The organism is Pseudoalteromonas sp. R3 (genome assembly GCF_004014715.1).
Taxonomy (GTDB): domain Bacteria; phylum Pseudomonadota; class Gammaproteobacteria; order Enterobacterales; family Alteromonadaceae; genus Pseudoalteromonas.
The window spans coordinates 2,939,737-2,997,407 of sequence record NZ_CP034835.1 but is presented as its reverse complement, the minus strand read 5'-3'; the positions used below and the strand labels follow the sequence as shown (position 1 = coordinate 2,997,407).

Sequence of the window (57,671 nt, the reverse complement as noted above, 5' to 3'; positions counted from 1 at the left end):
AAAATAACAAAACACCACTTCTTTGCTCCTTTATTGCTGTGCGGTGCATTAAACGCACAGGCTGTTGAATTTCAAGTCGCAACTGGAATTGGGACTCAATATGGCTTTTTAGGAGCACAGTTAAATGCCATAGAGGGTGATACTAAATACTATGTGTCCGCGGGGATACTGGGCGCTGGGCTAGGCTTTAGCACTGCGTTTTCAGACGATAAAAAGGTCGCCGTGGGTGCCGTCGTTAGCCGCTTTTTTGGCATCTTTGGCTCACATACAGATATCGCGGGGCTGACGCTTAATTATCGAGCCAATGGTTTTGCAAGCCGGGGGTGGGACTTTGGCATAGGTGTAGGCTACTATGAGCGTACAGAGAACTCCTGGTCTTCAGGAGACAGATTTGAGAGTGGGGCTGCGCTTACATTCAACGTGGGTTACGCATTTTAATTAATGTGTAACCGCTTTTGGCAAATAAATCTTACAATTGAGACTTGTAATTACAAATGGTGTGCTCAAAAATTAGTCGTTGTTTTGATGGCGTAATGGAGCTTGCGGTTCTGTCTCGTCAATTATCATAATATAAGGAAGCATACTATGTGGAAAACGCTATTTGCCAAAAGCCCACACTATGATGGGATCCGACCTTTCAATATCTACTTTATGCGTCTAATTTATATCCTGATGGCCTTTGTACTTGGGCTGGATGTCTGGGGACACATATTAACTTATGAAGGAGTCTGGGAGGAAAATGAAGCAATGGCCTGGAGTGTGTGGGCGGCGTTTTCTGTGCTCGCTGTGGTGGGGATTTTTCGTCCGGTACACATGATCCCTGTCCTGCTGCTGGAGATAGTATACAAATTGATATGGCTGGTACTGGTCGCATATCCGTTGTGGCAGGCAGATAGGTTAGTTGGCTCCGGCCTTGAGGAAACCACATTTGCTTTTGTACTGGTGATACTGCCTATTCTGGCCATACCCTGGCGTTATGTATTCAATCGTTATATTTATACTACAAAAGAGACACAAGCATCTCCTGGGTGACGAATAAATGGTCCATGCTTCATAAAGTCGCAGCCCAGTCAAAGGACCTGAGGAGCAATGAATGACTTTACGTACACTGGTTTTATTGATCACACATGGTGTGGTTGGGTTTGCTGGCTTTGCAGCTGGTATTTATATGTTACCTATTCTAACCGCCCCTCCTGCACCTAATGAGGGGGCTGTTACCGCTGCATCCCTTGGCGCTGACTATTCAGCGCAGTTTCGAAAGTCGTTGCAAGACAGCGATGCACTGCATTGGGGTGAAGGAATGGTATCTATCGGTAAAGAGCACATTACCCTGCTTGGCGAGCTCGCGCCCGGGCCGGATTATCGCTTATACCTGTCTCCTCAGTTTGTGGAAACTGAAGCTGACTTTAATCGCCTCAAAACTAGCATGGTTGAAGTCGGTGATATCAAAACTTTTAGCAACTTTGTGGTCGATGTACCTAAGCAAATCAATCCGGCAGATTACAATACTGTGATTGTCTGGTGCGAGGCTTTTGGCGAGTTTATTACAGCGGCTCAGTACCAGTAGTGTTTAGCGTTGTATTCAGAAAAAAGAGGCGCCATTGTGGCGCCTTTCAGAGTAGTTAATCAGTTACCGTTCTTGGGGTGTTGTGGGCAAAGAGACTCCAGTAAACGTCATTTAATAAGGCATCATCAGACCAATCAGGACTAAATTGTGTGGTAAAGCTACCCTGACCATCATAGTTACGATTGCCATAGTCGCCGTTGTATAAGTGGAACACGACCTGAGCGACCTGCGCTACCAATTCAATGTTGCCATTATGCCACCTGGCCTGAATATCAGCCGGATAAGCGGCGATATTGTCTTGTTTAGCGCCATTACCGTCATAGTCGTGGAAAATAAGGGTACCGTTGTGCGCTGTCATATAGTCATGATCGGTCGATGCTATGCCATCAATGGTGCCATGTTGGTAGGTATTGATAAAGGTGCTACGGCATACATTAGTGTCTTCTTTGTTAAAGCTGATTTGTTTCAGATCTGCCGTACTGAATCCTACAAAGCACAGCACTGTGCCATCGTCTTGTGCTATTAAATTACTGAGTGCCGTGGGTTTGACGGCTGTCACTTTTTCATTATACATGGCAGGTGAATGCCATTTTGTTTGTGGAACCTCTACGGTGGTAATGCGGCTTGAGTTGTAGTTCTTTTCCACATAGATGCCATTGTGTTCTGTTACAAACACCATATACACATCGTCATTTATTTTGTCGATAGAGATGAACTGAACCGCGGAGTCAAATTCTCCGAGGATACTATATGAGTTTCTTGTGTAGACCTTGGCATCATTGGCTGCGATGAGTAGGTCACCTGAATAGGGGTCGAAATGAATACTGGTAATGGCCCCTTTTTGAAACTGACAGTAGTCGGTCCAGCCTTTGTTGACATCACCTATGTTATTTAAATTCAGACTTTTTATCGTACCATCTGCAAACGCCGCATACAGTATTTGCTCTGCCGAGCCACCAACGACGATACTAAAGGGCAGCTCGGGCCAAAACGTGGGAAATAGATTAACATGAGACCAGTATTCAAATTCTTCGCAATACATGGCCAGCTGCACACCTTCATTTACATAATGGAGTCGGGATACTTGCACTTTGGAGGCTGTGGGCAGGGCATAGAAAACAGGCGCATCGCCAATGTTTTTGTGTTTTATCTCAAATCCTTTAGAGACGGTTTGTGGTAACTCCCCTGACTAGCATAAGAGATTGCAAAGGTTTTTCCGCCAAGCGTAAAGGCATGGAGTGATTTAACTGCGCCCTTAGCCTCAGAGGCATCTATACCATGTTGCCATTTTTTTTGCTTATCATTATAGATGGCAACAGCGCCACCAAGATGGTCTTCTTGATGGGTCCAGTCGAAGCTTGGGCTGAGCTCCCACAAGGAGTTAAAGAACGCTTTCCATTCGAACTGATTTTTAGTCACAATTTTGCGATCACCCATTCCGACAAACAAAAAACCATTGACATAGGCCAGTGACAAAATGCCGCCAGAAAAGCCGGGGGCGGTCGGATTATCTTGCAACAGCTTTGCCTGTTCGACTCTGCCAAAGCCACTGTCGGCGTAGACTATTTTTACCACCAAGTTAGACGATAGACCTAGGAAAAGCACGTGCTGGTCATCAATATCGGACTGAACATTGAGTACTGAAGTAACAAATCCGCCAGCATTGGCAATTGTTTTAGCCACTTCAGGAAAAGACTCGAACAAAAATTCAGCGTACTGACTGGGGCCGTCACTATACCCGTCATTCTTTGGCTTGTTGTAATTCGACACATACATATAGAAAGAGAAGTTATCGACAGCGCTATTATTTTGAGCAGTATCCATTTGACGTTACCTTAATTTATTTGCTGATAAGAGCTCCAGGCTCATTCGCAGTATCTCGTTCCGGGAGCGTAAGTTAAAGATAGTGTAATGCTGTCGTAATGTAGTGATGTTCAGTTATATTTTGAGATAGAGCGTCACAAAATAGTCATTGAGTGTTCCCACTTCGGTAATAGAGCACCTCTATTGTTATTTCCCTTAAGAATAATAACGCTTTCTTTTGACGTAAACTTAGGAATAACAATGAAAAAAATAACTTCACTCTCTGCTGTTATCGCGGCTTTGTTTTTGGCTGGCTGTGATGATGACAAAACCGAAGTGGTTGAGGTAGAAAAAGCGGTTGTTACCACAGATACTAAAACTCAGGTGGTAGAAGTCGAAAAAACGGTGGTAGTTACCGACACGGTCACTGAAATCAAAACAATTGAAGTGCCGGTTGTGGTTGAAGTGCCAGCGGGTGGTGCCAATAATATGCAAGTTGGCACGCGCCCGGACTTTTTGATCCAGGACATGGATGAAGGTGAGTTAAAAGACAAACTGGCGCAATGCTCGAACGGTCCATTCTATAAAACTGACTTTTCTATTGGTCACCGCGGTGCACCAATGCAATTCCCTGAGCACACTAAAGAGTCTTACCTTGCGGCGGCTAAAATGGGCGCTGGTATTCTTGAGTGTGACGTTACCTTTACCAAAGACAAAGAGCTGGTATGTCGTCACTCTCAGTGCGACTTACATACCACGACGAATATTCTGGAAACTGACTTAGCGCAGAACTGCTCTACGCCGTTTGAACCTGCAGATCCTGAAAATGGGGTTGTGGCAAGGGCTAAGTGCTGTACCAGTGACATTACTCTGGCGGAGTTTAGAACGTTGGAAGGTAAAATGGACGCGTCTAACCCAAATGGGACCACCGTTGCTGAGTACATGAATGGCACATCTAAGTGGCGCACCGACCTGTACTCTAGCCGCGGTACACTTATGACCCATGCTGAAAGTATTGCCCTGTTCAAAGAGCTGGGTGTAAAAATGACACCCGAACTTAAGTCACCATCAGTGACTATGCCTTTCGATGGTTTTTCTCAGCAGGATTATGCGCAGAAGATGATCGACGAATATAAAGCTGCGGGTGTTGAGCCTAAGCATGTCTGGGCACAGTCGTTTAATCGTGATGACATTAACTACTGGATTGCGCAAAACCCAGAGTTTGGTGCACAGGCAGTGTACCTGGATGACCGTTATGACGCACAAACCGCAGCCAATGAACAGGGGGTTACACCACAGCAGCTGGTTAATAATCCTGAGTTGCTTGTTCCAACCATGGCTGAACTGGCGGCTGATGGTGTGAAAATCATCGCACCTCCTATGTGGGTGCTGGTTACCGAAGAAAATGGTGAGATGGTGCCTTCAGCCTATGCTAAGGCTGCTCGTGAAGCTGGACTTGGGATCATTACCTGGACGCTGGAGCGTTCTGGCCACCTTGCCACCGGCGGTGGTTGGTACTACCAAAGCGTCAACGGTGCGCACCGTGGTGAAAGCATGATAGACAATGATGGCGACACCTTTAAGTTACTCGACGTACTGGCTAAAGACGTGGGCGTAATGGGTGTATTCTCTGACTGGCCTGCAACAACAACTTACTACGCAAGCTGTATGGGCATGCCTGCGAGCATCTGATCCGGCTCTTGATCTACAATACAGGCCGCAGCTTCGAGTCTGAGCTGCGGCTTTTTTGTGTTTAAAAGAACTTACTGAACAGCAAGCGCGCAGCACAGCTGGCGTCGCTGTCATTTAAACAAAGAAAGTGGGCCACTGAAGTTATTCAGGTTGGGGAACAGGGTATTTAGTAGGCTTGTATCTAAACCCATCCACTGTCCGAGGCTGGCGGCATACTGATCGACAGACGTAGTTGGGATCAGGCGGCCACCCCCTGCGTCCAGCTCGTGATTAAGCGTCGCTTGCGGGATATCACCATAAATAGTCCCCCCGTTGACCGCTCCGCCCATGACAAAGTGATGGCCGGCCCAGCCATGATCTGTACCGTCTCCGTTTATGGCCAGCGTACGTCCAAAATCAGAGGCCGTGAACACTGTGACCTGCTCACTCAGATTAAGGCTTTCCATCGCGGTATTAAAGGCCACCAATGCGCCATCCAGAGCACTGTGCAATTTGGGCAGGTTTTGCGCTTGCCCTGAGTGAGTGTCAAATCCGCCCATAGCCACGACATAGACCTGTCTTGATGCCCCAAGCTGCTGGCGAGCGGCAATGCTTTTACTGACCGTTTGCAATTGTCTGCCCAACGATGTTGTCGGAAAGTCGGGCAGTGTCACTGTGGTATTGGCCTGTGCAGCGTTAAACTGACTATTTGCCTGATAGCCGTTGTTAATGGCATTGGTGACGTCTTGCTGCAGAAAGTTTTGTGCATTTTGAGGCTGACTGCTGAAATGAGCGACCAGCTCTGGGTGGTTGTCAAATTCTTCGAGGGCTTCTATGGTGGCTGCCTGGCCATCACTGACATGGTAGGGGGCGGTTTGTTTACCGGTCAGCCATAATGCGCCATCTGCCGTGGTAATGGCATTAAACGGGGTATTGCTGGTCAGGCCCTGAGCCATGAGCGCATCATTCATTAAGCCACCCCATCCAAATTGCGCACCTTCTGCAGCGCCAGACATCCAGGTTGATTGCTGGTCGTTATGCGAAAACAGCCGTGGCGGCAGTCTTGCGGTGTCTTGCGCCATCATAGATGCCGTGACGGGGCTGAGTAAGGGCCCCACATTGCCAATGACAGCCAGCTTATTTTGCTGATATAAACTGGCCAGCCCAGCTAATTCTGCAGGCAGGGCAAAGCGGCGCGAGCCAAAACGCCCGGGTGTGGTAATAGGCAACAGGTTAGCCAAAGTACGTGGCGTTGTATACTTGCCCAGCAGACTTTGACGATGAGTAGCCCACTGCGCATAGCTTGGTTCATCAAAGGGAATAATGGTATCGTGATTGTCCATACCACCGTACAAAAATACGCAGACCAGTGCTTTATAATCACCACTTTGAGGCGGACTATTCGCCAGAGCCTGGCCCAACTGAAACATCGATGACGCCATTAAAGAGGCACCGCTGAGTTTGATAAAGTCGCGTCTGTTCATAGCTGTGCTCCTATTTTTGAACTAAATAATCGGGTGAAGTCATCACCAGTAAAATGGCCAGGTGTACGAGCCTCAGGGGCTCTGCTTCGTCGTTTTGGGCTACTGTTTGCAATATCTGTTTAATCTGTTGTTTGCTGGTGGCACTGAGTTGCCCGGCACACAGCAGCAGATCAAGGCGGTTGATTAAGGCATCCGAGTCGCCTGCCAGCGCCTGTTCGGCGTCATAGCTTGCTAGAAAGCTTTCCACGGCGTTTTCGGCATTCAGCGGAATATTTTCTTCGTCGTAAACGGCTTGTAGATCTTCCACATCTACTTCCTGCTGCAGGCCGGTGATGTAGTAAGTCATGAAGTTTGCATAGCCAGTGATGGTGCTGGCATTGGTGATCTGTAACTCAGGTGCCACCAGGTCATTTGACGCACTTACGCTGCCGGGGGCGGTATAGCCCGGACGGAAGAAGTTAAAAACACTGGGTGAGCGGTAGGGGTGCTGGCCCAGCATGCCGGCACCTCTGGTATCCCAAAGCATTTCCTGATATTCGGGGGTGATGTTTTTTATCGCAAATGCCCGTGCCCATTGAGTAAAGCGCAAAATGGGTTCACGAATTTTACCGCCACGAACACCTGCACTCGCTCGGGCTTCTGAATCAAATAAAATGGCTGCCAGTGTTGCAGTTAAGTCGCCACGACTTCCATCACCGACAGTTGTGCCATCGGGCAAAGTGGCGTGACCACTGCTAAAGGCGCTGGCAACACGGGCGACATAGTCAGGTGAAGGGTTTGACATGACCAATCGCTGGATGAGCTGTTTAGAGACAAATGGGGGGACATTCGGGTGGGCAAAAATATGGTCCAGCGCCTGGGTTACGGAGGCTTTAGGCCCAGTGCCTGCGGCAATGGTGGTGCCCAAAAAGCGTTTACTTTGCTCACTGTGGTTTTGTGGGTACACGGCCATGGGCAGGGCAAATTCATTTACTTCAGTTTCTTCCGATGTCTCGTAGTCCATGTCTAAGCCTGTAAATACCCGTGCCAGTCCGGTGATGTCCTGATTGGTGTAGAGCTCTTTAACTGCGCCGCTCTGATCACGTTTGGGTGTACCATCTGGGTTCAGTGCAACAACACCAACGGTAAACAGTTGCAGTAATTCCCGGGCATAATTTTCATCTGGCATCCGGCCTGTGACTTCATCTCCTTTGAGGTTGCCCATATAGGTCAGGTAAAACCCCATTGCAGGAGAGTAGGTTACAGCTTCAAGTAGCTCCCTGTAGTTGCCAAAGGCATGCTGGATCAGAATATCCTGATACGAGGCGACCGCTTCTGGAATATCCGTGAGCTCTTCGCCGCCTGCATTCGATACTACCAGTATTTCCGACAGGGCAAATGCCATTCTCTGACGCAACTGATCTTCGCCGGCTATGGCATTACGCCAGAAAGCCACACTGGTCGACTCGATATACAGAGCGTTAAAATCATCTTCTGCGGTGGGCGGCGGAGTAAACTCGGACACAACGGGCATGATCAGACTGGGTGGCAACTTAAGCTGTGCCGTGAACCAGTCTGATGCACTTTTGCCTGTGAGCGACGCCAGGTCTTCTGGTCGAGTGCCAAAAGTGGCTTGCTGCAAAAACCGGGATGTACTGATGGGCGTTGCAAAGGTTTGATCTGCCAATGGAGTATTGTCGTCCGGTGTGTCGCCGATGCTGCCACCGTTGTTGTTTTGAGCATCGTTATCCGTACCACCATTGTTTGAATTACCTGAGTCTGGTGAGGAAGGGACGGGGTTATTGGCGGTGTTCTGGCTGCCGTCACTGCCTCCACACCCAGTCAGGCTCATACACAGGCAGAGCAGCAGTATGTTAAGCGGGGTTAATCTAAACATGATTTCACTCTCTTACTTAGGGATAGATTAAGTCTAGAGTGAAACGCACCGAAACGGTCATACAGTTGTCATACGGGTTGTTTACAAAATTGTATGCTACCGTCAACGCCTCAGTTCAATTTGGCTTGTTCGCTACGCTTGGTGGTTCCCGGCTCGGGGGCCGGGATGACGGATCTCAATACCGTCTCGGTCATTCCGTGCATTGACACGGGAGCTGCTTATCGACAGCGTTTTAGTTCTACTTAGCTTGTTCGCAACGCTTGGGGGTTCCCGACTCGGAGGCCGGGATGACGGATCTCAATACAGTCTCGGTCATTCCGTGCACCGGCACGGGGTAACGGAATAGATAAGTATGCTTTGGCGGTAAATAAGTGACTCACATCAGCTATAACTAATCACTCCGTGCAGAGCGTGTGGGGATCTCAATATTAAATACGGCACCGGGCTGTTGTTCAAGCAGGCAGAGCTGTGCTTTATGTACGTCGCAAATGGCCCGCACTATACTGAGCCCAAGGCCATTGCCAGGGCGGCCACGGCTGATATCAGCACGATAGAACTTGTCAAAGACTTTGTGCTGGTCACCCTGCGGGATCCCGGGACCATCGTCACCAATTTGCAGCAAGGCGCTGTCGGTATGACTTTGCAGCCTCAGCCAGACATGCGACTGTTCATGACTATGCTCCAGCGCGTTTTCCAACAAATTACAGATCAGCTGACCCAACAGATCTTTGTCGCCGTGGCAGTGTACTGACGGCACAATGGATACATCAAAACGGCGGCCACTGTCTTCAAAGACAGGCTGATAGCTTTGTGCCAGTTCATCGAGTAATGCCGACAAATCAAACGTTTTAAAGCCCTGTATATGTTTGCCGGACTCAATGGCATTGAGTCGCACCAGATTGTTAAATGTATTGATGACCTGAGCCAGCTCACTACTTGCTTTATCAATATGGCCTTCAAGTGCAGCCGTGTCGTCTAGGTCCTGATACATACTCTGAAGGCGGTTGGAAATTCGCGATAGAGGGGTTTTCAGGTCATGAGCAATGCCCACTGACATGGTTTTCATATTGCCGTGCAGGCGGGTTATTTCGTCCAGCATCTGGTTAATAGCAAGGCTGAGCGCCACAATATCGGGGTGAGAGGTTGAAACTTCAGTGCGTTTTGAGTCGGGTGAGTGTGCCACTTTTTCTAACTGAGCCGATAAGTCTCGTAATGGGCGGGTTCGTTTGAGTTGCAGCCATACGATCACAGCCAAAATGAACGGCAGGCTCAACAGAGCAAACCGCCCTAAGAGCTGGTCATAAAACTCGGCTTTATGAGCGTGCATGTCGTCACGTTTTTGCCAGTAATGAATATGTAAGCTGTCGGGTAAATCGAGCCTGGCAGAAAGCAGCTCTATGTTGCCCTCTTCGCCAAAGGAAACACTTTGCCACTGTGCAGAACTTGCAACGCTCAGAACAGTGTTGGCGCCAAAAAGCAGCTTGTCCTGCTCATATATGGCAACCAGCCAGCCGTCATCAAGCAGATGTGCCCGTGCCTCGGTGTCGGACCAGATCTCGTCCTCATCCAGTTCGAACTCTTGCAACACGTGCTCAAAGCCATGCTCATCCAGCATTATCTTGACCTCAGCCAGAAACTCGCTAAATTCGCTCTGCTGCTCTTGTTTGTCCTGCCAGAGAAGTAACTGACTGATGAGCCACAACAATAACAGCATACCCACCCAAAGTGTGCCACCCACCGCAGCGGTTTGTGTCAGGTGATAACGGCTAATCATCAGAGTGACCTGTCAGCAGGTATCCGCTGCCGCGGATGGTTTTGATCATGTCGAAGGCAAAAGGTTTATCCAGTTTGTTGCGCAAACGACTGACATGAGTTTGCACCAGGCTGGTTTTGGGATCGAAACTAAACCCCCAGACCTGTTCCAGCAGCATAGTTTTGGTGATCAACTGTTCCGGGTTTTGCATCATATATTCCAGTATCTGGTACTCTTTTGGCATCAGTTCTATTTCTTGTCCAGCTCTGAACACTTGACGGGAAGTGCGGTTAAGCCTGAGCTCGCCCAAAGATAATTCTTGTGTGTCCGTGCGTAATGGTTGGCGTCTGGCCAGAGCTTTTAAACGAGCATACAGTTCAGCAAACGCAAAGGGTTTAACTAAATAATCATCGGCCCCGGCCTCGAGCCCGGCCACCCGATCGGCCGTATCGCTCAGCGCTGTAAGCATAATTATAGGAGTTTTAACTTTGCTGGCGCGTAAAATCCTGACCGCGTCCAGACCATCCATATTAGGTAGCAGGCGGTCGAAAATGATGACATCAAAATGGGTCGCAGACGCACTCAGCATGGCTTGTTCTGCGTTACTGCAATGCTGTACACGGGCATTGTGCTGTGTCAGTCCTGCACAGATAAAATCGGCGGTATCCGGGTCGTCTTCTACTAATAAAATGTGCATACAAACCTGAGGTTATCGTCACTCAGTTAAAGCATATCGTATTTTTGTGTTGGGTTGGCATACAATTTTGTATTGTACTGTGCCTGCATGTGTATAAAATTAAATCAATTCAGGTATAGAATAAGGAAATAAATATGGCACACAAGCAAGCCGAATCAGGACCTAACCCGGGCCTGTATATTGCGGTTGGTGCAGGGATCGGTGCGGCAATGGGGGTGACTTTTGGGGTCGCTTTTGACATTCTGGCTTTCACTATTGCTCCGTGCGCCGGGGCTGGCATAGCGCTGGGCGTTGCGTTTTGGGGCGCCAACAAGCAAGCTGATAAATAAGCCGGTAAGTAAGCAGGGCCGACAGGTTCAGCCCTGCAAATTGTTATTCCTGATAGGCGCCTGCGCTGTAAATCAACTCATAGCTGTGGCTGTATATCTCGACTATGTTACCAAACGGGTCTTCCATATAAATCATGCGATAAGGCTTTTCGCCCGGGTAATAATAGCGGGGTTTTTCCATGCGCTTTTTACCACCTGCGGCCACTATTTTATCCGCCAGACCTTCTACATCGGGGTCTTGTACGCAGAAATGAAAAACGCCGGTTTTCCAGTATTCAAAATTGTTGTCGGGGTTGGTTTGATTGTCGAACTGAAATAATTCGACGCCAATACGATCGCCAGTAGACAGGTGCGCTATGCGAAAGCGTTTCCAGCCCGGACCAAATACGTCGGTGCACATTTCACCTATGGCGCTGTCATCTTCAATAATTTCAGTCGGTGCCATAATGACATACCAGCCCATTACCTGAGTATAAAACTCGACGGCTTTCTCCAGGTCAGGGACCGAAATACCGATATGCGAAAAATTACGTGGGTAAACCTGGCTCATAGAATACTCTCCTCTGTTTGAATGATGAACAGGTTACAAACACTTATTCATCAAGTAAAATTATTAAAAGTTATCTAAATAAGTATATTTTGTAATGGTAAATAACAGCTGGCTGCGAACATTTTGTACCCTTGCCGAAGTCGAACACTTCACACGGACGGCTGAACAGCTGCATATGACGCAATCGGGTGTGAGTCAGCATGTTCAAAAACTGGAAGCGCATTTTGGTGTTGCTTTGCTGCTGCGTGACAGCAAACAAGTGGTGCTGACGGAAGCGGGCAAACGACTGCGTATACAGGCACAACACATACTGCAAAGCTTATCGGATCTTGAGGTTAGTATAGGAGAAGATCCGGCTTTTGAGGGGGAGGTCAAAGTGATGTCTCCGGGCAGTGTGGGGCTGCGGTTATATCCGCATTTGCTGACACTTCAGGCGCGTTATCCCAAGCTGATAATCGATCACAGATTTGCACCTAATCAGGCCATTGAAAAAGCTGTAGCCGATGGCGATGCAGATATGGGTTTCACAACCGTGCAGGCAAAGTCGGCCGATGTCATCAGCGAGGTGGTCGCCACGGAACCTTTATTACTGGTGACACCCGCGGAGGTAAGTCAGCCGAGCTGGGAAACGTTGTTATCTTTGGGTTTTATTGATCATCCTGATGGTGCACATCATGCCCAACTATTGCTCAGCGCTAACTACACGCAGTTTCAGAACTGCAGTGAATTTGAGCGCAAAGGGTTTTCTAATCAGATTAGCCTGATTTTGGAGCCTGTGAGCCGGGGTTTGGGGTTTACTGTTTTGCCTGCCTACGCTGTTGAGGCATTTGCAAGGCAAGAGCAGATAAAGGTACATACACTGGGCTACCCGGTGAGCGAAACAATATTTTTGTGTACGACCAAACGTGGCATCTTACCTGCCAGAGTAGACACTGTAATTAAACATGCAAAAACTAGTTTTTAAGGGCAGTTATATTATTCATTGCTGCACTAAATCAATAAATATTGACTTGGGACTGGCACATCTGTGACTGAGCCATTACTATGCAGACCAAATGAATCAAAATGTAGTAAGTAAGCATGTCTTTACCTCCTTGCCCAAAATGTAATTCTGAATATGTTTATCAGGATCAAAGCAACCTGGTGTGCCCAGAGTGCGCCTATGAGTGGAACCCAAACGAAGTCAATGATGACGACCTGGTAAAAGTGAAAGATGCGAACGGTGCTTTGCTGGCCGACGGCGATAAAGTGACCGTGATTAAAGATCTGAAAATCAAAGGGAGTTCTCAGGTCATCAAAATTGGTACTAAAGCGCTTGTTCGCCGAGTACTGGACAAAAAAGACCACGAACTGGATTGTAAAGTCGACGGCGTGGGAGAAATGATGGTGACTGCCAAGTTCGTCAAAAAAGCCTGATTGTTTCATCCCGGCTTCGGGCGCCGGTATGGCGGATCTCAGCATCTTCTCAGTTATCCCGGCATATCCTTGGCAATCCCAACACTCTCTTAGTCATCCCGTGCATCGACACGGGATCTACTCACCAACAACGTCTTAGTTCAACTTGGCTTATTCGTGCCGGCATTACTGCTCTCTCTGCTCTGCATTGCAGGTGCCTGCTACAATGTGTATTACTGGATAGTGGAGCGTCGGGAAAAGCGCACAAAACAGTGAACCTGTGCTGTTTCCTGAGCGTACTACCAGCATTGGGTTTTACAAGGAATACACATTGAAAACACTGTTAATCATCATGATGGCGCTTATTCTCAGCAGTTGTCTGGGTATGCCACAGGGCGTGCAGCCCGTTAATAATTTTGAGCTGAACCGTTACCTTGGTAAGTGGTATGAGATTGCCAGACTGGATCATTCCTTCGAACGCGGACTTTCTCGCGTAACGGCGCAATACAGTATGCGCGAAGATGGCGGCGTAAAAGTGATTAATCGTGGCTTTAACGCCGAAGAAAATCAGTGGCGCGAAGCTGAGGGCAAAGCGTTTTTTGTCGACCAGGACGATGAAGCCTATCTGAAAGTCTCGTTTTTTGGTCCGTTTTACGGTGCCTATGTGGTGTTTGAGCTGGACCATCAAAACTATCAATATGCATTTGTGTCTGGCCCCGATACCGACTATTTGTGGCTGCTCTCAAGAACACCAGAAGTAGACCAGGCCATTATCGACAAGTTCGTTCGCATGGCCTCCGCGCGTGGCTTTGATACCAACTCACTGATTTTTGTTGAGCAGTAGAATCTTGCTCAGCCCTGAGCGAGTGGCAGCTGAATGCGGGCTCTGGCACCGGGTTTGTCAGTGCGATTAACCAGTGTCAGGCGGCCGTTGTGTTGCTCAATGATGTTTTTACACAGTACCAGCCCAATGCCTTTGCCGTTTTCTTTGGTGGTATAAAAAGGCACAAACAAGTTGTCGGGGTTACTAATGCCCTGACCCTCATCCAGCACATCAATAAAGACGTACTGTGCTGTTTTACTGGCAGTAATGTTAATAGCAGTCATTTGTGTACCGGCCTCCAGTGCATTGGTGATCAAATTAACCAGCACTTGTTCCATCAGGCTGACGTCTATTTGTAGCGTAAATTCTTGTTCAACTATACAGCGAACCCGTGGCTCATATAATGCCTGCATTGGGGTCAGCAGGGCGTTTATGGTGATCTCTTTGGGGTGCAGCTGGTGCTGTCTTGCAACACTGGCATAGCGATTCACGAACGACATTAGCCCATCACTGCGTTGTACAATCACCGCTAAGGCCTGCTCGAAATCGGCCTGAGTGTCTTTACCTGGCTCCAGGGTTTGTAATGTCTGTGCCAGTGACTTAATGGGGGAGAGCGAGTTGTGGATCTCATGACTCAGAATACGGATCATCTTTTGCCAGGCGTCACGCTGCGCCTGACTTACCACCGACTGTACATCGGTGAGGATCAATAAATGAGCATGACTGTCATTGATGGGGAGCTGGCTTTGGCGGATCTGCCATTGCTGAGCAAGAGAGGGGTGACTGAATTGCCACTGACCATTAGACTGCACCAGGCTAAAATGGTGTGCTTTGGTCAGTCGTTGCGTTTGCCAGGGTTTGCCTGTCCAGTTTGAGAAGGCCTCATTGGCATGAACCAGAGCATTACTTTCATCAAACACTACAATGGGACTAGGCAGCTGCTCAATCAGCTGAAACAGTAAGATGGCCTGATGATCCCGTGCCGATTTATATGCCTGCAAATGCTCACACAGCTGGCTGGTTTCTGTTTGCAGCTGAGCCAGGATACCGCTTTGATCGTGCGTATAAAACCGTTGCCCATAATCCTCAAGGCGCATGGCTTCGACCGTGTTAGTCAGATGATAAAAGGGCTGAACAACGCGGGTTTTAATGCTGTGTAGCAGCAGTGCAGCCGGGCAAAGTACCACAACACAGTTGGTAAGGATGCCCAGCCAGCCACTGCTAAGGCTGAGCAGTAGCGCGGTGCTGAGCAAGGCAAACAGCAGCCAGACTATCAGGAAAAACCCAGAAACAAGGCGTTCGTAATTTAATTTAATCACGGTTAAGGCTGCCGGGTTTTGATGCTGAATTTGTCCATGCGGCGGTACAGCGCACTTTTGCTGATCCCCAGCAATGCCGATGCCTCTTCGACGTTGTCCTGACACTGAGAGAGTGCCATTTTGATCAGTTTCTGCTCCGCCTGCTCCAGCGTGACCAGTTCCTTTACCGGGCTGTTCAGCTCGCTGCTGGCTGGTTTGATGTTGAGCTGACTGGCTGTGATCTCGGCCTCGTCACACATTAGTACTGCCCGCTCCATAATGTGGCTTAATTCTCGCACATTGCCCGGCCAGTGATAGGCCTGCAGTACTTTACGGGCACACTCTGATAAAGGCGCTTCGGGCAGTTCATAGCGTTTCGCATGAGCCGATATAAAGTGCTCGGCGAGTGGTATAACTTCGTTACTGCGCTGTCTAAGTGGTGGCAGTGTCAGCTCTATGGTATTGAGCCTGAAATACAGATCCTGACGAAATGCCCCTTGCGTTTGCAGAGTATCGAGATCTGCATTCGTAGCGCTGATAAGTCGGCAATCTGCGTGACAAGTTGCGTCGGAGCCGAGCGGCTCGTATTCACCATTTTCCAGTACCCGTAGCAACTTAGCCTGCTGAGATTCGTTTAGCGTCGCGATTTCATCTAAAAATAAAGTGCCGCTGCTTGCCTGACTGAAGCGGCCTTCGCGGTTCTGACGGGCATCGGTGAATGCCCCTTTAACATGACCAAACAGCTCGCTTTCGAACAAGGTATCCGGGATTGCCGCCATGTTAACGCTGATGAGTTTTCCCGTTTGCAGGCTTTGCTGGTGGAGGTATTGCGCAACCTGGGATTTACCCGTGCCGTTTTCGCCTCGCAACAGAATATTGGCGCCGGTCGGGGCGACCCGATCAAGCTGCTTTTTAAGTGCCTGCATTTGCGGGCTGATCCACAGCAGGGGGCTTTCGGCGGGCGCCTTTAGCAAGACCGGATCAGCGCTTTGTCTGGCCTGGGTCATGTGCCGTAGCCCCAGATGCTTTTTTATCATCATCAGCACAGTGTGGTTGTCCCAGGGCTTGGCAAAAAAATCTACTGCACCTCGCTGCATGGCTTCGACGGCCAGATTAACACTGGACCAGGCGGTCATGGCAATAAATGCCGGGCTGGATGGTGTCTGCGCAGCATGTTCTGACAGGAAATTAAGCCCTTCCTGACCAGAGGTTGTATCCAGCTCATAATTCATGTCGAGCAGCACCAGGTCGATTGTGTGCTGCGCCAGAGCCTGTGCCGCAGCACTCAGGGTGTCACATTGAATTGTGTTAAAACCGCTGTTTTTCAGCAGTATATGAAGACTCAGGCGAATATCAGCCTTGTCATCAACGATAAGTAAGGTGCCTTGCATGATTAAACAGGCAGACGCCGCTCGGCGCCTGCTTTTCCTCATTTACTTTTTATTAGAATGGTTATTCATTTCTCAGTGCCCGGATAGGATCCTGACGGACCACCTTTTGCACCGGCAGATAGCTTGCAATTAGCGCAACCAATAGCATAACCGGAATGCTGCTAACAACAGCCAGCCAGTTTACGTCGACAGGTCCATTGCCAATACGCGACCACAGCAGATATCCAAGACTGGCAAACAACAGGCTCAGAGCCAGGCCGGTGAATATAGGCACAAAACTCTGTTTTACAATCATAGCAACCAGCTTATGTGTATGCGCACCCAAAGACAGGTGAATGCCCAGTTCGTAGCGACGCATCTGGACACTGTATGTGAGTACACCATAAATGCCTGCGCCAGCCAGGCTAAGTGTCAGTACAAGCAGTGCTACTGTCAACATGGCCTGAAGCCAGGTTTGTCTGAGTCGCTGACTGAGCATATCATCCACTTTCCTGAAATCCGAGAAGTTTAAGGTCGGATGGATGTCCTTTAATACGTTGCCCAGTTGCGAGTGCGACAGCGGCCCACTGGCTTTAATAATAAACGCATTGCTGCCTTCAGTAAGAGGCACATAATAGCGTTCCAGCTCGTACCCTAAAGGGCCTGTTGGCACGTACACGTCATCAACAATGCCAACCACCTGTCTGGGCGTTTCCTGGTCGATATACAGTGTCTGACCCAGAGGATTGGTCTCGCCATACAGGCGCCTGGCCAGAGAGTCGGAGAGCACAATCTCATTATTATCTTCACCGGATGCTGCGATAGGCGTGAAGCTGCGGCCTTGCGTGATTGGCAATGACAGGGCGGTGAAGGCATCCTGATCAAAAAATGCCAGACTCATGATCCCGATCAGCTCAACCTTTTCGTCGTATAGATAGTTTTTCCAGCCCATGGCCAGTGGTGAGGTGGCGCTGGCCGCAACCGTTTCAATATTGGCCTGTGTGCCCAGGGTGTTTTTAACCTGTCTGGATAACTCAAACGGATCAATTTCGGTAGCGCTGCCATCGACACGGACGTAATAAAGGTGCTCGGTGTTAAACCCGGTTGGGTGTGTCATTTCCTGATAAGCAGGCAATAGTTTATTGGCAGCCAAAAATAACAACAGACTGGCGAACATCACCTGTAGTGCAACCAGAATATGGCGAGTGCGGGCTGAGATCTGTGCACCGGTGCCTTTACCGCTGGCGTGCAGGGCGTTGGTCAGGGCCTGGTAGTTGACCTGGCGACTGGTGATGGCTGCTATTACCAGGGCTATGATCAGTGCCAGCAAGACTGCAACAATCACGGTTGGCGCATCAAGCGATAAGGATTGCATGCGAGTAAACAGGTAACTCAGGTCGTCGGCCAGTAGCACATTAAGCCACTCCGCGGCCAGCAATCCTAAAACCGTTGCTGCGCTAATCAACAAGATACTTTCACAAAACATACTGATAAAAATATGTTGTGGTTTGGCACCCAGCGCTGCCTGAATGGCCATCGTTCTTTGTTTCTGGGCACCACGAGACAAAAACAGGTTAGTTACATTGGTCAGGGCGATCAACACCAGCACCGCGGCTGAAAATAACAAGCTCAGTGCCAGAGTGTCGCTTTCTGCGATGATCCTGCTGCGTAGCGGTGTAAAGCGGGCACCAATGGCAGTGTCGGGTGCCACATTGTCACGAGACTGATATAAGGCATCGATTTGTTCGCCAAGTGAATGGTTCGCCTGTTCAGGGTTTACGCCCGGCTTAAAACGAGCAATCCCATTAAACTGACTGCTGATACTGTTCCAGTGACTAGTGGTGCTAAGCGCCTCAGGAAAACTGCTAAATCCGCTGATGGCAAAGCTTCTGAAAATTTCAGGCACTTCAAAGTCAGCGGCAGTCACCCCGACGATTTTGTAGGCAACCCGGTTGAGTTGAGTGAAGGACCCAATAACCTCAGGATCGGCGTTAAAGTTGTCCTGCCAGGCCTGATAGCTCAGCACCAGTACCTTTTGTTCATCGCTTACGCTTTCATTGCTGTTCAGCGCGCGACCCAGGTGCATAGGGACACCCAGCAAAGAGAAGAACTCCGGAGAGACACGGAGAATATCAACCGTGGGGCGTTGGTCCACATCCATCAGACGCGGTGATGTCAGATGTAGCATCGCCATTTCGTCAATAAACTGCTGATCCTGATGGATCAGAAACTGGGTGGGTAACATCTGAAAGCCATACTGGGTTTCGCCATTAATGGTTTCACTTTGGTCGGTGACCCATAAGGTGTCGGCGTTGGGGTAGGGCAGAGGTTTGGTTAGTAGCCTGTGATTGATATTGATCACCACACACAGCGCTGCAAGCGTGAGCGCAAGTGTGAGGATCACCGTAAGACTAAAGCCGGGCAACTTTTTCAGGTTGGAGGCGGCCAGTTTAAGTTCTTCTTTGATCATCCCGCCATCTCCAGGTTGACCTCGTCGACCATCACCCCATCAAGCAGAAACAGTTTACGACCAGCCATATCAGCATATCTGGGGTCGTGCGTTACCATACACATGGTGGTGCCTTGTGCATTTAAATCGTGCAGCATCTGCATAACGGCATCGCCATTTTTGGAGTCCAGGTTTCCGGTGGGTTCGTCGATGAGCAGAATGTCGGGCTTGTTAACCAGCGCACGGGCAATGGCAATGCGTTGCTGCTGACCACCGGAAAGTTGATTGGGTTGATGATCCACCCGGTGGCTCATTTGCACCAGTTCCAGGCACTGCATAACGCGTTCTTTAAGTTGTGGGCCGCTTAAAGGCTGTTCACTGTATTTAACGGGCAGTGCCAGATTGTCGAATACATTTAGTTCATCAATCAGGTTGAATGACTGAAAGACAAAGCCTATGTGCTTGTTTCTTAAAGTAGCACGCTGGTTGACACTGAGCCGGCTGACATCGTTACCGGCAATCTTATAGCGACCGCCAGTCGGCGTGTCCAGCAGACCCAGAATATTGAGCAGTGTGGACTTGCCACATCCCGACGGGCCTGAGATAGAGACATACTCCCCCTCGTTAATGCGCAGGTTTACGCCCCGTAAGGCTTGTGTCTCTAAGCCACTGAGCAGGAAGTGTTTGGTGATATCGGTGAGTTCAATAACGCATTGGTTGTTCATTGTTGTTTCCTTATTTACTCAGGTACACGACCGGCTCATCCCGATAGGATGCCATATCCGACAGAATAAAGCGCTGCTGTGGCTGTGCGCCGGATAGCAACTGAATATACTGTGCGGTCTGGGCGCCATAGTGTACCTCAATGGCGTGTGCTTGTTGGGTATTGGGTTCGATACGATACAAAGTGGCAGTGCTGAAAGCCTTGGCACCAATGGGTTTGTCGATATACAACGCATCCTCAAGGGTGCTGATATGTATAGTTCCTTCAATGTTTAGCTCGGGCCGGGCGCTGTCGGGCAGCACGGCAGGCAGGGCCACTTCGACTTCAATATTGCCGTTTTGCACCATTGGGTTGATCCGCGAGACCGTGCCGGTGATAAGGTCGGCGCGGGTATTCACTTGTACCGACTGCTTAAGTTTAATTTGTTCAGCATAGGCCTGCGGGATTTGCAGCTGAGCATATAAATCTTTAGTGCTGCCAACCAGTGCAAGTTGCGCGCCCAGCGGCACACTTTGCCCCAGTTCCACATGGAGTTGTTGCACAACGCCAGTGATCCCCGCACGCACAGTCAGTTGGTCTACCCGGTGCTGAATTAACTGATATGCCTCTTCGGCGGCTTCTATATCGGAGTTGGCCAGTTGTAAATTGGCCTGATGTAAGGTTTTAAGCTGAGCGATACGGCGCTGTTCGATATCAATGCGCCGCTTAAGCTGGCGATGCTCCAGTACGGTACGCTGATAATCCAGCTTGGACACGGCACCATCTTCAACCAGCCCGGCCTGCGCTGAGACCTCGAGTTCAGCACTTTCCAGTTCAGACTTTAAGATCTCCAGGCTGGCTTGATGCGACAGCATTTCCCGCTGTTGATTAATATCGGATTGTAAATACTGATCTTTGGCCTGTTGAAGTGCTCGTTTTGCATCTTTAAGTGACTGGGAAAGGTTGGCATCCTTTAGCTTCATAATCACGCTGCTGGGCGTGACCTCAGCACCGGGACGCAGCATAATCTCCTCAACCGTGGCCTCACTGGCGGCGCTGATCAGACGTGGCGTGCGCGACTTGAGTTGACCAAACCCCGCCACTGAAATGGTCAAATCGCCTTGTCTGACTTTACCAATCCAGGCATTCTCTGCGGGCAAAGACGCTTGTGCTGTAGGTTGCGATATCAACCAGCCAACAATCGCTATGGCCAAAGCAATACCACCCAGCCACAACCAGTTTACTTTTATGTTGTTTTTCTGTTCGACCTGTATGTCCATACCATTTCCTCTGTGGGCATTTGGGTATAGGCATTACAAGTCATATGCCAATTTTTAAGTTTTTGTATTTTATAAGTTTTGTGTTTTTTTGATGTGGGTTCAGCGCGGTAATTTGTGGAATTGGAATTGCGATTTTTGGAAATGGGAGAAAAAACCCGGTCGAATTTCACTTGGTTTAGGTAGCCTGCGTTCACACGTATTTAATGGGTAAGGCACGCCAAGCATCACTGTTTACTCCGTCTAAACTCGGTACCAACATCCCCCGACACCACCCTGGATGCTTGCGAGTCGGTAGCTACTGATGCGCGATACGGAAGTATCAAGTTGATACAACGCTTACAGACATTTCCGTCATCCCGGACGCTTGCGAGCCGGGAACTACTTAAACGCAACGCAGAAGTAGCGGCTCAAATCTAACTGTGGCGTACCACAACACCTTGCCAAATAAGAGAGAAGTGGGTCTAATAACAGGAACAGTGCGTTGTTCAGGCAGGGATTGAGTCACATTACAACGGTTTGAGCCATCATTGGTTCAAAACAAATTCACTCATCAAAAACAAATCCCCTAAGTGCAAATTACACCAGTCGGATACTGTGAGCAGATAGCGGCTCAGTTTAACGAGCGATTATGCGCGCTGGATACGCCTCAATACCAACACCAATAAGGATAAGACTATGAGAAAGGAAATAACGACACCATTCAATATCATTGCCACAGTTGTTGTGTGGCTGTTAGAGCTGATAAGCGAGCTTATCACAGCAGACATACAATCACATGCTGAGAGTGAGACTCTGCTTAACCTGTTATTTGAGTCAGCTGTGGCCCGTGTTTCTGTGTACTTTTTAATGTGGGTTTTCGCAGCTTTAGCAATCGCTGCGTTGTTTAGGGAACTCTGGAATCGTTTGTTTTCAGATCTCTTTACTCTTAGACAAATAAATTTCAATGAGTCTTATGCTACTTGTATTTTATTAACCTGGGTCGTTTTAGGGTAATGCGTTGTAATATCCTTGCCGAGTGAGATTGGCGTAAACTCCTCCTTCTCGAACTGAAGGTTTGCTAACCCTGTGCTAGTTCAGAGCGAGCAAACCTATTAATCGACGAACCACTTTTTCGGAGAGAAGTATGCAAGACAATCTGGCAATGACAACGAATGGCGTAACGACAACAGCTAAGGATATCGCTGAGGGTACCGTTAAAGTTGTTAAAGCAATCGATAAGTTCAACAATACAATTTCTATAGGCAAGGATGGAGCTGACCTCAACAAGGTCATTAAGGTTCTTACTGATTCCAGCATTTCCAAGCTATCGGCGTCATTCGGCGTACTTGGCGCTACATTGAGTTTTATATCCTTGTTCTCATCAAGTAAATCCAGCGAAGAAATCATTATCGATATGCTAGGTGATCTCGAATTAAAAATCGATTCGCTGCAAAGTCTGATGCTGGAACGGTTCGAGCATCTTGAAGCCGTTATTGAGCGAGTTGGCGCGAATGTTACGCTAAGTAATGCGTTCACAAACATTGATAGCGTTGCCAACTCGGTCGATGTATTTCTTAAAGCAACAAGTCATTCGGTACGTAAAGCGAGCCTGGAGAAGCTAAAACAGTATCAAGGTAAAGATTTGAGAGCGGCTGTTGAGCATATCAGCCAAACTCTGAGCGACCGTGTGGTCACCAACAATGTATATCACGCGAACCTTAAAGCATCTTATGGTAACGCTGTCATTATTCAGGAGGTTGGCAGAAGGCTGAACTATTACCTCATCAGGGCTAACCTGATGGAGAATTTTATTGACTGCGTGGGCTTAATTGACGATGAAGTGTTATTGTCTATTGAAGTCCCAGACGGGGGCAACCCACTAGACTTCGTGCCTCAGGAACATTTGGAAAAAATGCGAGGCAAAATAGAATCCAATGCATTATTTCACAGTAAACACATTCAGCGGCACGAACAAGCGTGGCTGAGAGCTTTAGAACTATGTAAACAGGACTGTAGTAAGTACATAGACCTATATATGACAAATAGGGTTTTCCCAACACTGGATGCGAAAAACCATAAAGCCTCTGTACAAAAAGTGATAGATGAATTGTCTGCCAATTGGGGTTGGCTCGATCATTTTGCTGTGGTCTATGACGATGTTAGCGGATCTTCAAAACATGCTATGAGTGGTTTATCCACACAACATCATGCTTATTCCAGGCAACCCGTATCCAAAGGGAAAATCAATGCTGTCATCGCTTGGATGGACAAAGAAAAACCGGCATTGGGTGCACAATTGAATTCTAAGGTTTCACACAAATACAAGGTAAAGGTCGGCGGTGGTCCCAGTCCATTTGGAGGCAGACCAGGTAAAATGGTGAAAAAAACCTACGGCGGTGATGCAGAAAAGTTCAGTCAGTGGAGCGACCTCAAGGATGTCTTAAACGACCTGACTGACAATCCACCCAACTCCCAACGTTTTATTTGGGTTAGTAAGAAAAAACAGGGTGTTTCCCGAGCACAAACCAACAATCAGCGCCTTCTGTGGCTCAATGGAAAATACCTCGACTTTGCGGCCTTTGAGTAAGGTCTTCATTTGGAGCCTTCAGGCATGTACTCTCCTCAATATGAGTGTGCAGATGTTGTTGATTGCAAATTGAGGTTTTTGAAAATGAGAGTGCAGGTGCGGGCTGAATTGACCTGTCGCCTGCGCTCACACAGATTAAATGAAAGAACACGCCAAACAACACTGTTGATTGCATAAAAGTACATGGCCAGCAGCCCCGGCGCCAATCCGGACGGCTTATGAGCGAGAGCTGTTTAAACACAACGCAAAGGTGTCGAGTTATGACAGCACTTACAAACACTTCCGATATCTCGGACGCTTGCGAGCCGGGAGCTACTAGCTCACAACGTAACAATGGCAGTCCACATCTATTCTTGCGAGCACCTCAGCACCTTGTCAAATAAGAGAAAAGAGGGTCTAATAACAGGAACAGCACCTTGTTCAGGCAGGGAATGAGTCACGTTGCAACGGCTTGAACCATCATTGATTCAAAACAAAGTCACTTATCAAAAAGCAACCTCCCTGAGCGCAAACTACACTAGTCGGATACTCTGTGCAGGCGATCAAATTCAACAATTGAATATGCATGCGAATTCTGTGTGAATAAAAAAGCGTGACCTCTCAGTTCAATATTGGAGTTATAGATGAAAAAATACTTAAACGGCATTATATCATGTGCCCTTTTGACAATTACCTTTTCTTCACATGCTGGTAATTCAGGGTGGACAGTTGCGTCAGAAGTTATAAAGGTTGTCAGTGTTGTCAATGGCGGTATAAATGTCCGCCTTTCTCCTGAGTTAAGTGGATGTACTTCTCAAAGCGGATATGGACCTAAATACGCGTCAGTTTATCCCGATCACCCAGCTTTAAACGCTATGCATGCTAATCTGCTGGCAGCTTACATGTCAGGTAAAAAGGTATCTCTTTATCTGACAGACGACACATGTAAAGTGGGTGAAATGGTTATTGGCGGCACTCACAGTGGCCCTCCGGGCTCATAAGTATCAAAATACAGCGTACGTCTATATGCAACGCTTTTAAATATAAAGCCTGTAGGCACAAGCGTTATATCGTAGTGCCGTTCTTACTCATATTAAGAGTCGAAGATAAAATACATAGCAAGCTGCCTAAAAGTTGATGCATTTCCAAGTTGAAATCGCCTGTATCTATCACCTTGATGCTAAATATAAATACTTGGAAGTTAGTAGAGCTTGGCTTTAGAGGGCAATCATGATTGAAAGTGCGGAAGAGTTTGTCAGACTTAGATTGAGTGAGAACCAAGAATAATATACTCGTGCGGCACATGATGAGGCCTCGCTCGAAGTATGGAATAAAGTTATTGAAAACTATCCAGATATGGCCGTTTGGGTGGCACAAAATAAAACAGTGCCCTACGAGCTACTTGAATCGCTTACCGATCATCCTGACAATCGGGGACGCATCATGGTTGCGCGCAAAAATAAGCTCGAAGAGCCGCTTATGCTTAAGCTAGCAGTTGATACGGATGAGGCTGTCCGCATGTCTATCGCACGTCATAAAAAAGCCACACTGAAGGTGCTCACCTTGCTCCTTAACGACATATGGAGTGAAATTTCTAACAAAGCATCGGAGAGAATTCATAATGGTAGCCATAAGTGATAGAGCATAAGTGAAATTTGTCTTATGTAGGGTGGGATATCAAAAGCAAAGCTAAAGCCATGGTGTGCATGGCTATAATATTTACATTGACTATTGTAAGCTCGCTAACTGTGACCTTGTGCGGTGGGACTCTCACCCAGAATCGGCTCGGGTCGGGCTCTTGCTCATTTGCACAAAAGGAATTCAATGGTTTTGCTTCACCTTTTCAGTTTCAAATAGAAGCAACAGCTATCTCCTGGTTGTTAGTTATTTTCATTCTGATTGTATTGGGCTGGTTTGCGTATTATAAACTGTGTGGTAAATGTAGCTCCAAAGATAGGAACCAGTAAATTGATAGGGAATAGCGTGCTTTGTTTATGTTTAAATATTCCAGCTCGCTGGTTTTCAACTTTTCGTTGTATATAAGGGACTATGTTGACTCCTAAAGAAATCTGTAAAATCAAGCTACTTCTCAGTGTTTTAATTATTCCGTCGGTTATTGGCTGGGGTGGGTTGTGCCTCTTAGGGCTCATGGTGTTTGGCCATTCAGCTCTGGAAGATGTGAGGGCCTTATTGATGAGTACATTGGCGCTAATTGGATTGGGGGCTCTAGCGTGTGGTGCGATATCTATCGTGAAATTTCCGAATGTCACTAAAGTGACACTTACGTCTTTTTTTGTTGGCCTAACTGCTTTAACAACAGGTGGTTTCTTTGGCTTTTTTACTGTTCTCTACGCCTTATCTTTTGTTTCCTTAGTTTGGGCTGGGATTATTTTGTTAGGTCAGTACAAAAAACTACGTAGTTGATAAGTAAACCAGTGAGATTTTTTGCTTTTCGATTGATTAGCAAGCCCAAAGGTCATTACTCAATATAAAGGGTCATTACAATTAATTGTCAGCTATGTGAGTGCTTTTTGCCAATTTAGGGTTCTGACGTGCAGGTAACAGCACCTTGCAGTCCTGTTAGAGACAAAGGTAGTTTAGTGCCCGTTTACAGTGTGTGTCAAAGCATCCAGGAGAGTTTAGATTGAACAGAACATTGATTTTGCTTATAAGTGCTTGGTTGTCGTTTGGGACAAGTGCTAAACAAGGTATATCGGTCTCGGAGCAGCAGGAGCGCATAAGTATCAGCAAAAGCATTGAGCAGATAGTCAGTAATTATGTTTCAAATGGTGTTTTTGAAGGGTCGATACTGGTCTCTGATTCAAACAAAAAAATATTTGAAAACACATACGGCTTTGCAAATCTTGCAGATCGTATACCGATTACAAAAAACAGCTCTTTTCAAATTGCCTCGCTGAGTAAACCTATTACAGCAACTATAGTGCTCATACTTAGAGAGCAGGGGAAACTGAAACTGGACGATACTTTAGCTCGCTACTTTCCTGAGTTTAACAATGGGAAAGGCAAGAAAATAACTATACGTCATCTACTTAGTCATACTTCAGGCATACCAAACCACTTCATCATTGATGGATGGTTTAGCAAGGATTTTCACACCTATACTTCGGAACAGGCGTTTATTGAGACCATTGCTAAGTTACCTCTTAATTCTGAGCCAGGCGAAGAGTATCTCTATTCTAACCCTGGGTACTTTTTACTAGGGAAAATCATTGAGAAGGTGACTGGAGAGTCTTTTTCATCAAGTGCAAATAAGGCTGTATTTGAACCTTTAAACATGAGTAACTCTGGAGTTTCACTCGCAGGACAGCAAGATACTAAAATTGTAAAAGCGTACCAATTGAGCGCTGGTGGGGGTTATCAGTTGCTCGCAGAAAAAAACATGAAACTGTTTGGTGCCGGCGCCGCGATTTATAGCAATGCAGAAAATCTTTATCGCTTTGAATCGGCACTATACGGTGAGAAACTCATAAGCAATGAAAGTAAAAAGGACTTATTTAACCCTGACAGGCCTTTTAGCTGGCGTGTTGGAGTTCTGCCTATCGGCCATGAAATTCAACCCAGAGTCCACATGTATGACGGAAAAATTGACGGGTTTAGCTCTATGATGGTGCGTTTTATTGACGAGCAAAAGAGTATAATCTTATTGAGCAATATTGGTACCAGTTACTTTCTCAAAAAGCAGTTGGTAATGGATATTGCTGCTGCCTTGTATAATCAAGACATTCCAAACCGGACACGGGACGTGTCTCTTGCCCTAACAAATGGTGTTCGCACTGGCACTTTTGAGCAAGTATTGAGTGAAATAGAAAATGATAAATATGACTTAGATGAAAGTAGCATGACCTCGATGGCATATGAACTACTTTGGTCTGGCCTGGCGGATAAGTCATTAAAGTTGTTTAGCTTGATTAATCGCAGCTTTAGTAACTCACCAACAGCTGAAAGCAATTTAGTACAAGCTTGTAACCACAGACTAACAAAGAACGTTCACAAAAAATCCGAAGTGTGTAAAATTGCGCTGTAACATGCATTCTCAGGTTGGTATAAAAGCTTGGAAGTTTACATTGGTAATGAACAGAAATATCGATATTGAGGGGGAGCACATCGACGACTATATGCTTGAACATTACGGCTCAATTAACCCAAACCTGAGTGGGGCAAATTTACTTAATCCTACCTGAGAGATCATTATTTGGCGGACTCCTGGCATCAGAATTAGATGCACTTTATCAGGCCAGCGGCGTCTGTTGTCATCCCGGACGCTTGCGAGCCGGGAACCACGCTATATTGTATTGAATCACAAATGGTCCAAGGTAAAAGCCACTCGACAAAGCATAACCTACCGGTTGTGTGCGGTTTGAGGCTAGCGACACAGGTCAAGCATGTATGCTAAAGCGCCATAGTAACAACTAAACTTTTTTACTATCTGGAATAATAAATGAAAATAAATCTTCTCCTGTTACTTACGACTCTAGTGATGATCAGTTCTGCATGTTCAAAAGAGTGGTTCAATATTCCTTACGTGAATCAAAATGAAACCAGTGCTTACTTAATCGAACGTGGTGCGCTTGATATTTATTGTCCAATAGATAAAAAAAACCGGCCCGTTATTATCTGGTTCCACGGTGGGGGCTTAAGATCAGGTGAAAAAGTGCTGCCTCCAAGATTGTTAAATCAAGGTGTGTGTGTTGTTTCACCCAATTATCGTCTTTACCCAAAAGTGAAAGCGCCAAGTTACATTGAAGATGCTGCGAATGCTGTGGCCTGGGTATTCAATAATATTGAAAATTACGGCGGTGATCCGAATAAAATTATTTTATCCGGTCATTCCGCAGGTGGATACCTCGCGCTCATGGTAGGGATGGATATTCAGTGGCTGGCAAAGCATAATATTAATGCAAACAGACTTGCTGAGCTGGTTCCATTTAGCGGCCACACGATAACTCACTTTACAGTGCGGAATGAGCGCGGCATCAAAGGTGAGCAACCCATAATAGATGCGCTCGCACCGCTCTACCACGTGCGCAAAGATGCGCCTCCTATCACATTGATTACCGGTGACAGAGAACTCGAACTGCTTGGTCGCTACGAAGAGAACGCTTACTTTGCACGAATGATGAAAGTAAACGGTCACAAAGCGACTCAAATTCTTGAGCTAGATGGCTATGGGCATAATATGGTAGAACCCGCACTGCCGCTGCTGCTAAATATTGCTAAAAAGTATGACTAGGGCAGCAGCAAGATATCGTTGCAAATTGAACATAGCAACTTTATCAAGTGGCTCCATGCACATCGGATCAGAACTGGTCCAGCTTAAGTGACCGTTTATTAATGCATTAGCTTGCTCGTCAAAAGTTTACTGAAGATGCTAAAACCGAAATTAGATGCCCTGGCAATTTACCGAAAATGTTCATTTTTTGTACCCACAAGGGAACATCACAGTTTTTGGACGACTAGAAGAATTTGACCAGTTATATACTCATTATGGTTTGTTAAATCTTAAATTTAGTCGCTGTTTTTATTTGGGTTTAAAAAATGATAGCGAATTAGGATATCAAGTTTCCCGCTTTCTACGCGCATCCAATTTTCATTATAAAAAAGGCTGGGCTTCAACAGTCTTGCTTGGGCTTGAGTAACGAGTATAATGGTAGCGGATTTTTTTATCGTAATAAGTGCTTTATGAAATTAGCTTAATGCGGTCTTTTTGACTTGCTTGTAACTGCGTTAATGTGAATGTGTTGTTGAATTTAAGGGTGTTATAATGAATCTAAAAAAAGTCTTATCTATTGCTTTACTAAGCTCTTTCCCTCTATCTGGTCTAGCATCTGACTGGGTGACAATTAATGATATGAGTAAACTAAAGTATCAGATAAAAGATAATAAAGTGTGGTTCAGAAACGTTAATGAATTCGATAACAGCTGGATTGGTTGCTGTTATGCTTATTATCTGGATTTGTCAACTGATGAAGGGAAGGCAGCATGGTCAGCGATGTTAACCAATATTGCTATGGGTAGCTCATATAATATTGCCGTAACCGATAAAACAGTCAACGGGTCAAAAGTTACTTTCAGCGGTGAATGGTAAAATTTAATGATAGTCTTTGCTGTCATCCTGGTACAGGGAGAACACCTCATAATAGAGGCCTCCCAAGTTAGTGTATAAAGCGCACGTATTCGCGTATAGCCCAGCGCTTTTTTTGTAGTTGCTCACAGTATTCGGTTATAGCTTTTAGTTTGCCGACTGCACCATGGCAAATTTTGGCAAATTGCGTGGTGAGTTTTAGCCAGTTTTCAGGCTCTGTTCGAAATTTGGCGAGGGTAGGCAGGGTATCGCAGATGTGGCCTAGCTTGTCTGCACCATTGCATCGGTCTGTTAGCTCAACCAGCGGATGCTCGCAAGTCTCTCCCTATATTTCTCGATGATATTTTCAAGCGCAATACGCTCTGACGGATTAAGCTCGTTACCTTCGATGAATTTGTGCGTCAGCCAGTATCCCTTAAATAGCTTATGTCAGCGAATGACGACGGCTTTGTCTGACAATCGATAGGCTTTTTTATCGTTCACATACAGAACGATGTGAGTATGGTTAATCCTCATAGCGCAAGTGCAAATATCAATGCAGAAAGTGGTGGTCAGCAGCAGAAGCTTCTCTTCAAACCATTCACGTCGATGTTCATAGTTTTTGTCTTTCATATGTTATGCTGATTAAACTTCTCAAGAGATGATTTTAGAGGCCTATAAGGATTTTAAGGGAAGATCTATTGCCGAGTTTAAGTGTGTTGAGAATCAGGGTTGTTCAAGTAAGTTTGAAGTGAAGCCTGAATCATTCGAATACTTACTTTTGATATCGGGAAATACTGTGACAGTTACGGTCCAGGTCGATAAATTTTTAAGCAAAATTACTGGTGGTATACTTTATAAAGTAAATGATAGAGTGGTAAGGGTTATTATGCCTGTTTGTGTGTCAAAAGAATGCGAACTGGGTTTATGGTGTAAGTAAGGCCGAGCAAGCACCTGGTCTAAGGAAAATTTATAGATGATTAGATTATTTCTTTTTTCTACCCTGACCACACTCAACTTTCATTCCTTTGCAACTGAGCAAATTGATGACATATTTACGATTGGTTTTAAAGGAAAAACTTATCCTATAGCTGAAAGGCCTCTAAGCCAAAAATTTGATAATGAAACTATTAGATTAATATTGGGGCCCGATTTCTGTACTGCAAGTTGGCGGGGTTACAAAGCTCGTTGGCAACTTCTCGATGGAAAACTCATGCTCAACTCTATGCAAAAAAATCCTTGCGAGAGAAAATTTAACCCCGTGAGTTCAGGAGACTTTTTCGGTACTCAAGAATACCCAATACATGCAGATTGGTTTACAGGCAAGATCACTCTTATGGTAGGTGAGGAAAGTTATCGTTATGAAAATGGCGTTCAAATAGGGTATGACCAAGACGTATTCGTATTTAACTTTCAAAACGGTAAGTTGATATCCAAGGGAATGGAAGAACTCAAGTATAGGTATAAAAAGCGTTTTTTGGAACCTAAAGACGAACACTGAAAAGAAGCGTAATAACAAAAATCGCTCAGTTTAGCACTGCTAAGTATAGCTTGAGCTCCTCCTCAAACCGCGACACTTTCTCCACTGTCAATTTGTTGTGTGTCAGATACAAATAATCATTAAACAGGCGCAGTAAGCTCCAGCAGATCACGCGTTTTTCCAGTAGCGTTCGTTCTGCCGGACACTGAGTGTAAAGCGCAATGGCGCGGGTTTGCAAGGCTGAGTCAACGATGGGGCCGTTGCCGTGCCAGTTGAGCAGGGCCAGATCGAATGCGGGGTCGCCAAAATGTGCGCGCTCCCAGTCAATGGGGATGAGTTGCTGTGCAGGCGTAACAATGAGATTGCCGGGGTGAAAGTCGCCGTGATTGAGCACAAAGGAGCTGAGACTGTCAAAGAGGGACTGGTGTGCCTGCAATATCGGATACAGAGAGTCGTAGAGTTTGGTCAGCTTGGCATGCTCTGCGGTCCGACTATGAAAGTATCGCCAGATAGCGGTGAGGTGTTTTGCCGGGTTCAGGGTGAGGCCAGTTGGTGCACTGACTTTGCCGTGACGCGCATGAGTTATCTGGTGGACTTGTTTAAGCAGGATGATCACCTGTTCGATATCTAATGCCGCCCAGTCAGTCATGCTTGTTCCTTCAATATAAGGCCGTAATAGACTCTGCGGGCCAGTTTCACTTTGATGGAATTCAACCGGTAGCACAAAGCGGGTAGGTGTCAGCAAGGTGGATACGAGGGCCTCCGTTTCCAGCCCCGATTGGTTTCGACCAAGTGAGCGTTTACATACCCAAAGGCTTCCGTCACTTCTTTTCAGCAGAGTGTTGTTATGGGTCAGGCCGCCGCTCAGCGGCCTGTGCTGTGTACTCTTGTCGCGCAGCTCTGGCAATGCATTCACACTGTTGGTTTATTTTGCAAACTAGCGCTGGTGATTAACGTAGATCCGGGTGCGTCCATTGGTAGGGCTGCATGGGCGAGTCCAGCTCGGTTTTGGCCAGGGCATTGGTAAAATTGGAGATAAGCTTTGCGGCCAGACCGGTCAATACTTCCAGCGCTTGCTGCTTATTGTAACCGGCAGCGAGAAAAGCATTCAGTGCGTCGTCGCCAATGTGGCCTTGTTTGGCCAGCAAAGCTTTTACAAAGTCCTGTAGTGCCTGAAGCTTGCTGTCGGGCAGCGATGTGCCTTCGCGCAGTGCGGTGATCAGCGCCTCGGGCATACCGGCCGATTTCATCATCCAGGTGTGCCCCGGTACACAGTAGTGGCAGTTGTTTTGATAATTGGCAGTCATAAAAACCACCTGTTGTTCAACCGCCGACAAGCTGCTGTCTTGCATAAAAGCGTTAAAGGTGTCGTTATACGCTTTGTAGGTTACAGCCGATTCAGCCAGTACTTTGTGTAGATTGGGCAGCATGCCAAAGCTGGCCAGCGATTGTTCCATCAGCGGCTTTGATTCTTCTGGTGCTGTATCGGGCTCATAATAGGTAAACATGGTTTTTCTCCTGTGCAATTCGGCTTAGCGGTGCATACCGCGAATAGGGTAGTGGTTATCCGGGTCGCGGATCCAGGCCAGCCCATTCACAAGAGAAGTCAGGTCCGGACGAACAAACGGGTTGTTCGAGATATCCGTCACCTGAATGTTTCCCTGTTGATTAACTACAAAGAGTCCGGGTTCGGCAAATGGGTGGTCTGTTTCCTGTGCGGAGCGCGGATCAGAGATAAACAGGCCCAGTGTTTTCATTTGTTCAAGGCTCAGGCCATAGCCCAGTTCAAAAGACACTTTGAGCTGTTCACTATGGCTTTGTAGTTGCGCCAGGCTGTCGCCCGAGACTGCAACAATGTCTACTTTGATGTCGGCGAGCTTGTCTTTGAATTGCTCAAGTTCATTGAGATAGCGAGTACACAAAGGACAATGGCGGCCACGGTAAACCAGCACCAGCTGCCAGCGGTCGTCATCATTGGCCTGTGCCAGAGCGCGGGTACTGCCGTCGGCCAGGGTAATCTTAATATCCGGAAATGGGCTTCCGGGGTGAAGCTTTTGAGTGTACTGGTACGCTTGGCTCATGGCTGTTCCTTAAAAGTAGGTATTTAAATGGGTCTCAAAGCGAGCAAGGTCGCGCTCAATGTCTGCGTTTTTCATCACATCAAAACAGCTAAACGTAGGTATAGACTGCATGCCAAAGAACTTAAAGTTCATATGGGTCGGAAATAGCAAGTCATCTACACTTTTGCCTTCAAAAAACTCGTGCTCGTCATTAAACGACTCCGCCGGGGCGTTAAAGGTCACTGACAGCATATAACGTGTGTTAGTGAGCGTTCCGCCACGGCCGTAATTGGCTTTGGGGTTGTCTGCCGAGCGGCCATCGCCATTACACAAAGCGCCGCCCATGCCTGCGGTGTACACCTCGTCCATGTACTTTTTAAATGACCAGGGCAGGCCCATCCAGTTGATGGGGGACTGAAGAAGTACCACGTCCGCCCAGCGATGCAGCTCTAGTTGTTGTTCAATGTCCAGCGGCTCATCCATAGTCACAACCCGGGTCTCAAATCCTTTAGTATTGAGATGAGACACCATTTTGTCTACCAGGGTTGCGTTGAGCTTTCCTTCAGAAAACGGGTAATACTGATGGGCGTTAATGATCAGGGCTTTGTTCATGTTAATTCTCCGGTAGGCTTAATTACTAACCTGGTTTATAATAGTAACCTGTAATATTTATTCAATTAGTTTACTTTTAGTAACCACCCTGAATTTGGAGCGAATACTGTGGAAAGTGTTGTTAAAACAGATAGTAAGGGAAGAAAAAAAGTTTTAAATGCGTGCAAGGAACCTTGTGCTATTGAGAAGGGGATGCGCCTGATAGGTGGAAAGTGGACGGGCTCCATTATCTATCATCTCAAAGATGAGCCGGTACGGTTTAACGATCTGGCCAGAATGCTTGGAGGAGCCAGCAAAAAAATGATCGATCAACGCCTGAAGGAGCTGGAGGCTCAGGGCATGGTGCTGCGTACCGTTGTGAATGAACGACCCGTCGCAGTAACCTATGAGCTGACTGAGTTTGGTCGCTCGGCATTGCATATTCTGGAGCAACTACGCGCCTGGTCTGAGTCTCACCAGGTTGGCTAGTGCTAAAGTACGGGTACACATAACGGCATGTGCTTTAAAAACCGACATGCCCAGATCCAGATCAAGTTTTGTTTATTCAATGTAAATAAATATGGAGTAATTGTTTATTCCGAGTTAATCTTCTCCCGTTCACAGGAGATGAGCTAAATGTGCCTAAAGTAGGGCATAGACGAGCGAAAGGAACCGGAAAAACGGTTACACACTTTTAAGCAGTTAACTTTTAATTATCATTTTAAGTTACCCTCAGCGTCAGTGGCTCTCCGCCTGTCCTGTTTATCAATCGTACTGGTTTTGCGGTTGATGATGTATCACTACACGAGAGAGACAAGCTATGAAATCACTTAAGCGTACCAGAGACATTACGCCTCTGCCTTCGCGCAATTTCAAAATTACCGTCGACGATCAACCTGTTGAAGCCTGTGAAGGCGAGACTGTATTGTCTGTGTTACTCGCGGCAAACTATGCCAGAGTGATGGAAAATGATCGCAAAGTAGCCTCAGGTGCCTATTGTGGCATGGGTGTATGTCATTGTTGTCAGGTAAAAATCAATGCAAAGCACAAACAGCGGGCCTGTCAGACATTAGTAGAGCCGCGCATGTCGGTCGAAACCCTGACGAATCGTTTCAAGGAAGAGGGGATCAAACATGACTAGTCAGACACATGACCAGGTTGTGATCGTGGGAGGCGGCCCGGCTGGTACCGCTGCGGCGGCAGAATTAGCACGTCATGGTTTAAAGTCAGTGATCATCGATGAGGCCCCAAAACTGGGAGGGGTGATCTATCGTGGCCCGTTGCGCCAGACCGATTCATTGCCACACCTGGATGATAATTTAAAGCGCGCCATGACGGCACTGCAAACTCGGTATCAGGCGCACAGTGACTCTATCGAAGTTAAAACACAAACACGGGTACTGGGTCCGGAAGGCAGTAATCAGCTGTTGCTGAGCGATAACTCAGGCCTGAGCCGTCAGCCTTATGGGCACCTGATCCTGGCAACGGGCTGCCACGAGCGCAGTGTACCGTTTCCCGGCTGGCAATTACCGGGTGTTATGCTGCTTGGTGGTGTCCAGCTGCAACTAAAAAGTGGTCTGGTCAGGCCGGGGCAGCGCATGGCGCTGGTGGGTACCGGGCCTTTATTACCTCTGGTTGCCTGTCAGCTGCATAAAGCGGGTGTTGATGTAGTGGGTGTCTATGAAGCCAGCCCGTTTGCCAAACTGGCAAAAGAAGCCGTTGCGCTACTTAATAAACCTAAGCTAACGCTCTCAGGCATGAGCATGATGAGTTACCTCAAAAAGCACAAGATTCCTTTCAAATATGGCTGGGGTATCGTCAGCGCTCAGGGTAATGAGCAGCTTAAGAGCATTCAGGTTGCGCCTTATGACAGCCAGTGGCGTCCTCAACGTGACCTGGCAGTTAACGTAGAAGTGGATGCAATTGGGGTTGGCTACGGCTTTGTAGCACGCACACAACTCGCCATGTTACTGGGTCTCGAGCATAACTACACTAAAGTCAGTGGTTATGTGCCTGCGCTTGATGAATGGCATCAGAGCCAGAATCATGCTGCGTTTGTGGTGGGTGACAGTAATGGTCTGCTGGGCGCCGATGCGGCTATCTGTGAGGGGCAGCTGGCAGCGCTGCGTCTTGCCTGGCAATGCGGAAAAATTACGGAGTCTCAGTTGTTTAGTCGTGCAACTAAAGTAAAGAATAAGCTCGCCCGGATCAAAAAGTTCCGCTTTGGCTTTGATCGCTTCTCGGACAGGCAGCCAGGCTTATTGTCGCTGGCAGCGCCTGAAACTGTGGTGTGTCGTTGTGAACAGGTTCGCCGTGAGCAGCTGGACGAAGCCATTGCGCAGGGTGTGAAAGACATCACCAGCCTGAAGATGCGCACCCGGATCGGCATGGGGGATTGTCAGGGGAAAACCTGCAGCTCATATGCGCTGGATTACCTGCACGAGGCAGGTCTGACGGAAAACATCGGTGTGATCAAACCCCGTTTTCCTCTTGATCCTATCCCTTTTACTTTAATGGAATGAACACAATGAAAAAATATGATGTTGTCATCGCCGGTGGCGGCGCAGTAGGTGCAGCGTGCGCATACTTTTTGAGTCGCGATACAGATTTAAAAATCGCGCTAATTGATTTAAAGAAACCAGGCAATGCCTCACGGGCTTCTGCCGGTGGTTTGTGGGCTATCGGCGAATCAGTCGGTTTGGGCTGTGGTGTGATCTTTTTTAAGACCTTGTCCAAGTTGCACAGCGAAGCTCAGGGTAAAGAAGTGCCCGTGATGCGCCCGCACCAGTTACCAGACTGCTTTTTTGAATTTGCCCTGACCTCTAACAATATGTATCCGGCTTTACATCAGGAAATGCTTGAAAAGCATGGTGTGGACTTTAAATTTGAGCGCACGGGTCTGAAATTCATTATGTATAACGAAGAAGACAGGTTATACGCTGAGCAGATCACTGAGGGGATCCCACATCTGGCCGATCAGGTGCGCTGGCTGGATGCCGAAGAGCTCAAAAAGGAAGAACCCTATGTGACGGGCGATGCCATTGGTGCCATTGACTTTATTTGTGATCACCAGGTGAACCCGTATCGTTTGGTTGATGCCTACCTGGAAGGGGCACGTCAGAATGGAGTGTCTTTGTATCTGAACACCGAAGTAACCTCAGTGATCCGCAACGGCAATGTAGTGGAAGGGGTGAAAACCAGTGATCAAGCGTTCTTTTGCGATACGCTGATCAATGCTTCCGGCGCATGGGCAAATGAACTGTATCAGCAAGCAACAGGACGCACTATGCCGGTTTATCCGGTGAAAGGGCAAATTGTGCTCTCAGAGCGGATGCCAAAGATCATGAATGGCTGTATCAGTACCAGCGATTGTTACATAGCACAAAAGGACAACGGCGAGATCCTGATTGGCTCATCCACCGAAGAAAAGGGCTTTGATACCACTAACAGTCTGGACAAGATCCAGGAGTTGTCACAGGGCGCGATGAAATGCCTGCCAATTCTCAAAGAGTCGAGCATAAAGCGTTGCTGGGCTGGTTTGCGACCAGGCACGCCGGACGAGTTGCCAATCCTGGGCCCGGTTGAGGGAATTGAAGGATACCTGAATGCCTGTGGGCACTTCCGCACCGGAATTCTTACATCAGCCATTACGGGTCAGTTGATGACTGAACTGATAACTGGCAAAACCCCTTCGCTGGATCTGACTCCGTTCAGCGTCGCGCGCTTTGACGAGGCTGAGCAAAAAGCCGGTTAAACCTGATTACGGGAAGAAACTCGAGGAGCAGGGAGGCTCCCGATTTTAACCTTAACTGTGTCGATATTCTTAATAAAAAACCAAGTACTGAACGGCTGAAAAACTTCATAGCTTATGTCTTAACAGCTGGCCACATTCGTGGTACAGTCCACGCGTATAGTTGTTATAATATATCATAATGAAGGATTGATAATGAAACCCTTACACTCTGCGTGTCGTTTAAGTGTACTCTCTTTGTCTCTTGCTGCGGTGTTTGCTGCACATGCCGACAGTGCCATTGAAAAAATTGAAGTAACGGGAGAGCGCCAGGCTTATCGCGGTAATTTCACTCATCTGCAATCACCGGAAGCATTGTTCGAGTTTGATTCTGAACTGATTGAACAAACTGGCGTAACAGGATTAACTCAGGTGTTGGATATGTCTGCATCGGTTAGCCGGCAGAATAGCCTGGGTGGTCTGTGGGATAGTTTTGCTATTCGCGGATTTTTTGGGGACGAGAACGTGCCCAGCGGATATCTGGTGAATGGCTTTAACGCAGGTCGTGGATTCTCTGGTCCACGGGATGTGTCGGGCATTGAACGGGTTGAGGTGTTAAAGGGACCAAAAGCTGCCTTGTTTGGCCGAGGAGAGCCGGGTGGCTCAATCAATCTGGTCACTAAAAAGCCAACCTTTCAGTCTTCCAGCGAGTTTGAACTGACGGCGGGCAGCCGTGCGCATCGGCGTCTCGTGGGGGATATTAACACTGTGCTGTCGGACTCAGTTGCGGGCCGCTTTATTGGTTTTTATCAGGAAGAAGACAGTTTTCGCGACACCATAGAAACGCAAAAGCACGGGCTGATGGCGTCATTTGTGTTTGACCAGAGTGCCGATTCAACCTGGCACTATGACTTTGAATATGCCGAGCAGGAGATCCCGTTTGACCGTGGTATCATCGCACCGAGTGGCAACTTTGATTTTATGCCCATTGAGCGTTTTCTGGGAGAGCCGGGGGACGGCCCAACGACCACTATGGTCCATGGTCATCAGGTTCAATGGTTATATGATGTGAACAGCGACTGGCAGTTAAGCTCAGCACTGGCTTTCAGACAAACAGAGCTGGACAGTCTGTCTAGTGATGCCGATATTGCACCTTCAAGGCAGAAACTTTACCTGGACTTTCAGACCCTGACGCGTCAGCACAGACAACGTGCTTATGATACCGATCAGTATGTGGCACGCTTTGAACTGGCGGGCGACATCACGACTGGCTCAATTAAGCACCATATTATTATGGGTTTGGATTACGACCGATTTGAATTTGACCGTGATTACCGGGTTGCCCGCGCACCTAAGCTGAGCACGAACCCAACCGATGCGCAGCTTTATGCCATTAATATTCATCAGCCAGTCTATGGTCAACATACGCCACCCACCCCGAATCCAGTTATTATTCGCCAGCAAAACCAGTGGGCGACGGGTCTGTATATTCAGGATCAAATCGCCCTGACTGATGCGCTTCAGGTCCGTATTGGTGGCCGTTTTGACTGGCTGAAGCAAACCACCGACGACAAAATCGCAATGAAGCGTGCAGATCAGTCTGAACAGCACTTTAGTCCGCAATTGGGTGTGGTCTATCAGCTTAGCGAAAACTGGTCATTATACTCAACCTATGGAGAGGGCTATCGCCTGAACTTTGGTACCGATTATAAGGGCGATGGCTTTGATCCTAACCAGAGTGAATCAATTGAATTAGGCAGTAAATGGTCGTTGTTAGACAATCATCTGGATATTACGTTAGCCTATTTTGACAGTGAGCAGACCAATATCATAGTTGCAGATATTCTTAACCCCGGATTCAGTGCCGCCATTGGTGAAGCAACGAGTGAGGGTATTGAGCTGGATGTCGTTGGTCAGCTGCCGGCAGATATCCGGGTTCAGTTCTCATACACGTATCTGGATGCGCAGGTAGATAAAGATTCTATTGATACTGGCCTGGGCGTAGCCATTAAAAAAGGGGACGACCTGCTGAATATTCCAGAAAATGCTGCCAGTATTCAGCTCAGCCAGCAATACACCCTGTATGGCAATGCGCTGTCAGCTGGGGTTGGTGCCCAGTACGTCGATGAGCGGCTGGGCCAGCGCGGCACCGATTTCTATCTGCCTTCATACGTAACCGTGAATTTGTTTGCCGAATATGCCATTAGCGATCGCTGGTCGGTGAAGGCGCAGGTGCACAATGCCTTTGATCGCAAACACTTTACCAATTCATACTCTCAGATGTGGGTGCAGCCAGGGGAGCCGCGCAAGGTCTTATTGTCGACTTCCTATCAGTTCTAACTTTTGCCCTTCGACTTGTTAGAAGTGTTTAATGTGCCCTTGCGCTCCCTGCCTGGGCACATTTTTTTATCTGAATTTTTGCAAACGTAAGCATGAAGCACTGACGAATAAAACCCGGTATCTCTGCCGGGTTTTTACATTTAAAGCTGACGGGCTTTGACAGCAGGCTTGTATGACGTGGCTATCCGTTTAAGATCCTCCAGCATCACATACAGGCATGGTACCATTAGCAGCGTTACCGCGGTTGAAAACAGTACAGAGAAGCTCAGTGAAATGGCGGTTGGTATCACAAACTGAGCCTGCAGGCTTGATTCAAACATGATGGGGACCAGCCCTAAAAAGGTGGTCAGTGAGGTGAGCAAGATGGCTCTGAAGCGTCCAATACCTGCCTGTACTACCGCAGCTTTTAAATCTTGCCCGGTCGCTTTTTGACGATTGATTACATCGGTCATGACCAGTGAGTCGTTGATCACAACCCCCGCTGCGGCAACAATCCCAAAGACTGACATCATGCTCAGACTGTATCCCAGCAGATAATGCCCCCACAGGGCCCCGACCACAGAAAACGGGATCACGGACATCACAATCAGCGGTTGCAGATAGCTCTTCATTGGCAGTGCCAGTAAGCAATAAACCACTAATAAGCCTATGATACCAAACGCCATCACCTGGCTTTGCTCTTGTTTTTGTGCTTCCAGTGCCACACCCGGTTGAGTGGTGAGCCCTTGGTAAGTGCTTGTCAGCTCGGGCAGGAGCTGAGAGTCGATGTGACTGGCCACGCGTGAAACTGTGGTGTATTGGGTATCAATATTGGCACTGATGGTTGCGACCTGGTGGCCCTGCTCCCGTTGGATACTCGAAAAGCCCGGCATTGCAATGGTTTGCGCAACATCACCAAAAAACACCTGTTCACCATTTGGCAGAGTGATCAATGTGTGTGCCAGCGCGCTCAGCTGCTGGCGGTCTGACAGGGTGCCACGGACCTTAAATACCACTTCCTGACCTTCGCGCATAATGCGCTGTATTTCCAGACCATAGAAGCGGGCACCGACCTGGCGAGTCACTTCCTTTGCACTGAGCTTAAGCTGGTAGGCCAGTGGTTTAAGCTGGATCTGGTACTCAGTCTGGGCGTTATCCAGTGTAGAGTAGACACTGTGTACGCCGCGAATTGTGTTGAGCTGATTAATAAAGTCCCGACTTGCCCGTGACAGTGTTTCTGCGTCTTTGGCGAACAGGCGGTATTCAAGATCGCTCTTTTCGGCGATGTCGATGACATCTGATTCAATGGTGAGCTTTTTAACGCCAGGTATATCAGGCAGCTGTTCACGCCAGCGCCTTGCCAGCTCGAAGGTGTCGAAGGGGCGTTGTGCTTCTGGTACCAATGGGACAACCACTTCCGCCTCAGTGAGGTGATCGATGCGGGTATACATCACATCCATCATGGGTTTACCGGTTTCGGTCTGGATTGCATGCTCAACCCGATTGATCAGATTCTCTATTTGTTCGACGGCGTTGAGTGTCTGTGCTTCAGAGACCGTATGATGCATTTGAATATTGATTGACGGGTAGTCATGCGGCACTTTGGGCACAGGGGTAAAGCGTAATAAGCCACTTAAAACCAGACAGATGGCCAGTACCAGCAGGCAAATAAATCCGGCGATGACTGCATAACGATAGTGAATACAGCGAGTTAGTAGTGGTGCATAATAGCTCTGTAGCAGGTATTGAAGACGGGTATTGAAACGGTTACGCCAGTGCTCCTTTGGCTTAGGCGGCAACCGGGTTGCAGCCAAGTGTGCCGGTAAAATCAGTTTAGATTCAATCAGGCTGAAGAACAAACATAAGATACACACCCCGGCGATGGCGATAAATTGCCCTGAGTTGGGTCCGCTGCTGAACATAAAGGGCATAAACACGGCAATGGTGGTCAGTACACCAAAGGTGGCTGGCATCGCGACTTTTTGTGCCCCCCGGATCACCTGAGCGGGTGTGTGTCCATTAGACTCAACCTGCTCACAGACGCTTTCGCCAATCACAATGGCATCATCTACCACAATCCCGAGCACCATAATAAAGGCAAATAATGACACCAGATTCATGGTAATGCCAAATAGGGGCATTAACCAAAAAGCGCCGAGCATAGAAACCGGTAAACCGACCATCACCCAGACCGCTAGGCGGGTGCGCAGAAACACGGCCAGTACAATAAACACCAAAATGGCACCCTGGGCGAGGTTTTCCAGCATCATATTGAGGCGCCCCTGCAAATAATGGGTTACATCAACAAACTCGTGGATATGAATGTGCTCGGGCAACGTCTGGCGCTTGTATTCGATATAGGCTTTTACCTGTGCAACTACCGCGGTCAGTGATTGCTCTTTTGCTGCCAGCACCATGATATAAACCGCCTGTTTGCCGTTAAAGCGGCCTGCGTCCAGGGTCTCGCGAAAACCATCCTTGATGATGGCAATATCTCTGAGCTGCACAGTTTCACCCAGAGGTCCGGTAATGATTGGCGTATTGGCAAGGGCACTACCCTGATAGCCTCGTTGTTCAAGTCTGAGATAGATATTACCGCGGGCGGTTTTAATCTGGCCTGCGGAGAGGTTATCGGCATGGGCCTGGATTGCACTGACTATGTCTGACAGGCTAAGCTTGTACTCTTGCAGGCGAATGGGAGAAAGCTCGATGGCAACTTCGTAGTCGGGAATGGCGGACAGATCAACATGAGAGATCCCATCGAGTTGCAGCAATTCATCTTTTAATTCGTTGCCTAACTTTCTCAGCGCCAGCGGGTTATCCGGGCCTGATAACACAACACTGAAGGCACGCTGGCGCTGTGCTCGCTCGGTAATGCGCAGTGGTTCCATGGTCGCGGGGAAAGTCGCGATGGCATCCAGCTTCATTTTAATTTCATCCAGCCGGTAAGGCAGATCCTGACCGTGTTCCAGCTCAATATCGACCAATCCGCGTGATGGTGTGGCCTGGCTGGTCAGGCGTTTGATGCCTACTTGTGGTTTTAAAGCCTGTTCAATCTTCAGCAGGATGTTTTCTTCGATTTCTCTGGCTGATGCGCCAAGCTGGGTGGCCGTTACGACTATCCTGTTATTGTCAGACACCGGGAAAGTTTGTCGTTGAAGCCCCTGATAGCTGAGCAACCCCATGCAGGCGATAAATAGCATCAGCAGGTTAGCAGCCACCGGATGATGGACGAAATAGCTGATGAGTCCGTGTCGCTGCGTCATTGCTTTTCTCCTTTGACTGCCAGCTGAGTGTGAGTTAAATCGTTACGCACCTGCATGCCTGTTTGAGGGTAATCAGGCAAATGCGTGACAACCTGATGATCCAACAGCGGCGGGGCGCTGATCACAACATAATTGTGTTCCCTGCGGAGTATGTTGGCAGAGTACTGCACCAGTCTTTGCTGTGGACTTGTCAACCAGAGTGTGTCGTTCTTAATCCACTCTTGAGGCACTCTCAGCGCATTCTTAAGGGTGATCCCCGCAACCTGTGCCTGTAAGAACTGGCCGAAATGAACAGCCGGCTGCGAGCTATGCAATGCATACGGATCATCTATCCGGATCACATAGTAGGCCATTCTGGTTGTGTCACTGAGCTGACCGGTATGACGGACAAGTGTGCCTTTACGGTGCACATTCTCGGCTGTGATCTGTACGTTTGGTGCCGGCAATGCTGGCAGAAAAGGCCGCTCAAACTGGGCAACAGGCACATGGAGTTCTGCATAGCTCAGGTTAACCAGTCGGCCAAGCGACTGGCCCACAGAGATAACCTGACCCAGGCCAGTATCTCGTTGTGTTACCAGTGCATCGTAAGGTGCATAGTATTGAGTGCGGGCGAGATCCTTTTCTGCTTGTGCCAATTGCGCTTCGGCCGCCTTAAGTTGTGCTCTGGCACTGGCGACCTGAGGTTTGCGCAGAGCCAGATCTGTGACATGGGGGCTGTGCGCCCATTCTTTTTTGGCCACATCAGCAAGGGCGATTTGCTCAGATAAATGTGCCTGAGCCAGCGCCAGTTCGGCCTGCTTGTTCAGCAACTGAGTGCGATAGTCAAAGGGATCCAGTCTGGCCAGTATATCGCCTTTGTTAATAATGCCGCCCTCAATAAATGCTTCATTAAGCCAGGCAATTTTACCTGACAGCTCAAAAGCGACATCAGTTTGCTCAGCGGGTTTTAAAATGCCAGACAAGGATAGTGTTGTCTGATGATCTATAGGTACCAGCGGAGTACTTGATATCAGTGGGAGTTGCACATCCTGTGGCTGAGTGTCCTTTGCCGGGCTTGCCAGAGTCAGCAAGGCTGCACATGCGGAACCGCCAATAATTAGTACCGATATAAGGGCCGCATAACGTCGCTTAAGCTGATGAAAAGAAGACTTATTTTTATTTGTATCCATAATAAATTCTCGGGATATCACTATCCTGTAATGGTAAATTATTTGTTTCAATGGGTTTTTAAGTGGCTCAGTTAATTAAAATTTATTGAATAAATTTGTTTACAGATAAATAACTCATAAGTTATGTTATAACATAAAATCGGAACAGTACAGTAGCGACTCACTTATGACTATAGCGAATCAGGTAGGGATCCACGCCTCGCAAATTGTGGACGTTTATGAACAAATTCATACTATGGAGAGGTTGACCATCAATGACGAATCAATGGCCGTCTTCGATCGGTTTTTAGGTTTGCTGTCCAATGAACATGGCAGTGAATTTGCCGAGCAGGTACTTGCTCAGGCAAACATCAAGGCCATCAAACCTCAGATACAGCACTTGTTTAGTCTGGCATCCAGCATGTATGAGCGGTACTGGGCACAGCGTATTGTGACCAGCACAGCGCCGCAACAGGTGTTACGAGAACAGTACCCTTACTTCAAACACTATCGACGTGCTACAGGTCTGGAAATTAATGCCATACACTCATTGGCCGATGAACCGGCAAAGCGGGTGTTGATGGTTGGTTCTGGTGCTTTGCCGCTGACTTCACTGGCATTACATGGTGCCGGGTTAGAGGTTGATAACCTCGATATTCAGTACGACGACCTGATGCTTGGCAAGCAGGTGTGTAGCGCGCTGTCTGCTGGCAATCAGATGGGTTTCATTCACAATGATATCTGTGAACAGGCCGATCTGGCTCGGTATGATGTGATCTGGCTTGCTGCTTTGGTCGGAGATGAGCAGTTAAAAGACAAAATCATTGCGCACTTGTACGAGCAAATGCGTCCGGGTGCTCAGCTGGTCGTTCGCACCGCGTTTAATCTGCGCACTTTATTGTATCCGAGTATCAATGAGGCTGGTCTGGGGCCATTTCAACTGAAACTAAAAATCCAGACTTACGCCGATAACTTCCATTCTATTTTGATTGCGCAAAAACCGGTTTAGCGGCTATGTCGATGTTTACGTCTTATCTGAAGCTCAGCGTTGAGTACCGCTGCATGCTCGTAGCGGCATTCGTATTTAATCTGGGCTTTTACATGCTGATCCCGTTTTTAGCGGGCTACCTCAAGCAAGACTTGCTGCTGAGCGCCACCCTGGTTGGACTGGTTTTGGGTGTGCGCTCTTTTTGCCAGCAAGGTCTGTTTCTGGTCGGTGGATTATTGGCCGATCTGTTTGGGGTTAAAAAGCCCATCGTTGCAGGCTGTTTGCTGAGAGCGCTGGGTTTTTGTCTGTTTTTATTTTCACAGGTGACAGAGTTACTGTTTTTAGCTGCCTTTTTAACCGGCTTTGCGGGGGCACTATTTACACCCTCTGCACAGTCTTATTTTTCCAAACAAACTGAGCTCAGCAGTGCCCAGATGTTTGCCCTGGTCGGGGTTGCAAGAAATGGCGGTGAACTATTGGGGCCCGTATGTGGGCTTATATTATTGAGCGTCAGCTTTGATGTGTTGTGTGTGGTATCTGCACTGCCTTTTGCGCTCTTTGCTTTGCTTTTTGCGGTGTTACTGCCGGGCAAACAGGCGCAAGCAAGCAGCAATATAAAATCAGCATCTGAGGGGGGAGGCATATCGGTAATGATTGCAGGTGTACTGGGAAATCGGAAGTTCTTGTTATTTTCCACCATCATGTCTGGGTATTTTATGTTGATCAATCAGATCTCATTTGCCATTCCGCTGCACCTGGTGACGCAGTCAGGAGAGCCAAAAGAGGTGGCCTGGGTGCTGACCTTGTGCGCACTTATCGCCATTGTTTTGCAATTTCCTGTAACACGCCTGTGTGAGCGCTGGTTGTCGCCCGAAAAGTGGATCAGCATAGGGATTGCCCTGATGGGACTGTCATTTGCAACCTTGATACCAAACTGGGCATATCAGTCGGGGGTTATGTATTACCTGCCTATGAGCTTACTGGCCATACTATTCACACTCGGTACCATGGTGAGCTTTCCGTTTATCATGAGCCAAATTTCGGTGCTGGCTGAGGGGAAATCTGTTGCAACACATTACGGGTTTTTCTACTTGTTTGCCGGTATCGGCTTGATTACAGGGAGCGCCCTGGTAGGGGTTGCTTTTGACTATGCGGCACTCAGTGCCAATCTCGTCTGGTATTGCCTGATTGCTATCGGTGCCTTAACCGCAGTACTGAACACTGTGTTTATGGCAGCGCCCGGCGCTAATTCTGAAATTCAAACAACCAGCCCATCTACATCAAAGTAAGGATTAACCATGATTCAACTAACCCAAGCGCAGCAGCGCGCTTATATGTCAGACTACCTCGAAAATGGCTGGCGTGAAGAGCGCATGTCTTTTAGCTCTGTCTCTCTGGAGCCCGGTTATATTGACGGTCGTATTAATGTTGAGCATTTTCAAATGCCCGGAGATGGCCGTTTTCATTTTAGCGCACAAAGCGCCATGATCTGGATTTCCCAGTTGGGGATTATTTACGGATGCTGGGATAACCAGTTGACCGAAAAGGTAGGGGAAGTCTACCTCAGAGACTTAGACATTAAGTTTAAACGTACTATCAATACGACAGAAGAAGTTCGCTTTGAAGGGTTCTTTCCTAAGCATTGTAAGAAGCGATTGTCTGACAACCTCGTCTATTATAAGAATGGCCAGATCCACGTCGAAGGCGGCGCGTTTACAGGCACCGCAAGTTTTCTGGTACCAACCGGTTAATGGCATTAGTAAATAAAAACTGTTCCTATTTAGTATTTTGATGTTATGTTATAACTAAACGTGACGTTAATTGCGTCTATTCGAACCGTTCATGCTCAACCAGGCTGACACGCTAGCAGGCTTGGGCGTGCGCGGTTTTTATCGTATCAGGGAGTATTCTTAGTGTTAGAAGCCATACAGTTAAACAAGTCCTTTGCGGATAAGCAGGTGATCACCGATCTGAGCTTTAAAGTGGCACAGGGAGAGATCATGTGTCTGCTGGGTGCCAATGGTGCTGGAAAAAGTACCACACTCAATATTTTTCTTAATTTCCTTCAGCCTGACAGCGGTCAGGCACTGATCGACGGTATCGATGTGCACCAAAGTGTCAGCTGTAAAGACAAGTTGGTGTACTTGCCTGAACAGGTAAACCTGTATCAGGAGTTTAATGCCATTGAGAACCTCAAGTACCTTGCCAGTCTGTCCGGATTGACGGTCAGTGACACACAGATCCACGCAGCGCTGGACGAAACCGGCCTGGAACCAAATGCCCGCAAACAATCATTAAAAAATTATTCAAAAGGCATGCGACAAAAGGTTGGTATCGCATTTGCGATTATGCGTCAGGCTAAAGTTCTGTTACTGGATGAACCAACCTCAGGCCTGGATCCGAGTGCAACACTGGAATTCATTGGCATCATTGAGCGGCTGGCAAAAAAAGGGGCGGCCATATTGATGGTCACGCACGACTTTTACTGTGCCCACACGCTGGCAGATAAAATCGGCATTATGGATAAGGGTCAGTTACTGACTCTGCTGGATAACAATCAATTGCCTCTGAGCAGTTTAGAAACCACTTACCATGAACTCATTTCAGGGAAAGCCGTCATGCGAGCAGCCAGCTAAGGCTGACTTGTCGATGTAGAAACAGGAATTGTCTGACATATGAATAATAAAATAATGCAGATCTGTCGCCATGAACTGGCCAGTAAGCGTAAAAGCCCGAGCCTGTGGTTGCTCTTTTTTATGACTCAGCTATTGCTGGCGGTTGCCTTGTTTACAGGGTGGCAGCAGTACCAGCAAAGTGTCCATACCCAAACCAAAGCGCAGGAAATCGTCGAGCAGCAGTGGAATGCACAGCCCGACAGACACCCACACCGGGTCGCGCATTTTGGTCACTTTGCATTTCGCCCGCCCAGTGCGCTGAGCTTTTTTGACCTGGGTGTGAACGCCTGGGTCGGCGACAGTATCTTTTTGGAAGCACACAAACAAAATAGTGCAAACTTTGCAAACGATCAGGACGGTGGAACCCTGCTGCGCTTTTCCGAGCTCAGTAGCGCCAATATTTTGCTGATCATCTGGCCGTTGCTTATCATTGCACTGGGGTTTGCCAGTGTCAGTGGCGAGCAAAAAAGTGGCACATTACGGCAGTTGATGTCGATGGGCGTGTCATTCCGTGCGCTGGTGACAGGAAAAAGCTTCAGTTACTTGTTCTTATCTGTGATCTTTATTTTACCCGTGTTTGTGTTAGCACTGGGCATGGCGGCCAGCGCAGGCGCGCAATTCTCTTCAGAAGCACCGTTAAGGCTGTTGTTGCTATTGGGGGCTTATCTGCTTTACTGCCTGTTCTGGATTGCCGTGACTTTGCTGGTGTCGAGTCTGGTAAAAGCCCCCAAACAGGCACTTGTACTGCTAACTTCGGTGTGGTTTATCCTGACTATTCTGATGCCGCGCATGCTGGCAGAATTTGCCCATCACCAGTACCCCCATCAAAAGCGTAATGACTTTGAGCTGGCGATTAAACTGGATAACCGCAAAGTGGGCGACAGTCACAACCCGGACGATCCGTACTTTAGTAAATTCCGCGAAGAAACGCTGAAAAAGTATGGTGTGTCTTCGGTAGAGGAGCTACCCGTTAACTACAAAGGATTGGTGATGCAAGAAGGTGAGAAACTCAACGCCGAGATTTACAAAAAGCACTATCAACAGCAGGTTGCCCAGTTTGATGCACAGCGGCAGTTTGTCAGTCAGTTTTACTGGGTTAACCCTTATCTGTTTGTGCGTGACTTTTCCATGGCACTGACGCGCACCGATACCCGCCACTTCCTGGACTTTGAACAGCAAGCAGAGGCACACAGATACGCGCGTATTCAAAAACTGAATCAGTTGCACACTAATGAGATCCATCATCACAACGACAGAGCACAACGCGTTGATAAGTCCTACTGGCAGGAGTTTGATGCATTTCACTACACTATGCCAACTCTAAGCTGGTCACTGAGTGCTGTTTCTCTGGCCTGGGTTTTACCGCTGCTGGCTGTGATGGCGCTGTATATTTTCCTGAACTCAAATGGGATGCAGAGGAGGATTTATGCTGCTGTTTAAACTTGAATGCAAACGCTTGTTTGCCGGTACCATCAACAAGCTGGTTCTGGTGTTATTTATCGTATCGGGTGTGTTTGCCGTTTATCAGGGCGCGCTCGGTTACAAGTCGGTGCGTATCGACCAGTATAAATCTATGGTAGTATTTCAGAAGGAGCGGGAACATGTGAACAGCCGCGAAACACTGCCGGCTGCGGGCTCTTTGGCATATTACGCCAGTGCACCAACAGAGTGGAAGCTGAGCCCCTGGGCTGCGCTGTTTGTGGGGGAAACACCGTCTTCTATGGTGGCGTCTAAAGTACGTGCCACGGCACTGCAAAGTCAGATCTTCAATCGCGAAATTGTCAACCCGGCTCAGCAACGGGCTGGCGGATTGGATCTTGGCTTTGTACTGGTTTACTTTCTGCCATTGGTGATAGGAATTCTGACGGTTACTCTGCTCTCAGACGAGCAGCATGCTGGCCGTTGGCGATTGCTCAATGCGTTGCCTAATAGCGCCTTCAGGCTGCTAGGCAAACAAATCGCGCTTAGGTTTGCAGTGATCTGGTTGCTGGTGGTTATCCTATTGGTCAGTGCCGCTGTGATACTGTCTTTGCCTTTTGATACCTTATTCTGGGTTGTACTGGGGGCAACCAGCCTGTATATGGTGTTCTGGTTTGCGCTGGCTGCATTGATCATGAGCTTTGGCAAAAACAGCGTGGTCAATAGCCTGGCTTATCTAAGCAGCTGGGTTGTTCTGGCACTGTTGGTGCCGGGCGCTGTGCACTTATACTTGTCTGCACAGTACCAAAGTGATGCGCCCCTTGAGATAACACTGCAACAACGTATGACGCTTAATGATGGCTGGGACAAAGACAAACAAGCCACGCTCAATGAGTTTCTGACGCACGAACCCGCCTGGCAGGATACGGCCCCGCTGGGTGAGGCATTTGACTGGAAGTGGTACTACGCGCAGCAGCACATGAGTGACCTTGCGGTACAGGCCATTGTTGAGGAGAACATAAAAAACAATCAGGCACGTCAGGCGCGCCTGCAATCACTTAGCCTATTGTCTCCGGCACTGTTTTTCCAGCTCACCCTGAACGAACTTGCCAATACCAGCAGTGGTTATCAGTTGCAATATCGACAGCAGGTGGCTGAATATCATCAGACCATTCGCCATTTCTTCTATGATTTTCTGTTTTTCGACAAGCCGGTGACACGTCAGGATGTGGAAGACTTTCCGCTGTTTGAAGCACAAGCCATGGAGACACAAAATAGCCTGTGGAAATTGCTGGTCAGTGCTGTATTTGTGTTGGTCATAGCCACATTGGCGATTGTCAGGATCCGACAAGTGAGGCCACTCTAACCCCTCTTAGTTAATACGGGCGGCAATCGCCCGTATGTTTTAGCCAACAGCATAAGTAATTGTTGAAAAAGACAGTTGTCGTAACAGGTAATGCAAAGTAGGATGGATGTTTCTAATTTTTATCCATTCGCTAAGGGGCTTACATGTTATCACTCAGACCATTTGAACCTGCCGATGAATCAAGCCTGGTTAGCAATTTAAATAATCCGGCGACGGTGCACTTTTTGTCACCAAAAGTCCCTTCTCCCTACACCGCGGAAGATGCGCAGTGGTGGATCAACACGGGCAGTCAGGAAGGACTTACCCGAGCGATTATTCTGGACGGTGCATTGGTTGGATGCATCGGAGCGCGTCAGGGCACCTTTGAGTATTGTCGCAGCGCAGAAATTGGCTACTGGCTGGCCGAGGAGTACTGGGGCAAAGGCATTACCGGTCGGGCATTGCAGTTGTTAATAGACGAAATTGAAGCCACCACAGACCTGGTTCGATTAGAAGCGGTGGTTTTCGCACAAAACGCTCGCTCTGAGCGGGTGCTGGAAAAAGCGGGTTTTGAATTTGAAGGGGTACGTCGTAAGGCAATCTACAAAAATGGCACTTTTTCTGACGCACGCCTGTTTGGCAAGCTGCTCATTTGCTGAAATCGCTATCGGCAACATGCTATCGGCAATAACAAAGCAATGACGGGCCGGATTAACCGCAGCCCGTCTTCGCTGTTTATCTTTTCAAGTTAAATTCAAATGCGTCAGGTTTAAGCTGTTTTACCTCGGGGATAAAATACCGGATATCATAGATGCCTTCATAGTCGTGCCAGTGCAGGCCTTCGTCATCGCTATCTGACTCATCATGATGCCAGGGTTCCAGTGGCTCGCTCAGAAAGCTTACGTGCAGGTGGTTTTTGTGATTGGCTTTGACCTGGGTTACACCAGTGAGGTTATCGGCAAAGATGATCTGGGTGGCGCCCAGCTGGACCAGCGCATCCACCAGACTTTGTGTTGCCTGACGGTCATACGCCGCGTCGCCGACACTGACGGGGCCACTTTGCGTACCAATCGGGCGAATGTCCACTGTACCACCAAACTTATGGGTAAAGTGCGGCGGGTTTATACCACCCCAGCGCATGGTGGCACCAGTAATGGTTAAGTGATCGGGCATACCTGCTGGCTTATCGGGCTGGGCATGCCAGGCTCGCCCCAGGTTTTGCAGCGCCGTGAGTAAGTCTGGGTGTAAATGACGGCCTACCAATCCTGACGTTGTCAGCCCCTGCGACGGCGTGTCCGGGATAGCAACCAGCCCAGTGACTGCGCATTTCACTTTTAATTTGAGCTGCTGGGTGCTGGTTTGAGCGATGAATTGGTCTGTGCCTGGCGTAGTGTCGTTGCCACAGCTATGAAAATTGTTAATCGAGACAACAACCTGGCCTTTGGCATCTGTTAGGGGGGCGGAAACGTCATAGGGCGCTTTCAAACGAAACAGACCTTGTTCAATCCGGGTCAGAACTTTAGCGCGCACACTGCTGCTAAATCGGGCGGCCATACCTGCCGGGTCGCGCCATTGTGACGTGGTCAGGGTGAAAGGCGCTGAACTAATCTTAACCGGCTCGCCGACTATGGGCAGGCCCTGACCGTTGGTTAACGTGAGTGTCCATATGGCGGTATTGCCATTTTTAGGGTACAGGGTGACCTCGGCGGCGTTTTCGAGCCATTGCTGGCCAAAATAGCCACGGCCATCAGGCGCCATGATCAAGCCATCATAATAAAATTGGCTGGATAAGGTTGAAGTGTCTGGGGTATTTGCAAAAACCGGGCAGCATAAACCCAGTGCAGCGCTAATGAGCGCAATCCGTGCTTTCATGATGTCTCTCCTTGAGTTGTCTTCTCAAGGCTAGCAGCTCAGAGGGGCGTGACAAATTTATTAAGGTGTATATTTTTCATGCAGCTTTTCATGTAACAGGGGAAAGATAGAAAGGGCAGAAACGAAAAAAGCGAGCCTTAGCTCGCTTTTTCTGCAAAATGCGTAGTAATTAAAGAACTACGATTTTGTCTGCCTGAGGACCTTTTTGACCCTGAGACACTGTGAATTCTACGCTCTGGCCTTCAACCAAAGTTTTGAAGCCGTCGCCTTGGATAGCGCTGAAGTGAGCGAATACGTCAGGGCCATTTTCCTGAGAAATGAAACCAAAACCTTTAGACTCGTTGAACCACTTAACTGTACCAGTAACTGTGTTAGACATAGTATTAACCTGTAATATAAATAAAAATTAACCTTCGATAGGTGTGAATGCATCAAAAGTAGAGGTGAAACTTAAATACTGCAGGTTGTGTTACGCGGTGTAAAACAACGAATTGTAGGATGTAAATATCGACTTTCTTTCTAGCGGCCTTCACTCTACAGGGACTCACAGGGTCTGTCTAGTGTTATTTGTACAAATTTTAAATTTATCTTGTGGCGCACCTTCGGCTGACCATAACAAAACAGTGCAAAGAGCGTACAGGACATTGGTCCCCACTTAAATTTCGTCAATAACCTGAAATGCCCGATATTCATCGAAGGCAAATTGGTCGGTCATGCCGCTGATATAGTCAATAACCAATCGGACCCTGAGATAAAATTCCTGCTCTGCGATATCGGGTATGGCGGCACTCATGGTGTCGCTGTAAAGTGCATTTCGATAAGCCTGTTTGTGTTTCTCGGGGAGCTTTTTAAACAGTCTGGCGGAATAGATTGAGATAGCGGGGACTTGCGTATCTGAAGGGAGTGGAATGTCCATCAGCTGTGCAAACTGCGACTTACTCAGGTGAAGTAGTGGTTCATAAATACTGAGCAAACCGCTGATAACCCGATAGCCCTGCAACTCACGTCCTTCAACCTCAGGGTGAGAAAAGGCCCACTTTTTGGCAACCTGTTTAAAGGTTTTGATAAGCAGGTGGCAGGCGCTGCCATCTTCAATCAGCGCCTGATTGAAGTGGCCAGCCGTCACCGCATCCAGGTTACTTACGAACTGCTCAGCCGCATGCTTTGGCAGTTTTTGGTTTACCTCAACCCGCAAAAAGACAAAGAACTGACTCTGATTGCCTGCGATTTTTTCACTACGGCGCGTGGCTACCTGGATCATGTCTGCCATTAGCCCCCGATCTGACTCGGGTAAGTGTGCGCTGAGTGCCGCATAGGTGTCGAGTAGAGCGGTTTGGAGTTGCGGATAACTCAGTATGTTCTTTTCTACTGCGTCTTCAAGGTCGGCCATGCCGTAGGAAATATCATCGGCGGCTTCCATGATATAGGAAAAAGGTGCCCGGCAGCCTGGCGCAATGTGTAATGCATGTGCAAGCCTGTCAATATAACCTTGTTCACTGAGATAGAAGCCCACTTTTTTCTTAAGATAGCCCAGTGACTGCTGCTGTTCTGGTGGGGCTTCGGTACCACAACGGGTGTACTTCATAATGCCAGACACCTGTGAGTAGGTGAGGTTTAGGTTAAGCAGAGTGTGTACTAGGCGGATCCCCTGCGCATTGCCCTCAAAGTGGGTCAGATCTCTCAGTATGTCAGGACGCATTGCGTGCCCGCAGAGCCGTTTGAATAGCTCATCAATGTGGCCGTCCAGCCAGTCACTGATAGCTGCCTCGCCAAAGTGGCCAAAAGGCGGATTACCTATGTCGTGCATTAAGCAAGCCATTTCAACAATGGACTCAAGCATACGCTGGTACTCGCAGTTCAAAGACTGATGGTTATCCTGTTGAGCGAGTAATTCACAGATCAGCTGACAGATATAGCGACCGGCCTGCTGCACTTCCAAAGAGTGAGTTAGCCGGGAGCGAACGGCTGCGTTGCGCTCAAGTGGGAACACCTGAGTTTTTTGTTGCAGCCGACGCACAGCAGCCGAAGTGATGATGCGGTTGCGGTCGCTTTCAAATTGTTTGAATAACGGGCTGGAGAAAGTGTGGGGACGATCTGCTCGGATCTTACTGCTCAAGGTCGCCATCATCTGTCCTTATGACTGTGTAGATATTGCTATGTTGTCTGTTTTATATCCATAAAGCAACACTTTACGTTGTTATGCCAGAGGCTGTTTGAGCAAGTCCAGCAAGGCCTGAGGGATAAATTTTCGGGATGTGGTAATGGCGTAAAAGTGCTCATAAATGGGCAGTTTACTTTGATACTGCTCCAGCAGGCCCTGGGCAATTTCATCTTTGACAACCACCGGGGGTAACACCGCCAGGGCGCCACTGTCTCTGGCCAGCAGTCGCAGCATCGCCATGTCATCGACTTCGGCCTGAATATCCGGCTTATACTCATGTGCTGCACACAGGGCGTTAAAAGCTGAGCGGATCTCAGTGGTGGGTCCCGGTAGTACCCAGCGTACCTTATCGTACCCTGTCGGAAATTCACTGCTGATACTGGCACCTTTTGGGCCTACAATGGCAACCTGCTGACGCGATACCAGCTGCGTATGCCAGCGTGCTTCATCCTGACTGGCCAGGCGGTTTGTCAGAACCAGATCCAATTCATGATTACTTAACCCTTGCAGCAAAGTATCCATATCCCGGGTGGTCAGGGTAAAGCTGATGTGAGGATCACAGAGTAAGGGGCTGATAAAGCTTTCGATAAAGTTTCGCGACAAGGTGGTTTGCACGCCAATGGACAGGTGTTGTCGTTCGGTCGCTACACCTTTCAATAAAAAGGACTCCAGCTCTTCACCTTTGTAAAAAATATCGTCGGCGTACACCAATACTTGTTTGCCTGCATCAGTCAGGATTAGTCTGCGGCCCTGTTTTTCGAATAATGAGACGCCCATCGTGTGCTCCAACCGCTTAATCTGGATTGACAGGGCAGACTGAGAAATGTGCACATCCTGAGCAACCTGCGTCAGGCTGCCAGCTTTGGCAACACGCCAGAAATAGTAGAGGTGGTGGTAGTTGAGGCGGCTCATTCAATAGTTATAAAAAATATATGGTTTAGTTAGAATATATATTTTTTTTATATCTTTCAACGTCTGACATACTGAGCCCGTTCTGAATGGAGTGGGATAATTATGTCAATATCATTAATGATGATGCTCGTCATCACGCTCAGTTTTGCGCTCAGTGCCTGGTACTGCGGCCGAGCCGAACGCATCGGCAAGCGGTTTGTAACCGTCTTCTCTGGCTGGTTGTTGGTTTTGTTGGTCGCAGCCCTTGCAGGGCAGGGCGTCGACACTAAGATACTTCCCGACAGTGCCTTTACCCACTGGGTTCATGTCACTTCACTGGGACTGTTCATGTTTGCCCTTGTGATATTTATGGCCGTCATTTTGATGCGCTTTTCTCTTAACTATATGGCTGGTGAGCCGCGCCTGAATGTTTACTGGCGCTGGTTGCCTGGCACGCTGGCAGCGGTGTCTCTGGTGGTGTTGAGCAATCACTTGCTGCTGTTTTTACTGGGCTGGACGCTGATCAGCCTGGCTTTGCATCAGCTGTTACTTTTCTATCCTGAGCGTCCCCGTGCAGCCCTGGGCGCGCACAAAAAATTTATTCTGGCACGCCTGGCCGAACTGGCGCTGTGTATTGCCGTGTTGTGTTTATACCAGGCTCACGGCACCTTTTTGTTGACCGATATTCTGGCATATTATCAGGCCCCCAACCCTGAAGTCAGTGTTTACACCCAGATTGCCGCAGTATCTCTGGTACTCGTCGCACTCATCAAATGTGCGCAGTTGCCGGTACATGGCTGGCTGATGCAGGTGGTCGAAGCGCCTACGCCAGTCAGTGCCCTGTTACATGCGGGTGTTATCAATCTGGGTGGTTTTTTAATGATAGTGTTTGCACCTGTGGTCATGCAAGTCGCTATTGCGCAGTGGCTCTTGCTGCTTGCCGGTGGCCTGACAACGGTCCTGGCGGCGCTGATCATGACAACCCGGGTGAGTGTTAAGGTTCGCCTGGCCTGGTCAACCAGTGCACAGATGGGTCTGATGCTGGTTGAATGTGCGTTGGGTCTTTACGAGCTGGCGCTGTTACATTTACTGGCTCACTCTGCCTACAAGGCTCACGCTTTTCTTAATTCAGGGAACGCAGTTCGCGAAAACCTCCAGGCACGTCTGGCAGTCCCTGTCACCCCGTCTTTGACCCGCTGGCTGGGCGCAGCGCTGCTGAGTGTCAGCCTGGTTGCTGTAACCTATTGGCTGGTGGGCCAGGGCACAGCCCTGAGTATGTGGGCCTTACTGGCCATGTCGCTAACCTTGCTGCTGGCACAGCGCAGCAGTGCGCACCATAGTTTGCCATGGGCAGGTGTGGTGGCGCTCAGTGTGCTATTGCTGGCCAGTTATGCTGCCCTGAAAACCCTGCTGGCGCAGACCGTCTTTGCTAATGTGGCGCTGCATGAAGCGCCTTTGAGTGTGGCGGATAGTGTGGTGCTGGCGCTGTTTGCAAGCCTGTTTGTACTGAACTGGCTACTAACCTACCGAGCAGCACACCCTAAGGTACAAAGCCTGTCTGTGGTGCTGTTTGCCGGATTGTATCTGGATGAGTGGTGGACCCGGCTGACATTGAAAGTGTGGCCGGTGAAGCTGCCAGCCCCAGTCAAATCGCAACGCGCCGTCAAGCGCCCGTATGGATTAATTCAGGAGTCTTAACATGGCAAGTGATATTCGCACTCTTACGCAGGCACAGCGGATGTCTGTCCAGGCTGCTTGCCAGAAGTTGGCACCCAGCTGGCCGCTGGACCAGATGATAGCAGTCAGCCCCTACTGGCCAATGCGCAATGAGCGCATTGAACAGGTCAGCGCACGGCTTAGCGCGCTGGCGGGTATTTCAATGCTGATGCCCCCCAGCGATTATCTGGACTGGTATCGGCGTGATCTGATCAGCGAGCAGGCACTACACATGGCGCTGGCAGAATCGGGGCAAAGTATGAGTGTAGGTGAGCTGGTTCAGGCACTGGAACGTGCGCCAGAGCTGGCACCCTGGCAGTCTTTTTCGGCGTTAC

General features: G+C 48.2%; 53 protein-coding genes and 1 pseudogene (2 of these 54 only partly in view). 31 read left to right on the top strand and 23 right to left on the bottom strand.

Translation table 11 applies throughout. The annotated features are described in order from the left end of the window. The 3 genes from ELR70_RS18175 to ELR70_RS18165 form a co-directional block, all read left to right on the top strand. A protein-coding gene (locus ELR70_RS18175; protein WP_054015713.1) for a hypothetical protein crosses the window boundary here: on the top strand, positions 1-438 show its 3' portion. Its footprint begins 3 nt before the window's first position; only the last 438 of its 441 coding nucleotides appear in the window; the start codon falls outside the window, past its left edge; the stop codon is at positions 436-438. Between the two features lie 147 nt (positions 439-585). Then, complete coding sequence (locus ELR70_RS18170) at positions 586-1,032, top strand: hypothetical protein (RefSeq protein ID WP_054015714.1); 447 nt, start codon at positions 586-588, stop codon at positions 1,030-1,032. A gap of 61 nt (positions 1,033-1,093) precedes the next feature. Further along, complete coding sequence (locus ELR70_RS18165; protein ID WP_054015715.1) at positions 1,094-1,567, top strand: DM13 domain-containing protein; 474 nt, start codon at positions 1,094-1,096, stop codon at positions 1,565-1,567. A 55-nt stretch (positions 1,568-1,622) separates the two neighbouring features. Here ELR70_RS18165 and ELR70_RS18160 read toward each other — a convergent pair whose 3' ends face one another. Further along, on the bottom strand, positions 1,623-2,609 hold the full coding sequence (locus ELR70_RS18160; RefSeq protein WP_128064663.1) for a hypothetical protein: 987 nt from the start codon (positions 2,607-2,609) through the stop codon (positions 1,623-1,625). A 104-nt stretch (positions 2,610-2,713) separates the two neighbouring features. Beyond that, positions 2,714-3,391: a hypothetical protein gene (locus tag ELR70_RS18155; RefSeq protein WP_128064662.1), complete on the bottom strand. Its 678-nt coding sequence runs from the start codon at positions 3,389-3,391 to the stop codon at positions 2,714-2,716. A 240-nt stretch (positions 3,392-3,631) separates the two neighbouring features. On the opposite strand from ELR70_RS18155, the gene ELR70_RS18150 reads away from it, so the two are divergent. Beyond that, positions 3,632-5,062, top strand: a complete 1,431-nt coding sequence (locus tag ELR70_RS18150) for a glycerophosphodiester phosphodiesterase family protein (RefSeq protein WP_054015717.1) — start codon at positions 3,632-3,634, stop codon at positions 5,060-5,062. A 110-nt stretch (positions 5,063-5,172) separates the two neighbouring features. Here ELR70_RS18150 and ELR70_RS18145 read toward each other — a convergent pair whose 3' ends face one another. The 4 genes from ELR70_RS18145 to ELR70_RS18130 all read right to left on the bottom strand — a co-directional run bounded on the left by ELR70_RS18145 (position 5,173) and on the right by ELR70_RS18130 (position 10,851). Then, on the bottom strand, positions 5,173-6,525 hold the full coding sequence (locus ELR70_RS18145) for a DUF1501 domain-containing protein (protein WP_054015718.1): 1,353 nt from the start codon (positions 6,523-6,525) through the stop codon (positions 5,173-5,175). A gap of 10 nt (positions 6,526-6,535) precedes the next feature. Then, entirely contained in the window at positions 6,536-8,401 is a 1,866-nt protein-coding gene (locus tag ELR70_RS18140; protein WP_054015719.1) for a DUF1800 domain-containing protein, read from the bottom strand. Positions 8,402-8,792: 391 nt separating this feature from the next. Further along, positions 8,793-10,175: a HAMP domain-containing sensor histidine kinase gene (locus ELR70_RS18135; protein ID WP_054015720.1), complete on the bottom strand. Its 1,383-nt coding sequence runs from the start codon at positions 10,173-10,175 to the stop codon at positions 8,793-8,795. Further along, positions 10,168-10,851, bottom strand: coding sequence for a response regulator transcription factor (locus tag ELR70_RS18130; RefSeq protein ID WP_054015721.1), 684 nt, complete (start codon positions 10,849-10,851; stop codon positions 10,168-10,170). The genes ELR70_RS18135 and ELR70_RS18130 overlap by 8 nt, the downstream gene beginning before the upstream one ends. 134 nt (positions 10,852-10,985) lie before the next feature. Between ELR70_RS18130 and ELR70_RS18125 the strand changes: the two genes are divergently transcribed. Next, positions 10,986-11,180 carry a hypothetical protein gene (locus tag ELR70_RS18125; protein ID WP_054015722.1) on the top strand — a complete coding sequence of 65 codons (195 nt, stop codon included), beginning with the start codon at positions 10,986-10,988 and terminating at the stop codon, positions 11,178-11,180. A 43-nt stretch (positions 11,181-11,223) separates the two neighbouring features. Here ELR70_RS18125 and ELR70_RS18120 read toward each other — a convergent pair whose 3' ends face one another. Further along, complete coding sequence (locus ELR70_RS18120) at positions 11,224-11,730, bottom strand: lactoylglutathione lyase family protein (RefSeq protein ID WP_054015723.1); 507 nt, start codon at positions 11,728-11,730, stop codon at positions 11,224-11,226. A 94-nt stretch (positions 11,731-11,824) separates the two neighbouring features. Between ELR70_RS18120 and ELR70_RS18115 the strand changes: the two genes are divergently transcribed. The 3 genes from ELR70_RS18115 (at position 11,825) to ELR70_RS18105 (ending at position 13,969) form a co-directional block, all read left to right on the top strand. Beyond that, complete coding sequence (locus tag ELR70_RS18115; protein WP_054015724.1) at positions 11,825-12,694, top strand: LysR family transcriptional regulator; 870 nt, start codon at positions 11,825-11,827, stop codon at positions 12,692-12,694. Between the two features lie 116 nt (positions 12,695-12,810). Continuing rightward, complete coding sequence (locus ELR70_RS18110; protein WP_054015725.1) at positions 12,811-13,146, top strand: zinc ribbon domain-containing protein YjdM; 336 nt, start codon at positions 12,811-12,813, stop codon at positions 13,144-13,146. Between the two features lie 310 nt (positions 13,147-13,456). Further along, a complete protein-coding gene (locus ELR70_RS18105; protein ID WP_054015843.1) occupies positions 13,457-13,969 on the top strand; it encodes a lipocalin family protein in 513 nt (170 codons plus the stop codon). Between the two features lie 8 nt (positions 13,970-13,977). On the opposite strand, the gene ELR70_RS18100 is transcribed toward ELR70_RS18105, so the two are convergent. From ELR70_RS18100 to ELR70_RS18080, 5 genes are read right to left on the bottom strand one after another with little or no spacing between them, the layout of a single operon-like run. Then, entirely contained in the window at positions 13,978-15,267 is a 1,290-nt protein-coding gene (locus ELR70_RS18100) for an ATP-binding protein (RefSeq protein WP_054015726.1), read from the bottom strand. A 2-nt stretch (positions 15,268-15,269) separates the two neighbouring features. Beyond that, positions 15,270-16,679, bottom strand: a complete 1,410-nt coding sequence (locus tag ELR70_RS18095) for a sigma-54 dependent transcriptional regulator (protein ID WP_082353210.1) — start codon at positions 16,677-16,679, stop codon at positions 15,270-15,272. Between the two features lie 19 nt (positions 16,680-16,698). After that, complete coding sequence (locus ELR70_RS18090; protein WP_054015728.1) at positions 16,699-19,086, bottom strand: ABC transporter permease; 2,388 nt, start codon at positions 19,084-19,086, stop codon at positions 16,699-16,701. Further along, on the bottom strand, positions 19,083-19,790 hold the full coding sequence (locus ELR70_RS18085; protein ID WP_054015729.1) for an ABC transporter ATP-binding protein: 708 nt from the start codon (positions 19,788-19,790) through the stop codon (positions 19,083-19,085). Before ELR70_RS18085 ends, ELR70_RS18090 begins: the two co-directional genes overlap by 4 nt. Positions 19,791-19,800: 10 nt before the next feature. Then, the gene (locus ELR70_RS18080) at positions 19,801-21,048 is read right to left on the bottom strand and encodes an HlyD family efflux transporter periplasmic adaptor subunit (RefSeq protein ID WP_054015730.1); all 1,248 of its coding nucleotides are present in this window, start codon (positions 21,046-21,048) and stop codon (positions 19,801-19,803) included. Positions 21,049-21,723: 675 nt separating this feature from the next. Between ELR70_RS18080 and ELR70_RS18075 the strand changes: the two genes are divergently transcribed. The 8 genes from ELR70_RS18075 to ELR70_RS18040 all read left to right on the top strand — a co-directional run bounded on the left by ELR70_RS18075 (position 21,724) and on the right by ELR70_RS18040 (position 29,699). Then, a complete protein-coding gene (locus ELR70_RS18075; protein ID WP_054015731.1) occupies positions 21,724-22,041 on the top strand; it encodes a hypothetical protein in 318 nt (105 codons plus the stop codon). Positions 22,042-22,171: 130 nt separating this feature from the next. Further along, on the top strand, positions 22,172-23,614 hold the full coding sequence (locus ELR70_RS18070) for a hypothetical protein (RefSeq protein WP_054015732.1): 1,443 nt from the start codon (positions 22,172-22,174) through the stop codon (positions 23,612-23,614). A gap of 623 nt (positions 23,615-24,237) precedes the next feature. Continuing rightward, positions 24,238-24,594, top strand: a complete 357-nt coding sequence (locus ELR70_RS18065) for a hypothetical protein (RefSeq protein ID WP_054015733.1) — start codon at positions 24,238-24,240, stop codon at positions 24,592-24,594. A 367-nt stretch (positions 24,595-24,961) separates the two neighbouring features. Continuing rightward, positions 24,962-25,231 carry a HEAT repeat domain-containing protein gene (locus ELR70_RS18060; protein ID WP_235577104.1) on the top strand — a complete coding sequence of 90 codons (270 nt, stop codon included), beginning with the start codon at positions 24,962-24,964 and terminating at the stop codon, positions 25,229-25,231. Positions 25,232-25,642: 411 nt separating this feature from the next. After that, the gene (locus ELR70_RS18055; protein WP_054015735.1) at positions 25,643-26,017 is read left to right on the top strand and encodes a hypothetical protein; all 375 of its coding nucleotides are present in this window, start codon (positions 25,643-25,645) and stop codon (positions 26,015-26,017) included. A gap of 220 nt (positions 26,018-26,237) precedes the next feature. Beyond that, the gene (locus ELR70_RS18050) at positions 26,238-27,638 is read left to right on the top strand and encodes a serine hydrolase domain-containing protein (protein ID WP_054015736.1); all 1,401 of its coding nucleotides are present in this window, start codon (positions 26,238-26,240) and stop codon (positions 27,636-27,638) included. 414 nt (positions 27,639-28,052) lie between these two features. Beyond that, positions 28,053-28,844: an alpha/beta hydrolase gene (locus ELR70_RS18045; RefSeq protein WP_054015737.1), complete on the top strand. Its 792-nt coding sequence runs from the start codon at positions 28,053-28,055 to the stop codon at positions 28,842-28,844. Positions 28,845-29,375: 531 nt separating this feature from the next. Continuing rightward, the gene (locus tag ELR70_RS18040) at positions 29,376-29,699 is read left to right on the top strand and encodes a hypothetical protein (RefSeq protein WP_054015739.1); all 324 of its coding nucleotides are present in this window, start codon (positions 29,376-29,378) and stop codon (positions 29,697-29,699) included. 67 nt (positions 29,700-29,766) lie between these two features. Here ELR70_RS18040 and ELR70_RS18035 read toward each other — a convergent pair. Next, positions 29,767-30,308 (bottom strand): annotated as a pseudogene (locus ELR70_RS18035) (hypothetical protein). 343 nt (positions 30,309-30,651) lie between these two features. On the opposite strand from ELR70_RS18035, the gene ELR70_RS18030 reads away from it, so the two are divergent. Continuing rightward, positions 30,652-31,176, top strand: coding sequence for a hypothetical protein (locus tag ELR70_RS18030; RefSeq protein WP_054015742.1), 525 nt, complete (start codon positions 30,652-30,654; stop codon positions 31,174-31,176). 25 nt (positions 31,177-31,201) lie between these two features. On the opposite strand, the gene ELR70_RS18025 is transcribed toward ELR70_RS18030, so the two are convergent. Genes ELR70_RS18025 through ELR70_RS18010 form a run of 4 tightly spaced genes read right to left on the bottom strand, consistent with a single transcriptional unit; the run spans position 31,202 to position 33,827 of the window. Beyond that, a complete protein-coding gene (locus ELR70_RS18025) occupies positions 31,202-32,071 on the bottom strand; it encodes an aminoglycoside phosphotransferase family protein (RefSeq protein ID WP_054015743.1) in 870 nt (289 codons plus the stop codon). Positions 32,072-32,105: 34 nt separating this feature from the next. Then, positions 32,106-32,663, bottom strand: coding sequence for a carboxymuconolactone decarboxylase family protein (locus ELR70_RS18020; RefSeq protein ID WP_054015744.1), 558 nt, complete (start codon positions 32,661-32,663; stop codon positions 32,106-32,108). Positions 32,664-32,687: 24 nt separating this feature from the next. Beyond that, a complete protein-coding gene (locus ELR70_RS18015) occupies positions 32,688-33,236 on the bottom strand; it encodes a redoxin domain-containing protein (RefSeq protein WP_054015745.1) in 549 nt (182 codons plus the stop codon). A 9-nt stretch (positions 33,237-33,245) separates the two neighbouring features. Beyond that, on the bottom strand, positions 33,246-33,827 hold the full coding sequence (locus tag ELR70_RS18010; protein WP_054015746.1) for an NAD(P)H-dependent oxidoreductase: 582 nt from the start codon (positions 33,825-33,827) through the stop codon (positions 33,246-33,248). A gap of 108 nt (positions 33,828-33,935) precedes the next feature. Here ELR70_RS18010 and ELR70_RS18005 point away from each other — a divergent pair, with 108 nt between their 5' ends. The 5 genes from ELR70_RS18005 to ELR70_RS17985 all read left to right on the top strand — a co-directional run bounded on the left by ELR70_RS18005 (position 33,936) and on the right by ELR70_RS17985 (position 39,876). Next, on the top strand, positions 33,936-34,295 hold the full coding sequence (locus ELR70_RS18005; protein WP_054015747.1) for a helix-turn-helix domain-containing protein: 360 nt from the start codon (positions 33,936-33,938) through the stop codon (positions 34,293-34,295). A 331-nt stretch (positions 34,296-34,626) separates the two neighbouring features. Next, the gene (locus ELR70_RS18000) at positions 34,627-34,947 is read left to right on the top strand and encodes a 2Fe-2S iron-sulfur cluster-binding protein (RefSeq protein ID WP_054015748.1); all 321 of its coding nucleotides are present in this window, start codon (positions 34,627-34,629) and stop codon (positions 34,945-34,947) included. Next, positions 34,940-36,328 carry an NAD(P)/FAD-dependent oxidoreductase gene (locus ELR70_RS17995; RefSeq protein WP_054015749.1) on the top strand — a complete coding sequence of 463 codons (1,389 nt, stop codon included), beginning with the start codon at positions 34,940-34,942 and terminating at the stop codon, positions 36,326-36,328. The genes ELR70_RS18000 and ELR70_RS17995 overlap by 8 nt, the downstream gene beginning before the upstream one ends. Before the next feature lie 5 nt (positions 36,329-36,333). Further along, entirely contained in the window at positions 36,334-37,560 is a 1,227-nt protein-coding gene (locus ELR70_RS17990) for an FAD-dependent oxidoreductase (RefSeq protein WP_054015750.1), read from the top strand. 192 nt (positions 37,561-37,752) lie between these two features. Beyond that, the gene (locus tag ELR70_RS17985) at positions 37,753-39,876 is read left to right on the top strand and encodes a TonB-dependent receptor (RefSeq protein WP_054015751.1); all 2,124 of its coding nucleotides are present in this window, start codon (positions 37,753-37,755) and stop codon (positions 39,874-39,876) included. A 140-nt stretch (positions 39,877-40,016) separates the two neighbouring features. On the opposite strand, the gene ELR70_RS17980 is transcribed toward ELR70_RS17985, so the two are convergent. Further along, a complete protein-coding gene (locus ELR70_RS17980; protein ID WP_054015752.1) occupies positions 40,017-43,121 on the bottom strand; it encodes an efflux RND transporter permease subunit in 3,105 nt (1,034 codons plus the stop codon). Next, complete coding sequence (locus ELR70_RS17975) at positions 43,118-44,290, bottom strand: efflux RND transporter periplasmic adaptor subunit (protein ID WP_054015753.1); 1,173 nt, start codon at positions 44,288-44,290, stop codon at positions 43,118-43,120. The genes ELR70_RS17980 and ELR70_RS17975 overlap by 4 nt, the downstream gene beginning before the upstream one ends. A 166-nt stretch (positions 44,291-44,456) precedes the next feature. Between ELR70_RS17975 and ELR70_RS17970 the strand changes: the two genes are divergently transcribed. The 7 genes from ELR70_RS17970 to ELR70_RS17940 all read left to right on the top strand — a co-directional run bounded on the left by ELR70_RS17970 (position 44,457) and on the right by ELR70_RS17940 (position 51,355). Further along, a complete protein-coding gene (locus ELR70_RS17970; protein ID WP_054015754.1) occupies positions 44,457-45,278 on the top strand; it encodes a nicotianamine synthase family protein in 822 nt (273 codons plus the stop codon). A 5-nt stretch (positions 45,279-45,283) separates the two neighbouring features. Next, entirely contained in the window at positions 45,284-46,546 is a 1,263-nt protein-coding gene (locus tag ELR70_RS17965; protein ID WP_235577105.1) for an MFS transporter, read from the top strand. 9 nt (positions 46,547-46,555) lie between these two features. Then, on the top strand, positions 46,556-47,008 hold the full coding sequence (locus ELR70_RS17960; protein ID WP_054015755.1) for a hypothetical protein: 453 nt from the start codon (positions 46,556-46,558) through the stop codon (positions 47,006-47,008). A gap of 162 nt (positions 47,009-47,170) precedes the next feature. Then, a complete protein-coding gene (locus tag ELR70_RS17955; RefSeq protein ID WP_054015756.1) occupies positions 47,171-47,893 on the top strand; it encodes an ABC transporter ATP-binding protein in 723 nt (240 codons plus the stop codon). Positions 47,894-47,932: 39 nt separating this feature from the next. Further along, entirely contained in the window at positions 47,933-49,372 is a 1,440-nt protein-coding gene (locus ELR70_RS17950; RefSeq protein WP_054015757.1) for a DUF3526 domain-containing protein, read from the top strand. Further along, complete coding sequence (locus ELR70_RS17945; protein WP_054015758.1) at positions 49,359-50,717, top strand: DUF3526 domain-containing protein; 1,359 nt, start codon at positions 49,359-49,361, stop codon at positions 50,715-50,717. The genes ELR70_RS17950 and ELR70_RS17945 overlap by 14 nt, the downstream gene beginning before the upstream one ends. 143 nt (positions 50,718-50,860) lie before the next feature. Further along, positions 50,861-51,355 carry a GNAT family protein gene (locus ELR70_RS17940; RefSeq protein ID WP_054015759.1) on the top strand — a complete coding sequence of 165 codons (495 nt, stop codon included), beginning with the start codon at positions 50,861-50,863 and terminating at the stop codon, positions 51,353-51,355. Positions 51,356-51,431: 76 nt separating this feature from the next. Here ELR70_RS17940 and ELR70_RS17935 read toward each other — a convergent pair whose 3' ends face one another. The 4 genes from ELR70_RS17935 to ELR70_RS17920 all read right to left on the bottom strand — a co-directional run bounded on the left by ELR70_RS17935 (position 51,432) and on the right by ELR70_RS17920 (position 55,641). Next, positions 51,432-52,568 (bottom strand): hypothetical protein, encoded by a 1,137-nt coding sequence (locus ELR70_RS17935; protein WP_054015760.1) that lies wholly within the window; start codon positions 52,566-52,568, stop codon positions 51,432-51,434. 169 nt (positions 52,569-52,737) lie between these two features. Then, the gene (locus ELR70_RS17930) at positions 52,738-52,947 is read right to left on the bottom strand and encodes a cold-shock protein (RefSeq protein WP_010385841.1); all 210 of its coding nucleotides are present in this window, start codon (positions 52,945-52,947) and stop codon (positions 52,738-52,740) included. A 276-nt stretch (positions 52,948-53,223) separates the two neighbouring features. After that, positions 53,224-54,696, bottom strand: a complete 1,473-nt coding sequence (gene dgt / locus ELR70_RS17925; protein ID WP_128064660.1) for a dGTPase — start codon at positions 54,694-54,696, stop codon at positions 53,224-53,226. Between the two features lie 69 nt (positions 54,697-54,765). Then, entirely contained in the window at positions 54,766-55,641 is an 876-nt protein-coding gene (locus tag ELR70_RS17920) for a LysR family transcriptional regulator (RefSeq protein ID WP_054015762.1), read from the bottom strand. Positions 55,642-55,743: 102 nt separating this feature from the next. On the opposite strand from ELR70_RS17920, the gene ELR70_RS17915 reads away from it, so the two are divergent. Together ELR70_RS17915 and ELR70_RS17910 are read left to right on the top strand one after the other, a co-directional pair. Beyond that, entirely contained in the window at positions 55,744-57,318 is a 1,575-nt protein-coding gene (locus tag ELR70_RS17915; RefSeq protein WP_054015763.1) for an NADH-quinone oxidoreductase subunit L, read from the top strand. Between the two features lies 1 nt (position 57,319). Continuing rightward, on the top strand, positions 57,320-57,671 hold the start of the coding sequence (locus ELR70_RS17910; RefSeq protein WP_054015764.1) for a DUF2309 domain-containing protein. The gene runs 2,099 nt beyond the window's last position; only the first 352 of its 2,451 coding nucleotides appear in the window; its start codon is at positions 57,320-57,322; its stop codon lies off the right edge, out of view.

What these genes read in the sequence shown, in the direction of transcription:
- ELR70_RS17950 (WP_054015757.1), top strand. Translation starts at nt 47,933, where the DNA reads ATGAATAATAAAATAATGCAGATCTGTCGCCATGAACTGGCCAGTAAG.
- ELR70_RS17935 (WP_054015760.1), bottom strand. Translation starts at nt 52,568, where the DNA reads ATGAAAGCACGGATTGCGCTCATTAGCGCTGCACTGGGTTTATGCTGC.
- ELR70_RS18065 (WP_054015733.1), top strand. Translation starts at nt 24,238, where the DNA reads ATGAAAAAATACTTAAACGGCATTATATCATGTGCCCTTTTGACAATT.
- ELR70_RS18145 (WP_054015718.1), bottom strand. Translation starts at nt 6,525, where the DNA reads ATGAACAGACGCGACTTTATCAAACTCAGCGGTGCCTCTTTAATGGCG.
- ELR70_RS18110 (WP_054015725.1), top strand. Translation starts at nt 12,811, where the DNA reads ATGTCTTTACCTCCTTGCCCAAAATGTAATTCTGAATATGTTTATCAG.
- ELR70_RS18155 (WP_128064662.1), bottom strand. Translation starts at nt 3,391, where the DNA reads ATGGATACTGCTCAAAATAATAGCGCTGTCGATAACTTCTCTTTCTAT.
- ELR70_RS18055 (WP_054015735.1), top strand. Translation starts at nt 25,643, where the DNA reads ATGTTGACTCCTAAAGAAATCTGTAAAATCAAGCTACTTCTCAGTGTT.
- ELR70_RS18040 (WP_054015739.1), top strand. Translation starts at nt 29,376, where the DNA reads ATGAATCTAAAAAAAGTCTTATCTATTGCTTTACTAAGCTCTTTCCCT.
- ELR70_RS18130 (WP_054015721.1), bottom strand. Translation starts at nt 10,851, where the DNA reads ATGCACATTTTATTAGTAGAAGACGACCCGGATACCGCCGATTTTATC.
- ELR70_RS18020 (WP_054015744.1), bottom strand. Translation starts at nt 32,663, where the DNA reads ATGTTTACCTATTATGAGCCCGATACAGCACCAGAAGAATCAAAGCCG.
- ELR70_RS18010 (WP_054015746.1), bottom strand. Translation starts at nt 33,827, where the DNA reads ATGAACAAAGCCCTGATCATTAACGCCCATCAGTATTACCCGTTTTCT.
- ELR70_RS18000 (WP_054015748.1), top strand. Translation starts at nt 34,627, where the DNA reads ATGAAATCACTTAAGCGTACCAGAGACATTACGCCTCTGCCTTCGCGC.
- ELR70_RS18115 (WP_054015724.1), top strand. Translation starts at nt 11,825, where the DNA reads ATGGTAAATAACAGCTGGCTGCGAACATTTTGTACCCTTGCCGAAGTC.
- ELR70_RS17965 (WP_235577105.1), top strand. Translation starts at nt 45,284, where the DNA reads ATGTCGATGTTTACGTCTTATCTGAAGCTCAGCGTTGAGTACCGCTGC.
- dgt (WP_128064660.1), bottom strand. Translation starts at nt 54,696, where the DNA reads ATGATGGCGACCTTGAGCAGTAAGATCCGAGCAGATCGTCCCCACACT.
- ELR70_RS18015 (WP_054015745.1), bottom strand. Translation starts at nt 33,236, where the DNA reads ATGAGCCAAGCGTACCAGTACACTCAAAAGCTTCACCCCGGAAGCCCA.
- ELR70_RS17945 (WP_054015758.1), top strand. Translation starts at nt 49,359, where the DNA reads ATGCTGCTGTTTAAACTTGAATGCAAACGCTTGTTTGCCGGTACCATC.
- ELR70_RS18120 (WP_054015723.1), bottom strand. Translation starts at nt 11,730, where the DNA reads ATGAGCCAGGTTTACCCACGTAATTTTTCGCATATCGGTATTTCGGTC.
- ELR70_RS18075 (WP_054015731.1), top strand. Translation starts at nt 21,724, where the DNA reads ATGAGAAAGGAAATAACGACACCATTCAATATCATTGCCACAGTTGTT.
- ELR70_RS18090 (WP_054015728.1), bottom strand. Translation starts at nt 19,086, where the DNA reads ATGATCAAAGAAGAACTTAAACTGGCCGCCTCCAACCTGAAAAAGTTG.
- ELR70_RS18080 (WP_054015730.1), bottom strand. Translation starts at nt 21,048, where the DNA reads ATGGACATACAGGTCGAACAGAAAAACAACATAAAAGTAAACTGGTTG.
- ELR70_RS17930 (WP_010385841.1), bottom strand. Translation starts at nt 52,947, where the DNA reads ATGTCTAACACAGTTACTGGTACAGTTAAGTGGTTCAACGAGTCTAAA.
- ELR70_RS18095 (WP_082353210.1), bottom strand. Translation starts at nt 16,679, where the DNA reads ATGAGGAAAAGCAGGCGCCGAGCGGCGTCTGCCTGTTTAATCATGCAA.
- ELR70_RS18085 (WP_054015729.1), bottom strand. Translation starts at nt 19,790, where the DNA reads ATGAACAACCAATGCGTTATTGAACTCACCGATATCACCAAACACTTC.
- ELR70_RS17980 (WP_054015752.1), bottom strand. Translation starts at nt 43,121, where the DNA reads ATGACGCAGCGACACGGACTCATCAGCTATTTCGTCCATCATCCGGTG.
- ELR70_RS17915 (WP_054015763.1), top strand. Translation starts at nt 55,744, where the DNA reads ATGTCAATATCATTAATGATGATGCTCGTCATCACGCTCAGTTTTGCG.
- ELR70_RS17970 (WP_054015754.1), top strand. Translation starts at nt 44,457, where the DNA reads ATGACTATAGCGAATCAGGTAGGGATCCACGCCTCGCAAATTGTGGAC.
- ELR70_RS18125 (WP_054015722.1), top strand. Translation starts at nt 10,986, where the DNA reads ATGGCACACAAGCAAGCCGAATCAGGACCTAACCCGGGCCTGTATATT.
- ELR70_RS17960 (WP_054015755.1), top strand. Translation starts at nt 46,556, where the DNA reads ATGATTCAACTAACCCAAGCGCAGCAGCGCGCTTATATGTCAGACTAC.
- ELR70_RS17975 (WP_054015753.1), bottom strand. Translation starts at nt 44,290, where the DNA reads ATGGATACAAATAAAAATAAGTCTTCTTTTCATCAGCTTAAGCGACGT.
- ELR70_RS18140 (WP_054015719.1), bottom strand. Translation starts at nt 8,401, where the DNA reads ATGTTTAGATTAACCCCGCTTAACATACTGCTGCTCTGCCTGTGTATG.
- ELR70_RS18160 (WP_128064663.1), bottom strand. Translation starts at nt 2,609, where the DNA reads ATGTATTGCGAAGAATTTGAATACTGGTCTCATGTTAATCTATTTCCC.
- ELR70_RS18070 (WP_054015732.1), top strand. Translation starts at nt 22,172, where the DNA reads ATGCAAGACAATCTGGCAATGACAACGAATGGCGTAACGACAACAGCT.
- ELR70_RS17985 (WP_054015751.1), top strand. Translation starts at nt 37,753, where the DNA reads ATGAAACCCTTACACTCTGCGTGTCGTTTAAGTGTACTCTCTTTGTCT.
- ELR70_RS18135 (WP_054015720.1), bottom strand. Translation starts at nt 10,175, where the DNA reads ATGATTAGCCGTTATCACCTGACACAAACCGCTGCGGTGGGTGGCACA.
- ELR70_RS18045 (WP_054015737.1), top strand. Translation starts at nt 28,053, where the DNA reads ATGAAAATAAATCTTCTCCTGTTACTTACGACTCTAGTGATGATCAGT.
- ELR70_RS18150 (WP_054015717.1), top strand. Translation starts at nt 3,632, where the DNA reads ATGAAAAAAATAACTTCACTCTCTGCTGTTATCGCGGCTTTGTTTTTG.
- ELR70_RS18165 (WP_054015715.1), top strand. Translation starts at nt 1,094, where the DNA reads ATGACTTTACGTACACTGGTTTTATTGATCACACATGGTGTGGTTGGG.
- ELR70_RS18170 (WP_054015714.1), top strand. Translation starts at nt 586, where the DNA reads ATGTGGAAAACGCTATTTGCCAAAAGCCCACACTATGATGGGATCCGA.
- ELR70_RS17940 (WP_054015759.1), top strand. Translation starts at nt 50,861, where the DNA reads ATGTTATCACTCAGACCATTTGAACCTGCCGATGAATCAAGCCTGGTT.
- ELR70_RS17990 (WP_054015750.1), top strand. Translation starts at nt 36,334, where the DNA reads ATGAAAAAATATGATGTTGTCATCGCCGGTGGCGGCGCAGTAGGTGCA.
- ELR70_RS17920 (WP_054015762.1), bottom strand. Translation starts at nt 55,641, where the DNA reads ATGAGCCGCCTCAACTACCACCACCTCTACTATTTCTGGCGTGTTGCC.
- ELR70_RS18030 (WP_054015742.1), top strand. Translation starts at nt 30,652, where the DNA reads ATGATTAGATTATTTCTTTTTTCTACCCTGACCACACTCAACTTTCAT.
- ELR70_RS17995 (WP_054015749.1), top strand. Translation starts at nt 34,940, where the DNA reads ATGACTAGTCAGACACATGACCAGGTTGTGATCGTGGGAGGCGGCCCG.